This window comes from Streptomyces roseochromogenus subsp. oscitans DS 12.976 (assembly GCF_000497445.1).
GTDB lineage: Bacteria > Actinomycetota > Actinomycetes > Streptomycetales > Streptomycetaceae > Streptomyces > Streptomyces oscitans.
In genome coordinates this window covers 1774200-1831870 of sequence record NZ_CM002285.1, presented here as the reverse complement: position 1 = coordinate 1831870, position 57671 = coordinate 1774200, and the positions used below count along the sequence as shown (strand labels likewise).

The 57671-nt window shown below is 68.9% G+C and carries 46 protein-coding genes and 10 pseudogenes (1 of these 56 only partly in view); 34 read left to right on the top strand and 22 right to left on the bottom strand.

Annotated features, from left to right (window positions below; genetic code table 11):
- From M878_RS58000 to M878_RS57980, 5 genes are all read left to right on the top strand, one after another.
- A protein-coding gene (locus M878_RS58000; protein ID WP_158692664.1) for an AfsR/SARP family transcriptional regulator crosses the window boundary here: on the top strand, positions 1–2815 show its 3' portion. The gene continues 38 nt to the left of window position 1, outside the view; 2815 of the gene's 2853 nt are visible here — the last part of the coding sequence; the start codon falls outside the window, past its left edge; its stop codon occupies positions 2813–2815.
- Between the two features lie 334 nt (positions 2816–3149).
- Positions 3150–4136: an MsnO8 family LLM class oxidoreductase gene (locus M878_RS57995; RefSeq protein WP_037730491.1), complete on the top strand. Its 987-nt coding sequence runs from the start codon at positions 3150–3152 to the stop codon at positions 4134–4136.
- A gap of 355 nt (positions 4137–4491) precedes the next feature.
- Positions 4492–5403, top strand: coding sequence for a chitosanase (locus tag M878_RS92165; protein ID WP_158692663.1), 912 nt, complete (start codon positions 4492–4494; stop codon positions 5401–5403).
- Positions 5404–5622: 219 nt separating this feature from the next.
- Positions 5623–6189: a hypothetical protein gene (locus M878_RS57985; protein ID WP_023545686.1), complete on the top strand. Its 567-nt coding sequence runs from the start codon at positions 5623–5625 to the stop codon at positions 6187–6189.
- 156 nt (positions 6190–6345) lie between these two features.
- Positions 6346–8418, top strand: a complete 2073-nt coding sequence (locus M878_RS57980) for a bifunctional polysaccharide deacetylase/glycosyltransferase family 2 protein (protein ID WP_106962818.1) — start codon at positions 6346–6348, stop codon at positions 8416–8418.
- A gap of 287 nt (positions 8419–8705) precedes the next feature.
- On the opposite strand, the gene M878_RS57975 is transcribed toward M878_RS57980, so the two are convergent.
- Positions 8706–8933 carry a YciI family protein gene (locus tag M878_RS57975; RefSeq protein WP_023545684.1) on the bottom strand — a complete coding sequence of 76 codons (228 nt, stop codon included), beginning with the start codon at positions 8931–8933 and terminating at the stop codon, positions 8706–8708.
- A 22-nt stretch (positions 8934–8955) separates the two neighbouring features.
- Complete coding sequence (locus tag M878_RS57970) at positions 8956–9252, bottom strand: hypothetical protein (protein WP_245238064.1); 297 nt, start codon at positions 9250–9252, stop codon at positions 8956–8958.
- Between the two features lie 135 nt (positions 9253–9387).
- On the opposite strand from M878_RS57970, the pseudogene M878_RS99650 reads away from it, so the two are divergent.
- Positions 9388–9785, top strand: a pseudogene (locus tag M878_RS99650) (oxidoreductase).
- A gap of 421 nt (positions 9786–10206) precedes the next feature.
- Positions 10207–10575, top strand: a complete 369-nt coding sequence (locus M878_RS57960; RefSeq protein WP_023545681.1) for a hypothetical protein — start codon at positions 10207–10209, stop codon at positions 10573–10575.
- A 506-nt stretch (positions 10576–11081) separates the two neighbouring features.
- Here the strand turns inward: M878_RS57960 and M878_RS57955 are convergent.
- The gene (locus tag M878_RS57955) at positions 11082–11603 is read right to left on the bottom strand and encodes an RICIN domain-containing protein (protein ID WP_023545680.1); all 522 of its coding nucleotides are present in this window, start codon (positions 11601–11603) and stop codon (positions 11082–11084) included.
- A 413-nt stretch (positions 11604–12016) separates the two neighbouring features.
- On the opposite strand from M878_RS57955, the pseudogene M878_RS93875 reads away from it, so the two are divergent.
- The 3 genes and pseudogenes from M878_RS93875 to M878_RS99635 all read left to right on the top strand — a co-directional run.
- Positions 12017–12404 (top strand): annotated as a pseudogene (locus M878_RS93875) (short-chain fatty acyl-CoA regulator family protein); the annotation flags it as partial.
- Between the two features lie 36 nt (positions 12405–12440).
- Positions 12441–12815: an IS110 family transposase gene (locus M878_RS99640; RefSeq protein ID WP_245238377.1), complete on the top strand. Its 375-nt coding sequence runs from the start codon at positions 12441–12443 to the stop codon at positions 12813–12815.
- A gap of 203 nt (positions 12816–13018) precedes the next feature.
- Positions 13019–13237, top strand: coding sequence for a hypothetical protein (locus tag M878_RS99635; RefSeq protein WP_245238376.1), 219 nt, complete (start codon positions 13019–13021; stop codon positions 13235–13237).
- Here the strand turns inward: M878_RS99635 and M878_RS000000101020 are convergent.
- The 6 genes and pseudogenes from M878_RS000000101020 to M878_RS57935 form a co-directional block, all read right to left on the bottom strand.
- Complete coding sequence (locus M878_RS000000101020) at positions 13201–13329, bottom strand: hypothetical protein (RefSeq protein WP_023545678.1); 129 nt, start codon at positions 13327–13329, stop codon at positions 13201–13203. The two genes, M878_RS99635 and M878_RS000000101020, sit on opposite strands and share 37 nt — an antisense overlap.
- A gap of 133 nt (positions 13330–13462) precedes the next feature.
- Positions 13463–13741: pseudogene (locus M878_RS000000101015) on the bottom strand (transposase domain-containing protein); the annotation flags it as partial.
- Between the two features lie 1200 nt (positions 13742–14941).
- Complete coding sequence (locus M878_RS57945; protein WP_023545677.1) at positions 14942–16387, bottom strand: alpha/beta hydrolase; 1446 nt, start codon at positions 16385–16387, stop codon at positions 14942–14944.
- 275 nt (positions 16388–16662) lie between these two features.
- Positions 16663–16832, bottom strand: a pseudogene (locus M878_RS99625) (IS5/IS1182 family transposase); the annotation flags it as partial.
- Positions 16833–17677: 845 nt separating this feature from the next.
- Entirely contained in the window at positions 17678–19078 is a 1401-nt protein-coding gene (locus tag M878_RS57940; RefSeq protein ID WP_078630221.1) for an MFS transporter, read from the bottom strand.
- A 102-nt stretch (positions 19079–19180) separates the two neighbouring features.
- Positions 19181–20803 carry an MFS transporter gene (locus M878_RS57935; RefSeq protein ID WP_078630220.1) on the bottom strand — a complete coding sequence of 541 codons (1623 nt, stop codon included), beginning with the start codon at positions 20801–20803 and terminating at the stop codon, positions 19181–19183.
- 142 nt (positions 20804–20945) lie between these two features.
- Here M878_RS57935 and M878_RS57930 point away from each other — a divergent pair, with 142 nt between their 5' ends.
- From M878_RS57930 to M878_RS57920, 5 genes and pseudogenes are all read left to right on the top strand, one after another.
- Positions 20946–21107, top strand: a complete 162-nt coding sequence (locus M878_RS57930; RefSeq protein ID WP_158692661.1) for a hypothetical protein — start codon at positions 20946–20948, stop codon at positions 21105–21107.
- Between the two features lie 99 nt (positions 21108–21206).
- Positions 21207–21332: pseudogene (locus tag M878_RS000000101780) on the top strand (hypothetical protein); the annotation flags it as partial.
- Positions 21333–21383: 51 nt separating this feature from the next.
- Positions 21384–21625 (top strand): annotated as a pseudogene (locus M878_RS000000101355) (transposase); the annotation flags it as partial.
- A 215-nt stretch (positions 21626–21840) separates the two neighbouring features.
- Complete coding sequence (locus tag M878_RS47305) at positions 21841–23238, top strand: FAD-dependent oxidoreductase (protein ID WP_106962682.1); 1398 nt, start codon at positions 21841–21843, stop codon at positions 23236–23238.
- Positions 23239–23683: 445 nt separating this feature from the next.
- Complete coding sequence (locus M878_RS57920) at positions 23684–25561, top strand: CASTOR/POLLUX-related putative ion channel (RefSeq protein ID WP_023545670.1); 1878 nt, start codon at positions 23684–23686, stop codon at positions 25559–25561.
- Positions 25562–25754: 193 nt separating this feature from the next.
- Here the strand turns inward: M878_RS57920 and M878_RS57915 are convergent, their stop codons facing one another.
- On the bottom strand, positions 25755–27098 hold the full coding sequence (locus M878_RS57915) for an endonuclease domain-containing protein (RefSeq protein WP_031224507.1): 1344 nt from the start codon (positions 27096–27098) through the stop codon (positions 25755–25757).
- Positions 27099–27193: 95 nt separating this feature from the next.
- On the opposite strand from M878_RS57915, the pseudogene M878_RS99615 reads away from it, so the two are divergent.
- A pseudogene (locus M878_RS99615) lies at positions 27194–27672 on the top strand (short-chain fatty acyl-CoA regulator family protein); the annotation flags it as partial.
- 348 nt (positions 27673–28020) lie between these two features.
- Here M878_RS99615 and M878_RS57910 read toward each other — a convergent pair.
- On the bottom strand, positions 28021–29034 hold the full coding sequence (locus M878_RS57910; RefSeq protein WP_023545668.1) for an ArsR/SmtB family transcription factor: 1014 nt from the start codon (positions 29032–29034) through the stop codon (positions 28021–28023).
- A gap of 242 nt (positions 29035–29276) precedes the next feature.
- Between M878_RS57910 and M878_RS97390 the strand changes: the two genes are divergently transcribed.
- The 5 genes from M878_RS97390 to M878_RS57895 all read left to right on the top strand — a co-directional run bounded on the left by M878_RS97390 (position 29277) and on the right by M878_RS57895 (position 32816).
- Positions 29277–29741, top strand: coding sequence for a hypothetical protein (locus tag M878_RS97390; protein WP_023545667.1), 465 nt, complete (start codon positions 29277–29279; stop codon positions 29739–29741).
- Positions 29742–30254: 513 nt separating this feature from the next.
- Complete coding sequence (locus M878_RS99610; protein WP_023545666.1) at positions 30255–30401, top strand: hypothetical protein; 147 nt, start codon at positions 30255–30257, stop codon at positions 30399–30401.
- Between the two features lie 321 nt (positions 30402–30722).
- Entirely contained in the window at positions 30723–31130 is a 408-nt protein-coding gene (locus tag M878_RS99605; protein ID WP_023545665.1) for a hypothetical protein, read from the top strand.
- Positions 31131–31134: 4 nt separating this feature from the next.
- Complete coding sequence (locus M878_RS99600) at positions 31135–31782, top strand: hypothetical protein (RefSeq protein ID WP_245238061.1); 648 nt, start codon at positions 31135–31137, stop codon at positions 31780–31782.
- Positions 31783–32090: 308 nt separating this feature from the next.
- The gene (locus tag M878_RS57895; protein ID WP_031224505.1) at positions 32091–32816 is read left to right on the top strand and encodes a peptidylprolyl isomerase; all 726 of its coding nucleotides are present in this window, start codon (positions 32091–32093) and stop codon (positions 32814–32816) included.
- A 256-nt stretch (positions 32817–33072) separates the two neighbouring features.
- Here the strand turns inward: M878_RS57895 and M878_RS57890 are convergent, their stop codons facing one another.
- The 5 genes and pseudogenes from M878_RS57890 to M878_RS57870 form a co-directional block, all read right to left on the bottom strand.
- Positions 33073–33294 carry a TfoX/Sxy family protein gene (locus M878_RS57890; RefSeq protein ID WP_023545661.1) on the bottom strand — a complete coding sequence of 74 codons (222 nt, stop codon included), beginning with the start codon at positions 33292–33294 and terminating at the stop codon, positions 33073–33075.
- A 372-nt stretch (positions 33295–33666) separates the two neighbouring features.
- A complete protein-coding gene (locus M878_RS57885; protein WP_023545660.1) occupies positions 33667–34098 on the bottom strand; it encodes a hypothetical protein in 432 nt (143 codons plus the stop codon).
- Between the two features lie 404 nt (positions 34099–34502).
- The gene (locus M878_RS57880) at positions 34503–35645 is read right to left on the bottom strand and encodes an oxygenase MpaB family protein (protein WP_023545659.1); all 1143 of its coding nucleotides are present in this window, start codon (positions 35643–35645) and stop codon (positions 34503–34505) included.
- 91 nt (positions 35646–35736) lie between these two features.
- Positions 35737–36790 (bottom strand): annotated as a pseudogene (locus M878_RS57875) (polyprenyl synthetase family protein).
- Positions 36783–37067, bottom strand: a complete 285-nt coding sequence (locus M878_RS57870) for a hypothetical protein (protein WP_031224504.1) — start codon at positions 37065–37067, stop codon at positions 36783–36785. Before M878_RS57870 ends, M878_RS57875 begins: the two are co-directional and overlap by 8 nt.
- Before the next feature lie 290 nt (positions 37068–37357).
- Between M878_RS57870 and M878_RS57865 the strand changes: the two genes are divergently transcribed.
- Positions 37358–37945: a class I SAM-dependent methyltransferase gene (locus M878_RS57865; protein WP_078630218.1), complete on the top strand. Its 588-nt coding sequence runs from the start codon at positions 37358–37360 to the stop codon at positions 37943–37945.
- Positions 37946–37963: 18 nt separating this feature from the next.
- On the opposite strand, the gene M878_RS57860 is transcribed toward M878_RS57865, so the two are convergent.
- Both M878_RS57860 and M878_RS97385 read right to left on the bottom strand, forming a co-directional pair.
- Positions 37964–38869, bottom strand: coding sequence for a DUF6454 family protein (locus M878_RS57860; RefSeq protein WP_031224503.1), 906 nt, complete (start codon positions 38867–38869; stop codon positions 37964–37966).
- 675 nt (positions 38870–39544) lie between these two features.
- Positions 39545–39787, bottom strand: coding sequence for a hypothetical protein (locus M878_RS97385; RefSeq protein WP_158692660.1), 243 nt, complete (start codon positions 39785–39787; stop codon positions 39545–39547).
- A gap of 707 nt (positions 39788–40494) precedes the next feature.
- Between M878_RS97385 and M878_RS57850 the strand changes: the two genes are divergently transcribed.
- From M878_RS57850 to M878_RS57810, 9 genes are all read left to right on the top strand, one after another.
- Positions 40495–41592 carry an IS110 family RNA-guided transposase gene (locus tag M878_RS57850; RefSeq protein WP_023545653.1) on the top strand — a complete coding sequence of 366 codons (1098 nt, stop codon included), beginning with the start codon at positions 40495–40497 and terminating at the stop codon, positions 41590–41592.
- Positions 41593–41623: 31 nt separating this feature from the next.
- The gene (gene pcaDC / locus M878_RS57845) at positions 41624–42913 is read left to right on the top strand and encodes a bifunctional 3-oxoadipate enol-lactonase/4-carboxymuconolactone decarboxylase PcaDC (protein WP_031224502.1); all 1290 of its coding nucleotides are present in this window, start codon (positions 41624–41626) and stop codon (positions 42911–42913) included.
- 35 nt (positions 42914–42948) lie between these two features.
- Positions 42949–43584 (top strand): MBL fold metallo-hydrolase, encoded by a 636-nt coding sequence (locus M878_RS57840; protein ID WP_023545651.1) that lies wholly within the window; start codon positions 42949–42951, stop codon positions 43582–43584.
- Between the two features lie 110 nt (positions 43585–43694).
- A complete protein-coding gene (locus M878_RS57835) occupies positions 43695–44474 on the top strand; it encodes an exodeoxyribonuclease III (RefSeq protein WP_023545650.1) in 780 nt (259 codons plus the stop codon).
- Positions 44475–44489: 15 nt separating this feature from the next.
- Positions 44490–44981 (top strand): DUF6278 family protein, encoded by a 492-nt coding sequence (locus M878_RS57830; RefSeq protein WP_023545649.1) that lies wholly within the window; start codon positions 44490–44492, stop codon positions 44979–44981.
- A 147-nt stretch (positions 44982–45128) separates the two neighbouring features.
- Positions 45129–45872 carry an amino acid ABC transporter ATP-binding protein gene (locus tag M878_RS57825; RefSeq protein WP_023545648.1) on the top strand — a complete coding sequence of 248 codons (744 nt, stop codon included), beginning with the start codon at positions 45129–45131 and terminating at the stop codon, positions 45870–45872.
- Between the two features lie 17 nt (positions 45873–45889).
- Positions 45890–46801 (top strand): glutamate ABC transporter substrate-binding protein, encoded by a 912-nt coding sequence (locus M878_RS57820; protein WP_023545647.1) that lies wholly within the window; start codon positions 45890–45892, stop codon positions 46799–46801.
- A gap of 10 nt (positions 46802–46811) precedes the next feature.
- Entirely contained in the window at positions 46812–47456 is a 645-nt protein-coding gene (locus tag M878_RS57815) for an amino acid ABC transporter permease (protein ID WP_023545646.1), read from the top strand.
- Complete coding sequence (locus M878_RS57810; RefSeq protein ID WP_023545645.1) at positions 47453–48331, top strand: amino acid ABC transporter permease; 879 nt, start codon at positions 47453–47455, stop codon at positions 48329–48331. Before M878_RS57815 ends, M878_RS57810 begins: the two co-directional genes overlap by 4 nt.
- Positions 48332–48375: 44 nt before the next feature.
- Here the strand turns inward: M878_RS57810 and M878_RS57805 are convergent, their stop codons facing one another.
- Positions 48376–49944 (bottom strand): CocE/NonD family hydrolase, encoded by a 1569-nt coding sequence (locus M878_RS57805; protein WP_023545644.1) that lies wholly within the window; start codon positions 49942–49944, stop codon positions 48376–48378.
- Positions 49945–50053: 109 nt separating this feature from the next.
- Positions 50054–50803 (bottom strand): hypothetical protein, encoded by a 750-nt coding sequence (locus tag M878_RS57800; RefSeq protein ID WP_031224500.1) that lies wholly within the window; start codon positions 50801–50803, stop codon positions 50054–50056.
- A gap of 142 nt (positions 50804–50945) precedes the next feature.
- Between M878_RS57800 and ggt the strand changes: the two genes are divergently transcribed.
- Positions 50946–52748: a gamma-glutamyltransferase gene (ggt, locus tag M878_RS57795; RefSeq protein WP_031224498.1), complete on the top strand. Its 1803-nt coding sequence runs from the start codon at positions 50946–50948 to the stop codon at positions 52746–52748.
- 3 nt (positions 52749–52751) lie between these two features.
- Here ggt and M878_RS57790 read toward each other — a convergent pair whose 3' ends face one another.
- Both M878_RS57790 and M878_RS99595 read right to left on the bottom strand, forming a co-directional pair.
- Positions 52752–55361, bottom strand: coding sequence for an ATP-dependent Clp protease ATP-binding subunit (locus M878_RS57790; RefSeq protein WP_023545641.1), 2610 nt, complete (start codon positions 55359–55361; stop codon positions 52752–52754).
- Positions 55339–55897, bottom strand: a pseudogene (locus M878_RS99595) (M24 family metallopeptidase); the annotation flags it as partial. The pseudogene M878_RS99595 and the gene M878_RS57790, both read right to left, overlap by 23 nt.
- Positions 55898–55936: 39 nt before the next feature.
- On the opposite strand from M878_RS99595, the gene M878_RS57785 reads away from it, so the two are divergent.
- A complete protein-coding gene (locus tag M878_RS57785) occupies positions 55937–56188 on the top strand; it encodes a helix-turn-helix domain-containing protein (RefSeq protein WP_023545640.1) in 252 nt (83 codons plus the stop codon).
- Between the two features lie 139 nt (positions 56189–56327).
- Positions 56328–57671: pseudogene (locus M878_RS98850) on the top strand (hypothetical protein); the annotation flags it as partial.

Sequence of the window (57671 nt, the reverse complement as noted above, 5' to 3'; positions counted from 1 at the left end):
CGCCATGGAACGGCTCGTCGCCGTGATGTGGGACACGAACGCGCCCGCCACCGCGGTCCGCCAGGTCCAGGACGCTGTCTCCGGGCTGCGCCGTAACCTCGTCGCCCGCGGAGCACCCGGCACGCTGATCAGCACGCGGCGCGGCGGCTACGAGATCCACCTGGCTCAAGATCAGCTCGACCTGCTGGAGTTCGACCACCAGCGACACCTCGCCGAACAGCACACGACCCCGTTCGAGACGGCAGTCGCGCTGCGGCGGGCGCTCGCTTGCTGGCGCGGAAACGCCCTGGCCGACACCCCCAGCCAAGCCCTGGAGATCGATGCGGCACGGCTGAACGAGAAACGCGCGGCCACGCACAAACAGTGCCTGGCCATCGAACTCGACCTGGGGCGTCATCGAGAGGTCATCGATGAACTGACCGCTCTGCTCCGCGAGCACCCCTACGACGAGCAGGTCGCCGAACACCTGATGGTCGCCCTCTACCGGTGCCGAAGACAAGGCGAGGCGCTGCAGGTGTACGAGCGGCTGCGCCGGACACTGGCCGACGAACTCGGTGTCGACCCCACCCCGCCGCTGCAGGCGCTGCATCAGCGCATCCTGACCGCAGATCCCGCCCTGGCGGCTACGATCCCAGCAAATGGCCCCTCGGCCACGCCACCGGAGAGCCCCGCCCCGGCGGCCCCGGGGCCGGCAATGGCGATGCCGGTGCGCCAACTGCCGTTCGATGTCCCCGACTTCGTGGGCCGAGCCGACGCGCTGGCCGAGGTCGCCCGATTACTCGACGTGTCGGCGCCGAACCGGGCTCCGGTGGCCGTCATCGTGGGCGGTCCAGGTGTCGGCAAGTCCTGTCTGGTGACGCACGCCGCGCGGCTGGCGAGCGCACTCTTCCCCGACGGCCAGCTCTACCTCAACCTCGCCGGGACATCGGACGAGCCGCGGGACCCGGCTCTGATGCTGGCCGAAGCGCTGCGTGCACTGTCGATCGCCGGCAGCGCGATCCCGAACGGCCTGTCCGAACGGGCCGCGCTCTACCGTTCGTTGCTGGCGGACCGCCAGATGCTGGTGGTGCTGGACGATGCCGGTCACGCCGATCAAGTGCTGCCGTTGTTGCCCGGGGCCGACGGTTGTGCCGTGTTGATCACCAGCCGCACTCTGCTGACGCAACTTCCCGGCGCCCGGCACATCGACCTGGACGTGCTGAGCCCGGCAGAGGCACGGGAGTTGTTCACGGGCATCATCGGGCGACGGCGGGTCGAGCGGGAACCGGCGGAGGCCGACGCGATCCTCGACTGCTGCGGCAACCTGCCGCTGGCGATCCGGATCGCCAGCGCCAAGCTCACCGGCCGCCCGGCCTGGTCGCTGCGGGTGCTGCGGGAACGGATCGAGGACGAGTCCCGGCGGCTGGCCGAGCTGAGGATCGGGGATCTCAGCGTGCGCGCCAGCGTCGATCTGAGCCTGCGGCTGCTGCCGGCCGACGCGGTGCGCGCGCTGAGCCTGCTGGGTCTGCTCGGCGCCTACACCCTGCCCGGCTGGGTGGTCGGCCCGCTGCTGGACCGCTCGGACGGGGAAGAAGTGCTGGACACCCTCGTCGACGCCAGCCTGGTGCGGCTGACCGCCACCGACGCCATCGGCCAGCCGCGCTACCGGCTGCACGACCTGATCAGGACCTGTGCCATGGAGATCGCCGCCCCGCTGCCGACGGCGGACAAGCGGGACGCGATCGTCCGGGTGCTCTCCGTCTGGCTCGATCTGGTCAGGCGCGGCACCGACCGGCTGCCGGGCGGACTGCTGGCCGCTGCGCCCGGTTCGGCACCGCGCCGATCGCTGCCCGATGCGGTCGTGGACCGGCTCATGGCCGATCCGTTCGGCTGGTTCGACGCGGAACGCGACAACCTGCTCGGCGCCGTGAAACTGGCCGTGGACTGGGGCCTGGACGAGTTGGCCTGGGAGCTGGCGGCCGGCACGGCGACCTACTACGACCACCGGTGTCTGTATCAGGACTGGCAGCACGGGCACCGGCTCGCGTTGGGCGCGGCCGAGGCCGCCGGCAACGTGCGCGGGGCGTCGGTGCTGCTACGCGGACTTGGCCAGCTGCACATCTACCAAGACGAATTCGACCGAGCCACCCGCGCCCTGGAGTCCTCCATCGAGCTGTGCCGGGACGGTGGGGACAAGCTCGGCGAGGCGTTGTCGGTGGCGACGCTCAGTACGGTCAGCCGGGTGCAGGGCCGTGACGACGAAGCGCTCGAACGTGTGGAGCAAGCGCTGGCCATCGCGGTCGGCGAAGGCGACCGGCACATCGAAGCGCAGCTGTCCTGCTCCATGGCCGTGATGCGACTCATGCAAGGTCAACTCGAAGAGGCGGAGTCCTGGTTCACCGGAGCCCTGCGCCTGGCCAGAGAGCTTGACGACGAGCACCGCGTGGCCGTCGTGCTGAGGCGGTTCAGCCGGTTGCACGATCGGCGCGGTGATCCGGACGAGGCGCTGCGCTGCCTGGGGCAGGCGCTGGCCACCTTCGAGAAACTGGCCGACGAGCGGTGCGCCGCGTACACGCTGCTGGAAGTCGGCCGCGTGCACGCCGGTCAAGACGACCGGGACCAGGCGAGCCCGGCGTTGGAGCGCGCGGCGGGCCTGTTCCACCGGCACGGCGACCGCCAGGACGAGGCCACATGCTGGCAACTGATCGGCGACCTGGACGCCGCCGCCGGCCTCCACCACATGGCGCACCAACACCGAAGCCGGGCGCTGCGGCTGTGGCAGATGATCGGCGAAATGAACCAGACGAATACTCCAGCGCGACCATCGTCGCCGTGAAGCGCGTCCGCATCGAGCATGCGTACGCGCCCTGGCACCAGGCGCTCGACCACCTGAACGGCGTCCGCTCTGTCCGCACCCTCCAGGCCGTCAGCCGCATGAGGCGCAACCCCGCCCGATTTCAAGCACACGTGGTCCACGGACGGCTTCGGCGCCGTGCCTGTCGGGCAGTGGGACGAGGCGGACGTAGCGACTGACGCGGTCGACCGGTCTGGCGATCGCGGACCGGAGGCAACCGGAGGCGACTGGCGCACGGACCTCACCCACCGGCCCGAGCACCGTGGCGGTGGGGACCGCCGCACCTGAGGCGCACACCGATCCCTATGCTGACGGCATGATCGATGTGCCGATTTCAGCGCTGGAAGTCGCGGTGGTCGAATCAGGGACCCGTGGCGTGGAGACCCTGCGTGACACCGCCACCTTCGCTCGCAAGCTCGAACTACTGGGGTATCACCGGATCTGGTACGCCGAGCACCACCATTCGCCCGCGATCGGCGCGTTCCCACCCGTGGTGCTGATCGCTCATGCGGCGGCCTCGACCTCAGCCATCCGGCTCGGGTCGGGCGGAGTACTGGCGCCCAACCATGCGCCCATCATGCTGGCGGAGCAGTTCGGAACACTGGCCGCGTTGCACGCGGACCGCATCGACCTGGGTATCGGCCGCGGCCCCGGCACCTTCGACGAGGCCACCGCGCGGGAATTGCGCCGCGGAGCCGGACCGGCGACGGACGCGCAGTACCACGACGACGTCGCTGCGATCCTGACCTTTCTGGTCGACGAAGTGGCACTCGGCCCGCTGCCGGAGCCATGGCTGCTGTGCTCCAGTACCGCAGGTGCCGCCCTCGCCGCGCGACTCGGCCTGCCGATCGCCGTCGCACACCACATCCGGCCCGACAACACCTTCACAGTGCTGGAGCGCTACCGTGCGGAGTTCATCCCGTCCCGCTGGTGCGAGCAGCCCCGGGTTCTGGTGTGCGTGGAGGCGATATGCGCTGAGACGGAGCAGGAAGCGGCGTGGCGAGCCGGGCCCATGGACGTCGTCAAGGCCGGGCTGCTCAAAGGTCTGAGCGAGATTCCCTTCCCCACACCCGCGGACGCCGCCACCCATCCCTTCACGGCACAGGAGCGGCAGGCGCTTGCCGGTTTCCGTGCACAACAGGCGTGCGGGACGCCCGAGACCGTCGTACGCCGGCTCGCGCAGCTGGCCGCCGATACCGGAGCAGACGAACTCATGCTGACCACACCTGTCTACGACCTTGACGCCCGCGTGCGCTCCTACGACCTCATCAAGAAGCACTGCGAGGCCACGAAAGCACCGTGACAACCGCGCCGCGCCGCACCGAACCGTCCGTCCTGCCCGCCCCGTCGGGGCCACGTACCTCGTCCGCCAACTCAAGCCACCGTCACAACTGTCTGTCGTCGGCTTAGGCTCAAATGAGCCGCACGGAGAGTGCCCGCCGTCGAACCCCAGGGGCAGGGCCGGGCCGTCCCTGGTCCGTCCGAAGCCGCTCGACAGCAGCCGACGTCGACCTCTCCGGCGCACGCGCCCAACACCCTGACCAGTAAAACCCAGCACGCTAAGATCCAGGTCAAGACCCAGGGCGAGAAGTGAGCGGTAATTGATCAAGCCGCCTGCTCGCGGTTTCTCTGCGAGCAGGAGGCTCTTCAGTGAGACGGTGCAGTCAGCAAGGAGCAGGCCGGAGCGGTTCGTGGAGTTGACCGGGATACGTCGCACCCTGTTCGTCGTCCTCGGCGCCGTGCTCACCGTGGGTGGCTGCACGTCCGGTACGGCAGGTAAGGCTGACAGGGCCGGTCAGGCCGGCGGTACGGCCGGTGCTCCGGCGACGCCCGCGGCGGGGCCTGCGGCAATCCTGATGATGGATGACATCACCGCGGTGTTCGAAAACGGTGCCACCGTTCCGCGGTACGCCTACATCACCGATCTGCACGACGGCTGTGGCTACACGGCGGGGTGGATCGGGTTCTGCAGCCAGAGTGGCGACATGCTCGGGCTGGTCAAGAGGTACAACGCCATCGCACCACACAACGTGCTCGCGCAGTACACCGCCGTCCTTCAGCGACTGGCCGACTCGGGAAGTGACGACACCAGCGCGCTGGGCGAGGCGTTCGTGCGCGACTGGAAGAAGGCCGCCCTGGATCCGGCCTTCCGGAGGCTGCAGATCCAGGTGGGACACGACACGTACCTCGCCCCTGCCATGCAGCTGGGCGCGCGAGAGGGGGTGAAGAGCGAGCTGGGTCTGGAGAACCTCTACGACACCGCCCTGATGATGGGCCAGACTTCCGACGACTGCGACGGCATGCTGAAGATCGCCCACGAGACCGACAAGTTGCTCGGGGGCAACCCGGCCTCCGGTGTGAACGAGGCGACGTGGCTGGCCCGGTTCAACACCGTCCGCAGGCAGCACATGAAGCAACCCTGCACTGCCGGCCGCGAGAACGACTGGCCGCAGGCGGTCGACCGGTCGCAGGCTCTGCAGGAGCTCGCGGACCGCGGCGAGTGGGATCTGAAGGCTCCGCTGACCGTGGGAGCCGACTTCGAACTGACCATCAGCAGGCCGCAGGACTGACGTACTTCACGGTACCCGCCACACCGACCCGCTCATGTGCTTTGCGGACTTTTTCCGCGAGCTTCAACGTTTTCTATCCTGCAAGCAGTTTTGAGCCACTAGTGTCCGGATCTTGTGCAGACCATTCCGGAGGGCTCGGCGCCCGCCGGGGACAGCGTGACGTGTGACGCGTCACCGTCTCCCGATGTCCCCATTCAGGAGCCGACCCAGGGGCCTGCTGTGGCTGGTTCCCCGGCCGAGCCCACCGCCGGCACACCGGGCCTGAGTGGCCTGCCGGTACGACGCCCCACCCCCAAACCCATCTTCGTCGACATGTCAGGAGGCCGCCGCAGGCGGCTGCGCATCCTGGTGGCCGCGCTGGTGACTCCGGCAGCGGCCTACGTCGCCCTGCTCGTCAGCACCTTCCTGGGCGGCCCGACCCTGCCGGCGCTGCTGCCGCACCCCCTGCGGCCCAAGCCGGGCCCCGCCGCCGAGCACGCGCACGAGGCGCCCCGGGCCGGGACATCCCCGACGGCCGCGGCGGCCACCGCCCAGCGGCACCGGAGCTCGGGCCTGGCGACGCCCGTGACGCAGACCGCCGGCGGCGCGAGCGCCAAGGCGAAGTCGCCCTCGACGGTGAAATCGTCCCCGACGGCGAAACCGTCCCCGACGGTGAATCCGTCCCCGACCGCGACGCCGTCCCCGAGTCCGACGCGGCCCAAGGGGCACAAGCCGTTCCCGCACCCGAAGCGGACCCCGACCGCGGCGCCCTCCGCCTCGCCCACCCAGGGCACGCTCGGGCTCTAACGGTCTGTCAGGACTCCCGTCCCCTGGTCCACGCCCGCAGTTCCGTTCCAGAACTCTTCACCCATCCCAGAAATCATCGATGTGAGCTCTTCCCCACGGCGTGGCCGTAGCGCCCGCGAAACTCCAGTACGCACCCACTGGGTGCTGCTGGTGACCATGGTGTTGACCCTCACCCTCACGCTGCTCATCGAGGGTTACACGCAGCACATGTTCGGCTTCCAGGACGACGGCGGGAACCCTCCGCAGGGACCCGTCGACCAGGTGCCGCCTTCGATCGAGAACGGCGGCCCGGTGATCTCGTCCAGCGGATCCACACCGGTCTCACTCACCCCACCGGCGCGCACCGTGGTGCTCACCTTCGACGACGGCCCGGACCCGACCTGGACCCCCAAGGTCCTGGCGACGCTGGAACGGCACCACGTGCCCGCGACCTTCTTCCTCGTGGGCACCGGCGTGGCCACCCACCCCGAACTGGTCGCGCGGATGGCGGAGGATCACGACGAACTCGGCCTGCACAGCTTCACCCACCCCTATCTGCCCAGCCTGCCCGGCTGGCAGCGCACGCTGGAGATGCGGGAGGACCAGCTCGCGGTGGCCGGCGCCGCGGGTGTCACCAGCAGCCTCTTCCGCCCGCCGTACTCGTCCAGCGCCGACGCGGTGGGCAACGCCGACTGGGCCACGATGCGACAGCTCGGCAAGCAGGGCTACCTGACCGTGCTCGTCACCCAGGACAGCGAGGACTGGCAGAAGCCGGGCGTGCGGCGGATCATCCGCAACGCCACCCCTCCCGGGTCCGCCGGCCAGGTGATCCTCTTCCACGACGCCGGCGGCGACCGCGCACAGACCGTGGCCGCGCTGGACGCACTGATTCCGCGCCTGGAGGCGCGCGGCTACCGCTTCCAGACGGTCAGCCAGGCTTTCCACCTCACCGACGCCAACCGCCCGGCCTCCACCGGTCAGCACCTGCTCGGCGTAGGGCTGCTGTGGCTGCTCAAGGGGGCGGTCTGGGGCCTCGACGGACTCGACCTGCTGCTGCTCTTCGCCGGACTGCTGGGCATCCTGCGCGCCGTGATCTCCATGATCGCCGCTGCCAGGCACCGGCGGCATGCCAGGACGGCGTGGGGAGCGCCGGTCACCGAACCGGTGTCGGTGATCGTCCCGGCCTACAACGAGTCGGCCGGCATCGAGGCGACCGTCCGGTCCCTGGTCGCATCCGACCACCCCGTCGAGATCATCGTCGTGGACGACGGTTCCACCGACGGCACTGCCGACATCGTCGAGGCACTCGGTCTGCCGGGCGTACGGGTGATCCGCCAGCGGAACGCGGGCAAGCCCGCCGCCCTCAACACGGGGATCGCCGCCGCCTCGCACGAGATCGTGGTGATGATGGACGGCGACACGGTCTTCGAGCCGGATGCGGTGCGCCAGCTGGTCCAGCCGTTCTCCGACCCGGGGATCGGAGCGGTCTCCGGCAACGCCAAGGTCGTCAACCGGAGCGGTCTGCTGGGCCGTTGGCAGCACATCGAGTACGTCGTCGGCTTCAACCTGGACCGGCGGCTGTTCGACCTGGCCCGGTGCATGCCGACGGTGCCGGGTGCGATCGGTGCCTGGCGCCGGGCCGCGCTGGTACGCGTCGGCGGTGTCTCCGAGGCGACACTGGCCGAGGACACCGACCTCACCATGGCGTTCTGGCGTGACGGCTGGCGCGTGGTCTACGAGGAGAGGGCCATCGCCTGGACCGAGGCTCCCGCTTCCCTCGGCGCCCTGTGGCGGCAGCGTTACCGCTGGTGCTACGGGACTCTGCAGGCGATGTGGAAGCACCGCGGCGCCGTTCGCCAGAGCGGAGCGGCCGGCACCTTCGGCCGTCGCGGGCTGCTCTTCCTGTTGCTGTTCCAGGTGCTGCTGCCGCTGTTCGCACCCTTGGTCGATGTGCTGAGCGTGTACGGGCTGATCTTCCTCGACCCCGTCCACGTACTGCTGCTGTGGTGCTCGTTCCTGCTCATCCAGGTCGTCACCGGGGCCTATGCGTTCCGCCTCGACGGCGAACGGCTCGGACCGCTGTGGAGCCTGCCGTTGCAGCAGTTCGTCTACCGCCAGCTGATGTACCTCGTGGTGGTCCAGTCGGTCGCCACGGCCCTGTCCGGCAGCCGCCTGCGCTGGCAGCGCATGGAGCGCTACGGCTCCCACCAGGAACCCCCGCTGTCACCGGCAACGGGGGCGCGGGGCTGACGGCAAGGGCCCGGATCGGCGAATTCCCGGGGCCCCTGCCGTTGAGCGCGGTCAGCCGCACGCACCGAACAGCGGAAGGGGAGCCCGGAGTGCAGCTGCGGCAGGGTAGTCGGCCGGCATGCCGACGTCCGAGGCGGCGCGGATCTCCGGCTTGATCCCGACGGCCAGGGTGAGCGCCGTCGCTGCGGATGTCGAGGTTCATGACGTCGCTTTCGTAGCGGCCGGCCACCTCCCGTGCCCGCTGCTCGTCGTGGGCTTCGCGCCGTCGGGGCCGAGGAACGGCGCCGTCACAGGAGGAAGCTCAGCCGCTCGTCCGCCATCGCCGGCGCGATCCCGATGATCTCCGCCGTGACGACGTCCTGGGCGACGAACGGGTCGTCGACGCGCTTCTGCAGCACCTCGCGCGAGGTGTTGTGGGCGAGGACCGCGCCGCCGAGGCCCGGCTGGATGCTGCCGACCAGCAGGAAGACCCCGTCGTCCAGGCCGCGCTTGATCCACTCCTGGTGGCCGGCCATGTGCTGGCCGGCGGCGGCCTTGTTATCGGATAACGTGCATGGCCAGCTCGTCGGCCTGGTCGGCCTGGTCGGCCGGTCCGAGCGGCGCGAACTGCTCGCGGAGCCATGTGCGGAACGGGGCGAACAGGCGGCTGGCCCTGCCGAGCATGGCGTGCTCCAGCTTGGCCAGCTCCGTGGTCAAGGTGCCCACGGGGCAGCCGTAGTCCTGGATGTCGGCGCGGTTGGTCAGCACGATCTCGACTTGAAGTGGTGGTAGTAGCTGGTAGAAGAGCCGGTCGGCTGCCGCCACGATCTGTTCACGGGTCGCCACAGCAGTCATGGTGATCCCCTTCCGATGTCGTAGGACAGTCGGCCTAGAGCCACGACGCAGGTCGACTGTCCTAGATCGTCAAGCCGTTGACACCACCAACGCGGGCGACCTGGCGTGACGGCGCTCTAGGGCGGCTGTCCTACGATGCTCGCCGCAACGCTGGAGCTCCGTATGCGCCTCGACCTGTTCGCGCCGTTCGACCTGGGTGACCTCAAGCTCGCCAACCGGTTGGTGATGGCCCCGATGACCCGCAACCGCGCCGACACCGACGGGTGCGTTCCCCCGCTGGTGATCACCGACTATCGGCAGCGAGCCACCGCGGGCCTGATCATCGCGGGCTCCACCACCATCTCCCCCGAGGCGGCGGGCTACCCCTTCACCCCGGGCTGCACACCGACGCCCACGTGACCGGCTGGCGGGGCCTGACCGACGCGGTCCACGAGGAGGGCGGCCGCGTCTTCGTCCAGCTGAGAAGGCGGCCGCCGACGCGATCACGCCGAGGGAACCGTAGGCGGCGGCTGAGGACGAAGCCGATGCCGTAGCAGAGGTTGGCGCCCAGGCAGGCGAGCTGGGCCAGCAGGAAAGAGCTTTCCAGCAGACGTTCGGTCACGCGGCTGGGGGCGGTCGGCTCCAGGATGGACGGTTTGTTATTGCAGGGCTGTGACGGGACGGGGAGATTGTTGTCGAGAACGGCCGAAAGGATGGCATGCACGGGACACAGGCATGACCTGCCTGTCTCCACATCATCTGCTCTTTCTGGGGGGATCAGTTCTGATGCGTTCCACTATGCCTCGCGCGATGGCTTCGGCCGCTGTCACGTTCTCCGCCGTGTTTCTGCTCGGCGCGTGCAGTAGTACCGGTTCTGGCTCTGGTTCTGGTTCGGTTCATGCGGGCGGTTCGGCTGCAGCGGCTCCGGGCGGGGCTCAGCCGGCGGCCACCGCGGCTGCAGGCGATGGTCAGACAGTGACGGCTGCGTCTGAGAAGAGCACCGGCTGCCGGAACCTGGTCGCGACCGCGGCGGTCAAAACGGCGGTCACCCGCGCGTACACCAGCCACAACTCCCTTTTCCGCCACATCAAGCCGCGCCCGGGCCAGTTCCTGTACGGGCAGTGCGGGGACACGCGGTACGCCGCGACCGCCTTCGAACTCACCCCGGGCGCGACGCACCAGGAGCAGGTCGGCATCCAGGACGACGGCAGCGCGCGCAAGTACTTCATCCTCCGGAACGGGCAGCCCTGGGCTTACAGCCACAGCGCCGCCCCGTTCAGCGGCGGCTGCGTCGGAATCCCCAAAGAGCTTTCCCGGCTGTGGGACAACTGTCCCTCGGAATGACGACTGACCAGTGCCGCAGGGCCAGGATCCGATGGCTGGGTCGGCTGCAGGCAATCCCGCGTGCCGGGGCTGAGGGGCGAGGCGGAGCAGCGCACTTGGCGGGCCAGTCCGTGCAGCGGGAGTTCCGAGGGGGCTGCTGTCTGCCGTAGATCGCGTCCCGCTCGTGGTGGTCGGCGTGACGCCTGCTCTCACACCTCGCCTCCCCGGCCCTGAGCGTCACTGGATACGGCTCCCAGCCACCGCGGTGTCGGTCATTGCCCATCCCAGGCCAAGGCCGGCGCTGCTGGCGCTGCACGTCGGACAGCGATGCCCGCCGACTGCCCATGTCTTCTCTGCTGCGGACGGTCGCAGCAGAGAAGACGAGGCCCCACCGAAATCCGAACTCACAGTCTTTTACCGGAGGCCAGACACGGAAAGCTGTCCGAGTACCGGGCAGGGAACATGCCCGGTAACCACGAGCGCGAGACTGTCACCCGGAATAAAAACAGCAGGGACCGCAGTGACGTCTACGAAGCAAAGAGCCGCCAATTCTGGCTCACGCTTCCATTGCAGTCCCTGACCACGGCCTGGCTGTAGCTTCCCGCCATGTCCAGGCACTGCCCCTCGAACAAAGCGTTCTCGAAGATGATGCGGCCCCCGGGACGCCGTTCCTTGTACCAGCGCTGACCGAACTGCGCACTGCTGCACCCCTGCAGCGTGACAACCCCGTGCGAGCCGGAAGGAGCAACACACATTCCGCTCTGCGCACCCACGATGGCCACGGTCTCATCCGGTTGATCAAGCAAAGACCACCTCTGGTTGACTCCACCGTTGGCAGCCCAGGTGACCACCGGAGTCCCACTCGCCGTGCCGAAACCGTAGGCGTCGAGAACCTGCTGAGGACTTGAGTCGTTCGACAGGACACTGTACCCGCTATCCGCCCGCGCACCCGGGAGGATTTCTTGAGCATGTGCGGCAGGGGCACCGAGAGCCAAAAGGCCCAGAACACCGGCACCCGCGACCGCGAGCGGAACGTTCAGGAACTTCATGAAGCAACTCCTCGGAGGTTGAACCGAAAGGGGAATTGCCGAGCACCGAGATACTGTCCTCATCGGACCAGAATCGCAAGAGATGAACTGACACCTTCCAGCCAAAAAATTCACCAATGGGCCGGAAGTGCCCTCATGTGATAACAGCCTGAAAGGGAATCAACTATCCGGCGCGTGAATGGTTGACGGGAAGGTCATTCAAAAGTCAGCCATTCCCCTGGCATGACCGCAGTCGCGTACGTGAAGCGGCAGGCACAGTGGGCGACTGCGTGGGGCGGCTCCTTCAGGCCACCCCACGCGTGTCACTCGGTGAGCCCCAAGACCTTCTTTTAGTCAGCGATGGCGAGGACAGCCACAGACTGCTGCTAGGGCTCAGGCTCGTGCAGTTCAATGCGCACACGTCATCGTTGACAACCGGCTTCCACTTCTCCCACTCCGGCGGCACCTGCCCGCTGTGGAACGTTTATGAGGCGTTCGCTGCCCCAGGACGCATCCACGTGCAGCGCCGAAATGCCGGACGGACAGCTCTACTTGTGGACCGCCCGGGCCGCAATCTGGGGTGAGCCCGGCAAGACCTTCGCCATCGGTCTTGGCTGCGAGGTCCGCTACGCTCACCGGCTCTTCTACCCCGACGGCCTCGAACTCGGCCCACCGTGGTCGCCACCCTCATCGGGATGGGCTACCGGATCTGAGGACGCTTTTTGTCGGTGCCGGGCCGGCGGAGCGTGTCCCGATAGGGGCCTGCCGATTGTTGTTGTGCGTCCACACGATTCTGACCGCCTGCCGTGGCCCGGTGCCGGCAACGCGACGTGCCACCGGACCGGAAGGGGGATGGGCATGTCCAGAGTGATGGGGACGGTGCTTGCCACCGGCGAGTTCCCGGCCACCGCGGCGGGATACCGCGATCTGCTGAAGCCGGCCAGAAAGTGGGGAGCCGTGATGCGGGCCGGGGTGGAGGGGACTGGTTCCTACGGGGCGTCTCTGTCCCGCTATCTGCTGGCCCAGGGCTTAGAGGTGTTCGACGTGATTCGGATGGACCGGGCAGATCGTCGTCGGCGCGGTAAATCGGATCCGCTCGATGCCCAGAACGCGGCGCGAGCCGTGCTGAGCGGGCGGGCCCGCGCCCGGGCGAAAGCGGGCGACGGGCCAGTGCAGATCGGGGACTGGGCGATGCCGAACTCTTCCGCACCTGCGGGCGGTTCACCGACGTGAGCGGTCACGAGGAGGTCGGTGACGAGGCGGTGCTGCAGGCCACTCGGATCACGCTGGGTCTGCTGGCCCACCGGATCGGCCAGCTCTCCGAGCAGATCCGCCATGTGGGCGCTCGTCTGACCCGCCTCGTCAAGTGTCATGCCCCGCAGCTGCTGGACGTGGTGGGGATCGGTCCGGACACGGCCGTCGCCTTGCTGATCACGATGGGGGACAACCTGGAACGCCTGGACAGTGAGGCGTCCTTCGCTGCGCTGTGCGGGGTCGGTCCTGTCGAGCGCGCCGGATCAAGGAGGGCAAGACCTGGCGCGAAATCGTCCGATGCGTCAAACGCTACGCGGCCTGGGAAGTCTTCCACCTGGTCAGACAGCTACAGTCAGGACCCCGCTCATAGGGGCTGTGTCATGAGGCGGTCGGCGGGGTGACGGGCCGGGTCCGTGAGGCTGGTGACCAGCCGCCACTGCTCCCGGCGGACGGTCCCGTCGGCCAGGGTGACGGTGATCCACGCCTCGATCACGCGGAGGGTCAGTATTCCGTAGCCGCGCCTGGCCCGATAAGGGGGCGGACAAGCGGGTCAGATAGGAGCCGTCGGACAGCCGCCGCCAGATGGTGGGGCGGCGACGGGCGGAGGAACGTACCTCGAACAGGGCCCGCAGCGGCTTCAATCCCAGCCGGCGGCGGGCTCGTGAGAGCGAGGAGGACTGCGGGCGCACCGGGGCGAGCCCGGCCAGGCCCGCGGTGAGCTTGTCCCACACGGCCCGGTAGCCGCAATCCTCGAACAGCGCCAGCGCGAGGACGAAGTACACCACGACCCGCGCGGGCAGCAGCCGTATCCGGCGTTGCACCGCTTTGGTCTTGGCCAGCACCGCATCCACCAGCGCGAAGTCCACGACCTGGGGCAGCTCTCCCGGGTGCCCCGGCGTGAACACCCGCGCCGCTACCGCGACCACCCGTGTGATGACAGACTTCTCCTGCAACGGGACCCCTGTGCTTGTGATCGACTTTCTTCGCCGATCGTTGTGATCTACAGGCGTCCCATTGCCTCGTTCAACCCCCTTGACCTGCGCGCTTACGCCATAACGCAGCGGCGTTGATCACGCCATCAGGCCCTGAGCAGGCAGTCTGCGGAACAAGCCTTAGCGGACGAGTACTTGTTTGACGGAGCTCGATATCTGAGTCGGCGCACTGCGTCGAGGCGGCCCTAGCCCACATCCCCCTACCGCTGGCGCTACGCGGCAAACCACCTGATCGAGCGGCGAGACACCCTGCCGGGTCAACGCTCCTCGGCTCGCTGCTCGTTGCGATCGATCCTCTTCACTGCCTGCTACTCGACGAGACCGGCTAGAGCAACGCCAACTGGACGGCGCGGCGGCACTCACCACCGAGGTCGGCGCGTACGGGCCCGGTGACCGCGGCGAGTAAGGGCCTCGTCGACCGATCCGCGACGGTGGCACTGGAGCCGCGCCGGACCCGCCACTGCTACGACCCGTACGCCGGCGCTCGCGACGAGCTGTACCGCGCTGCCGCCAACCGTTCGGCTGCCGCGGTCATCAGGTCCGTTCCGTGCGGCACGGCGGCGACCGCGTCCGCGTCGAGAACGATGTACTCGGCCTGCGAGCCCGAACGCGTGCGACCACGGTGTACTGCGGCACACTGACGAGCCCGAAAGGCGCCGGAACAGCAGCTCGAACGGAGCCGCCCCCAGACGGCGACGCGGTTTGGTCAGTGCCGTCGTTGACGGAAGGCACCAGCCCGCGGCCCGAGCCCGCCCCTACACCCCGCGACCACTTTGGCGATCACGCTCCCGTAGCCTGCGGCGCTAAACGGGCATAACGCCAGAACGTAGTAGTTACCCAGCCGCGACGGCAGCGCCGGAAACGTCGCTGGCCAGTACGCCACCCCCGACGCCGTTCAACAACTGGCCCATGCTGGAAGACCAGCCCGGGCCCATGGCACCATGACCAGCCAACGATGCTCCTCGCCTACCTGGTTGACCTCGACAATCACCAGTCGTAGCCGAGGAGCTTCGCTGCTGTCGGCAGAGCACCGGACTGACAGTCGAACGGGGACCAACACGGACAGTGACCTGCCTAAGTTGCTGGCACCACTGTAGGTGCGATTGCGTTGCGCTACCTGGCGCCGTGGATGGCCTGGGGGTCTGTGACTGGCAGGGCGGGCTCGGCTTTCACGGTGGCGGGGGGCGGTGTCACATAGACCGGGGTGGGGTCGGGTTCGGGTGCGCACGTCTTGGCGATGACGCCTTTGCCTGCGGGGAGGCGGCCGTCTCGCAGGTAGTCGGTGAAGGTGTCGTCCAGGCAGGCGTTGCCGTGGAAGAGGATTTCGTGGAAGCTGCCGCCGTTCTGGACGACCAGCTTGGATCCGGGCAGTGCCTTGTGCATGGCGAGGGCACCCGAGTAAGGGGTGGCGGCGTCCTCTGTGGCCTGGAAGAGCAGGACCGGCGGCAGGCCCTTGTCGGTGATCTTCAGCCGGCCGGCCGGGTTGCCCTGGTAGGGCCAGAACATGCAGGAGGCGTTGTACCACATGTTGTTGTAGGTATAGAAGGGTGCGACGGCGTTGACCGTTGCCTGGTCCCTCTTCCAGAACTCCCAGTCGCGCGGCCAGTTGTTCTCGGTGCACTGGACCGCGTTGTACGCCGGGAAGGTGCCGTCGTCGGCACCCGGGGCGGCATAGCGATTATAGGCGCTCTGCAGCGGGCGGGTGTCGTTCTTGGTGAGGTAGGCCGACAGCACGGTGGCCATCTGCGGCCAGCGCAGGAAGTTGTAGCCGCCACCGTAGAAGGTGTCCTCGAACTCTGCGGGGCCGATCTTGCCGGGGGCCGGCGCGGCGGCTACCGGGCTGGTACGCAACGCGGCTTCGACCTGGTAGTACTTCTGCTCCACAGTGGAAGCGTCCGTGCCCAGGTGGTAGACCGAGTCGGCCTTGGCGGTCCACGCCGCGAAGGCGTCGAACCGGCGCTGGTGTTCCTTGTCCTGCAGGATGTTGTGGTCGTACCAGCTGATGGTGGGCCCGACGATGCTGTCGAGCACCATCCGGCGCACGTGCGAAGGGAAGAGCTGGCCGTACGTCGAGCCCAGCGAGGTGCCCCACGAGCCTCCGTAGAAGTTGATCTTCTGGACGCCGAGCGCCCGCCGGATGCTGTCCATGTCGCGCGCGTTGTCGACGGTGGTCATGTGCGGCAGGAACCAGCTCCAGTTCGCGGCGCAGTCGGCGGCGTACGCGGCCGACCTCTCCAGCCATGCCTGCGACGTGCCCTGGCTGACCTGGTAGTCCGGCCGCTCGGCGTCGAAGTAGTGTGCGTCGCAGGTGACGTGGGGTTCGCTGGCGTTGGTGCCGCGGGGGTCGAAGCCGATCCAGTCGTAGGTCGAGGCCACGGCCTGGGGAATCTTTCCGGAGACGTAAGCGGGCATCCACAGACCGGAGTCGCCGGGGCCGCCGGGATTCAGCAGGATGGGCCCCTGCCGTTTGCTCTCGGGCGCGGTGGCCGGGAGCCGGTTCACCTTGATCTTGATTTTGGCGCCGTTCGGCTGTGTGTAGTCCAGCGGCACTTCGAGCATGGCGCACTGCAGCGCAGGAGTGGTCGCATCGTTACAGGAACTCCAGATGAGTTTTCCCTGCCCCGTGCCCTCTGGCGCAGCCGAGGAAGCCGAAGCAGGGGTGATACCCGCGCAGACTCCGCCGATGACGGCGACGACCGATAACAGGGCTCTAGCTTTTGTCATGGAGGCATCATGTGGCATGTGCAATATCACATACCATCTTCGGGGTGGGCGTTACTCAACTGTGACTCGCTAGGCACGTACGACCGGCCGCGCAAACGGGCGACCGGTGATGGTCGGTGTCGTGGGCGTGCGTCGCAGCGGTGGATGGTCCAGGCTCGGTGGATCAGGCGCCGACGGTGATGATCGCGTCGGTGAGGTCGAAGGCGGCTTCGATGACGGTGACCCGCCGTTCGTAGCAGCACGCGATCCGGTGTGAAGCGTTCTGCCAGGCGTGGGTGCGCGGAAGGCGTTCTGCCAATCGGGGGTGCGCTCGATCGATCTCGTCACGACCGATCCGCGGGCATCGCTCGACGAGCAGTGGAGGCCGCCTCGCACGGCTCCTCGCCGACCGCGGCACGGCCGACGCCGCGATACGAGATCCGTGGAGTGAGGCGTGGCCCTGAACGCGCCGACGGCGGAGTCGAACCTGGCCGTGGTGAACGTCACGGGCGGCTGGAGGACTCCGTTCCTGCGGCCTCACCGAGATGTCCTGGTTCGACGCCCTCCTGCGCGTGCCCGACCGCAGTCGAGTCAGGTCTTGCCGTCGGAGGCGTTCCCCGTCCAGCCGGCTGCGCCCCACAGCTCAGTTGCAGGACGAGGTCAGGGGCAGGGTCGTGCCGACGGTGTCGGGACAGCCCATGCGGATCACGACCACATGCTTGGTACCGACCGGGTTCTGGAACCGAGGCGTTCGCCGTTCCGCGAGCCAGCGGCGATGCGTCGGCTCCGGCCCGTGTAGCTCTCGATGATCTCCTGTATGTCCGATGCGGGGGGTGTCCAGTTGGCAAAGCGCTGCCGTCGGTCGTAGTAGTCCGTGGGCGACTGCTGGGCAACGTGTTCGGCGAGGCGCTGGAACAAGCACGGGCAGATCTGCTCGACGCCCGTAGAGCCGTTCTTCCAGGGGGCGGAACCTGCCCCAGGCACTGATCCAGGACGGGGGCATGCCGAGGTATGTGCCTGCGTCCGTCAGCGACATGCTGTCCGAGCCAGCCCAGACATCGGACTCATTCGTCTAGGAGTTGCCTGAGCTTCGAGGTCGGCCATGGCGCGCCTCGGCGTAGGGGATCGCCGTCAGTGGTTGCCGGGTCACGGCGAGGGTGTGCGCGGCAGGGCCAGGGCGAGAAGGGCGAGGAGCGCTGAGAAGCCGGCGCAGGTGGTGAAGCCCGCCTGGAAGCCGGTGGTGGTGTAGTCGGCCGAGTCCGAGACGGGGGCAACGACCGCGCCGATGACTGCGACGCCGATGGTGGCGCCCGTCTGGGCGGCGCTGGTGATGATGCCGGAAGCTTGGCCGCGTTGTTCATCCGTTACTCGGTTTTGCGCGGCGGTGACGGCGCAGTTGTACACGGCGGGGACAGAGATCCCGTACAGCAGCAGTGCGGGGACGGTCCACGGGAGGGAGCGGGCAGGGGCGGCGATGGCGAGCCAGGAGAAGGCGGCGATCGCGGTGAGGCCGGTGATCAGGGCCGGGCGGCGGGGTCCGGCGCGGTCGACGACGCGACCGGTGAGCGGGGCGACGGCGATGATCGGGCCGAGTGCCACGGCGAGGGCCAGGCCGGCCATGAGCGGTCGTAGCCCGGCTTCGTGTTGCAGGAACAAGGGCGCGAAGACGATCAGGCCGAGGTAGACCACGTACACCAGGAAGACCATGGCGACCGCGCCGGCGAAGACGGTATCGCGCAGGATCGCCAGGTTGAACAGGGGCGCCGGGCGGCGAAGTTCGGTGAGGGTGAAGGCGGCGGACAGTACCACTGCGGCGACGTACAGCAGCACGGTCGGCAGCGACGACCAGCCCCAGGAGGGGCCCTGCATCAGGGCGATCACGAGCGCGGCGAGTCCCGCCGCGCTCGTGGCAAGACCGGGCAGGTCCAGGCGCTCGCGGCGCGGGGACCGAATGTCACGAGGGATGACGGCGGCGACGATGACGCCGACCGCGCAGGCGATCGGCACGTTGATCCAGAAGACGGCCCGCCAGCTGATCTGGTCGACCAGGGCTCCGGTGAGCACTGGGCCGATGACGTAGAAGACGCTGGCGGCGCCGATGTAGGCGCCGACGGCGCGGCCGCGTTCGGCGGGTGGGAAGGTCTGCGAGACGATCGCCAGTGCGGTGGGGATGAGCAGGGCCGCGCCGCACCCTTGCACGGCCCGCCAGGTGATCAGCCAGGTCAGCCCCGGGGCCGTGGCGCAGAGCAGTGAGCCGAGACCGAAGACGGTCAGGCCGGCGGCGAAGGTGCGGCGGCGGCCGTAGAGGTCGGAGAGGCGGCCGCCGGCGGCCACGAGGGCGGCGAGCGTGAGCATGTAGGCGTTCATCACCCAGTGCGTGCCCGCCCGGCTGGTGTGCAGTTCGCGGTGGATGACCGCCAGGGCCACGCCGACGCCGGTCTCGTCGATGAAGGTCATCGCCAGAGCGCCGCTCATCGCCGCCAGGACCCAGCGACGGTGTGCCCGCTCGGAGATTCCGGTCCGCGGTGCGGTGGGTTGGGCGGTCATGGAGGGGGCTGCGCCTCGTGGTCGGGGCGGCGGGTGGGGGGCAGATGTCAGTGTTCCCTTGCCGCTTGGCCGCCATGTGCGCCCGTTGGGGTGGCGGCCGCTTCAGCGTGTGGTGTCCGTGGCAGGCTGTGCGGGAGGAGGCAGGCGCCAGGCCAGCAGGCCGGTGGCCACCGCCAGCGCCAGAAAGGCCCACGCGCATCCCAGCAGGGCGTCGGTGAAGTCGTGGGCCGTGAGGCGGGCGGATGTCTGCTGGGGATCGGCGCCGAGGAGCGCGACGAAGAGCGCACCGAATGCGGCCACGCCGAGGGAGCTGGCGAGCTGATTGATCGTCAGGACGACTCCGGAGGCCGATCCCGCCTCGTCGGGTGGCACCGTGGCGAGGATGACCCCGATCAGCGGGGCCGCGACCAGCCCCTGACCCACTCCCTCGATCAGCAACGCCGGTGCCATGGCCAGGGCCTGCATGCCGGCGGAAGCGGCCGGACCCCGGGCCAGGGTGGCCGCCAGGACCAGATAACCGAGGACCATCGTGCCCGCGCCCGACGTGAGGAGACGGTTTCCGTGCCGGACAGCCGGCCGTCGTCCGGCGAGCGAGGCCGCTGCGAAGCCCAGCCCCAGCGGCAGAAAGCCCACCCCCGACGCGAGCGGCGACAGGTGCAGTCCCTCCTGGAAGACGTAGGCCAGCAGCAGGAACAGCCCGTAGTTGCCGCAGGAGAAAACCAACGCCGCTCCCAGCCCGGTCGTGAATCCCCTGCCGTGGAAGAGCGACGGAGCGATCAGCGGTGCGCGGCCCGCGCTTTCCCGGCGCCGCTCGACGGACCACAACGCCGCCAGGGCCAGGGCCGCTCCGGCGAACGCCGGCCACACCCACCACGTCCATCCGCCAGCGCCGCCCCGGATCAGCGGGTAGATGAACAGGGGCATCGCCACGGCGGTGAGGAGCAGGCCGGGGGCGTCCGCCGGTCGTCGCACCGGCCGGCTGCGCGGGAGCACGAAGGGGACGCAGGCGGCCGCGGCGAGGCCGATCGGCACGTTCACCCAGAACACCGAGCGCCAGCCCAGCCCAAGTACGTCGGCGCGGATGAGCGCGCCACCGACGATCTGTCCGACCACCGCCCCCATCCCCATCGTCGCGCCGTACAGGGCCAGAGCCCGCGGCCGCTCCTGACGAGGGAATACATCCTGGATGACGGAGAGCACTTGCGGCAGCATCAGCGCCGCCGCCAGCCCCTGCGCGACTCGCAGTCCGATCAGCACCCCGACCGACGGCGCCAGCGCGCATCCCGCGCTGCACACCACGAACGCCAGCAACCCGGTGAGGAAAACCCGTCGTCTGCCCAGCGAATCACCCAGCCGACCTCCCGACGTCAGGGCGACGGCATACGCCAGCACATAGCCGCTGACGACGAGCTGGATGTCACTGAAGCCTGCCCGAAGGTCACGCTGGATGGACGGAGCCGCGACGTTCACGATCAGCACATCAAGGATCCCCATGAAAGCGGCAGTCAGCAGGACCGCCAGCGCCCCACGTCGACGACGCCCGACCCGCACGGCACTCACCGCTCGCCCGCCGGCCTCGACCGCAAGCCGTCCCGACGGGACGTCCACCTCGCCTCGAACCGGCCCGCACCGCGGCCTGACTCCCGCCACCGCGAACCGCCCCGAAACCTCCTCCGCGCCGCCTGCCTCCAGCCCATCGCTCGCTCCCTGTCCGACGAGCACCATCCCGGGAAGTCCTACTACCCCGCCCTTCCGTTTGAGCAGGCTGCCAAAATCCCTCGTAGCCCACCTGCAATGCGAAGGAAGAGCGAATGGAGCAAGATGAAATTACCCGGCACCCACCAAATTGCAGGAGGCCGTGGTCCTGGTGTCCGAGAAAGAAGCACCGTTCAGCAGCAAGAGGCGAGTCGTCCAGGCAGTAGTCACGGCCGCGCTGACCTCAAGCGCGCTGGTGTCGGCTGCCGATTCCGCGCCGGCCGCGGCGCAGGCCCCCGGCACCGCGCAGGTCACGGGCCTCAGCCGCGGCTAGAGCCAGGCCGAGACTCAGAGCGACCGGTTCGCCCTGGAGACTCTCGACGACATCGTGCATGGCAGCTTCGCCGCGGCCACAGCCCACTTCGACGCGACGATGCGCAAACAGCTGCCACCAGACGCACTCGCGAAGGTGTGGACGGCCTATCAGCATCAGTTCGGACGCTACCAGTCGCACGGGAATCCCAAAGACAACGCGTTCGGCAAATTCACCGTGGTCAGTGTGCCGCTTCGCATGGAACACCAGGCCGGTGAGTTCCGGGTGAGCTTCACGATCGACGCCCAGGCCGCGAAGACCTGCGCCAGTGTCCCGGCCACCGGGCCGGGCACGGACGCGGCGGGGAGTTCGTGGGCCGCAAGCGAAGCATTGTCACCGATACCCTCGGACTGCTGCTCGCAGTGCTGGTCACGGTCGCGAGCGTGCGAAACTCCGTCGTCGGCACCCACTTGGTCGACCAGGCGGCTGCGGCCCACCCCACCATCCGCACGGCCTGGGTGGACGGCAGCTGCCGGCAGCTCCGGGACGGATCGACGTGGGCCCTGCTGCACCGCGCACTTGGGGAAGGCACCGTGGCCCGTGAGTCACACCTTGATGTGGTGCAAGCGCTGGTTGCCAGCTGGCCTGTGCTGTAACGCGCTACCCGAGTGCTTCCCGAGCCCGGTGCCGGGCGCTTCAGCGGTGTCGTTGACTTGGCGTGGACGCGCTGGCCCGGTCACGTGTGGGAGATGGCATGGGAGCAGATCATCCTTGGGGCAGGGCTGTTGTCATCGGCGGCAGCTACGCGGGGCTGGTGACCGCGCGGGTGCTGGCGGGCTTCTTCGATGAGGTCGTCCTTGTGGAGCGGGATGCCGTGGACGTGGACACCGGCGTGCATCCGGGCGTCCCGCAGGGCCACCACGCGCATGCCCTGCTGGCGCGTGGCGGGGAGATCCTGGAGCGGCTGTTTCCGGGGATACGCGAGGAGTTGAGACAGGCGGGGGCGCCGGTTTTCGACTACGGGGAGGGCGTCGACTTCCTGCTGCCCGTCGGGCTCGCACCCCGCAACCGTACGGGTGTGCGGATCCAGAGCTTCACTCGTCACGAGCTGGAGCGCCGGCTGCGCCGTAAGGTGCTCGCGCTGCCCGGCGTCGCACTCATGGCGTCCACCCAGTGCACGGGCCTGACCAGGAATCCGTCGGGCCGGGTGGGCGGGGTGACGTGCCGGCCGCAGGGCGCGGAATCCATCGGGATCACCGCCGATCTCGTCGTCGACGCCTCCGGGTGGTCCAGCTCCCTGGCCCACTGGCTGGGCTTGATGGGCGTCACCGTGCCGCCGACGCGCACGGTGAAGGCGAAAGTCACGTTCACGTCGATGATCTTCGGCCAGCTGGAGAAGAGCGACCCCGGCCATCCGGACTTCCACATCGCCTACCAGATGTTGTTCGCTCCCGGCGTGCCCCGGGCCGGGGTCCTGCTCGCCGTGGAGCGCAACCGGTGGACCTGCTCGCTGTTCGCCTTCCAGGATCAGCCGCCGACCGACGACGCGGGTTACCTGGCGTTCGCCGAGAGCCTGGACAATCCGCGCCTGGCCCAGCAGCTCGGCCGGCGCACCGTGCAGGAGCACACCCGTTGCTGCACCAACGTCGACAACCAGTGGCGGCTCTACCACGCGGTCAAGAACTGGCCGGACCGGCTTGTCGCCGTCGGCGACGCCGTCTGCGTGTTCAACCCCGTCTACGGCCAGGGTCTGACGATGGCCGCGGTGGAGGCGGAAGTGCTCCAGGGCATGCTGGCCCGGCGCGGCGCGTCCGGGCAGCTGGACGGTCTCGCTGCCGGTTTCCAGAAGAAGGTGGGCCGCCTGGTGCTTGGCCCCTGGACACTTTCCACCAACTGCGACCTGATGTGGAACCCGGAGGGGCAGCCGCTCGCGGCGCGTTTCGCGCACTGGTACAACGCGCGTCTGCTTCACGTGGCGGTGAGGGACACCGGCGTGTGGGCGAGATTCGTGCGGGTGGTGAACATGGTGGCCTCGCCGGCCGTACTGTTCCACCCAGTAGTGGCGCTGAAGGTCCTGACCGCGCAGCCGGCCAAGGGCCGGACGCGGAACGCTGCGCCCGCCCCGGCGCGGGCGCGGTCGCGCGGCACCTAGTGCCCCGACAGGCAACGTTCGCCCCGTCGCGACGCCCGGCACTCCCCCAGAGGGGGCACCCCCACTCGCCGCACCGGCCGAAAGCCCACGTACGCCCAGCCCATCGAGTACGGCTTCCGGCCGGCACTCCTCCAGCCTTCTGCCGGGGACCCCAGAGCACGCACCGGACGCCGCTCCTTGACCGGCAAACGTTGTCTGCCAGGGCACTGGCTGAGCGCGGTCCCACCGCTCGTCGTGACGCACTGAACCGGCCGTGCACTTCGAGGAAGAGGGGCCGACTACGGCGCCGGCACAGCGGCGGCGGGCGTACGAGCGATCTTCTCCGCGGCCTGCTCGGGGCGGGCGAGCGCGGTTGAGCACCTGCGACTGTGCTGCTCACGGGTGTGCCAGGAAGTGTGCGGGCTCCGGGCAACGGGCTCGGCAAGAGGAATGTGAGGGAGCTGGGGTGGGGCGCGGCAGACTGCGGGAGCGGTTTCGGTACTGGTTCGACGGCACGATGGACCGGGGAACACCGGCGCTGATCAGTTGGCTCGCGCTTGCCTCGGTTGTGCTCATCGTGCTGGTCACGACCCTGGTGGTGACGCTCACCAGAACCGAATCCGAACGCAACGGCGGCTGGCGGGGCGTGGCGTGGATGAGTCTGCTGCGCGCCCTGGACCCGGGCACCATGGGGGCGGACACCGGCGGGCCGGTGTTCCTGGCCCTGATGCTGACGGTGACCGTCGGCGGGATCTTCATCGTCAGTGCGCTCATCGGTGTCCTGACCACGGGCCTGGATCACCGGATCCAGGAGCTGCGCAAGGGCCGGTCACGGCTGATCGAGCGTGGGCACACGATCGTGCTGGGCTGGTCGGACCAGGTCTTCACGGTGATCGCGGAGCTGGTCGAGGCGAACCAGAGTGAGCGCCGCTCGTGCGTGGTCGTCCTCGCCGACCAGGACAAGGTCGACATGGACGACGCGATCCGCTCCCGGATCCCCGACACCGGCCACACCCGCGTCATCTGCCGCTCGGGCAGCCCTCTCGTGCGGTCGGACCTGGAACTGGTCAGCCCGGACACCGCCAAGTCGATCATGGTGCTGCCCCCGGTCGGCGACGACAACGACATCAATGTCATCAAGATCCTGCTGCTGCTGAACAGCCGGACCTGGAGCGGCACGCGCCCCACCGTCGTGGCTGCGGTGCAGGATTCGGAGAACGTCGCCGCCGCTCGGCTGGCGGCAGGTGAAAACGCCCTGGTCATCGACGCCGACGACATCACTGTCCGCCTCGTCGCGCAGGCCCACCGGCAGACGGGCCTGTCCACCGTCTTCAACGAATTGCTGAGTTTCATCCGTAACGAGTTCTACATGCGACAGGAGGCCGCTCTGGTCGGGTTGGCCTTCGGCGAGGCCCTTCATGCCTATGACCTCGGAGTCCCTGTCGGTCTGCGCCGAAGCAACGGAAAGGTATTGATCAACCCCGCGATGGACACCGTCATCGGCTCCGGCGACCAGATGATCCTGCTTGCGGAGGACGACCTGGTGATCCGGCTGGCCCAGACCCCGCCGGCCATCGTCGAATCAGCGATCACTTCGGCCCTCGGCCCGCCGCCGGAACCCGACCGCACTCTCCTGATCGGCACCAACTCCCGTGCGCCGAAGCTCGTCAAACTCCTGGACGGCTTTGTGGAGCCGGGCTCGGTTCTGGACATCGCCTCGCCACGGCCACCGGCGCAGGGCGTGCGGGAGGGCCTTGAGAACCTCACGGTGGGTCACAAGCGCTGCGAGCCGACTCGCCGATCATCGCTGAAGGCCCTGGACCTGGGCGGCTACCGGCACGTCGTCGTCCTCGCGGACGACAGCATCAGCCCAGGCCCGGCGGACGACCGGACACTGGTGACGCTGCTCCACCTCCGCGACATCCAAGACCGCCTCGGGTACCCGTACTCGATCGTCACCGAGATGAATGACGACGCGAACCGAGAGGTCGCCCAGGTCACCAGGGCAGACGACTTCATCGTCAGCACCAAGGTGATCAGCCTCGTACTGACCCAACTGACGGAGAACCGGCATCTGTACGCCGTTTTCACCGACCTTTTGGATCCCGAGGGCTCGGAGATCTACCTCAAGCCGGCGGCCGACTACCTCGTTCCGGAAGCTGAGGCCAACTTCGCCACAGTGATCGAGGCGGCACGTCGTCGAGGAGAGACAGCCATCGGCTACCGTCTGGCACGCCGCGGCGACGAGCCGCCCGAGTACGGGATCTTCCTCAACCCGTCCAGGACACAGCCGCTGGTGCTGACCGAGAAGGACGCGGTCGTCGTACTCGCCGAGCGATCATGAGAGCAGGCGAGCAGCGGCGAAGGAGCACGATCGCACGGCTCCTGTCCCCACTCGCTTCTCATCTGGGAAATCAGTGCGGAGCGGGGTCCGAGGTATCTCTGCTGCGCATTTCGCTGGGATGTGCGGGGTGACCGTGTCGGGGGGGCCAGGAACTGCGAGGTGGTGTTGGGGTGTCAGGTCTCCCGGTGCCCGCTCAGAACAGTTCCAGGCCCTCGCCGCTGGTGTCCGCGATGACTGGCCGGAACTGGGCAGGGAGGCCGTCCAAGCGGTCAGGACCGGCCGCGGCGGCCACGGCAGGGGCTGTCTCGGCCAACCAGACGCGAAACCGCTCGGCGGCTTCGCGGTAGGGGACTTGTGCCAGGACGCGGTGCTCGCCGGAGGGGCAGAAGTCGACGGTGACCGTGAGCAGGCAGGAACGGGGCGCGTTCTGACTGCCTGTCCAGGACACGCGCAGGACACCGCAGGGCTTGCGCCCGCGGGAGGCGCGGTGGGTCGGGCGCAGTGACCGGCAGGCTATGTGGGCGGTCCACGCGGCGAGGTGCGGCAACGGGAGGGTGGTGCGGGCGCGGCAGCCGGGGCAGCGGTGCCAGTGGCGCAGCCAGTCGTCGGTGTCGGTGTCGAAGAGGCGTGTGTAGTGGTTTGCCACGCGGATGTCGTTGCTGTACAGGTGGTCGGGGCGTTCCTGTGTGTTGCAGGACTGGCAGACGGGGGCGCGGACGTAGCCGTGTTCGTGGCAATGGTCGAGCACGGTGGCGGGCGCAGTGCCGCAGACGGCGCACACCCAACCAGCCACCCTGCGGGAGGTACCGGGCTTCCTGCTGAGCACCGAGTACAGCCGGCCCTCCAACTCCCCGTTGTATGGGCGCAGCGAGACGGTGGGGACCTCGGGGCTCGTCGTCTGCCGGCCGTCGGCGGCTCGGGCCTGCCGGGGGAGGGAGGGCGGCTCGGCGTCGGCAGCGCTTGCCCGGCGGGTCCGCGCGGCGTGCACCCACTGCGTTTCGGCGTGCTCGGCCGCATCCAGCAGCCTGACCACAGCGCGCGGCAGCCACCACATCGGCTGCGTCCCGTCGCGGGTCTGCTCAACGAGCATCTGCCGCCAGTCAATCCCCGCCAGATGGTACGGCCGGCCGACTTCACGTCGTGCTGCCCGCTCGGGGCCGCCCAGCTCCTGCAGTTCCCCCGCGATGCGCCGGCGCCAACGCAGCGGCGTTTCCTCGGTGCACTCCTGCCGCGACACCCCACGAAACGGACCGATGCGGACCAGGTCCTGCCGATCCATCCCCACCGCGTTCAGTTCCGCGGTCGCCCGGCGCACTGCAACCTCGCGAACACTCCACTGACCGCCGCTCGCCCTCACCGTCGCCACCACCTGGCCGCCGAGCAGGACGTACCCCACCTGGGCATGGGCAGGAGAGCAGGTGAATGCCCCAGAAGCCGTCGGCACAGCACTGCCGGCCGTCAGATCGACCCACAGAGCGTCCGCGGCACCCAGGGTGATCAGGCCGTCCGTGCGACCGGGCATGACACGCTCTGACATACCGACAGGCTAACGGCCTGCAACACGGCAACGGGTCTCCAAGCGCCTTGGTCAGCCGGGCCGCCGACGCCACATCCGCCGCCCGCAACTCCTCTTCACGATCCGGGGATGTCGGCACCTGCCCGCTGCGGAACGTCTATGAGGCGTTCGCCGCCCCTGGACGCATCCACGTGCAGATCGCCGAAATGCCGGTTGGACAGCTCTACTTGTGGACGGCCCGGGCCGCCACCTGCCACCGCGCCGACTGGGGCGAGGCGAGCCCGGCAGGACCTTCGCCATCGGCTTTTGCTCGCTGCGAGGTCTGCACGCCCACCGGCTCTTCTACTCCGACGGCCTCGACCTCGGCCGCACCGCGGTCGCCACCCCCATCGGGACGGGCTACCGGGTCTGCGGACGCTTCGAGAGGTCTGAGCGAGATTCCCTTCCCCACGCCCGCGGATGCCGCCACCCATCCCTTCACGGCGGAGGAACGGCAGGCGCTTGCCGGATTCCGGTTCGCTGTTCCGGACTGCGAGGCGCGCGTGGCTGTAGCGAGGCCGTGCGAAGCGGGGCACAGGGCGACGCTCAGCGGTGACGCAGGAGCCTCATAGGCATGGCGCGGACCGTGAGCGCCCGCCGTCGAAGTTGAGCGGCATGAGGGTTGGCGCCCTCGCATAACAAGGTGGAGCAGTGTCACCACGGCAACACCAACGACGAGGGCGGTGCCGAACGGCGGGTGCTCGAAGGCGACGTACACGATGCCGCAACCAACGAGCACGAGCAGTGCGGTCCGTTGATCTATCGGCCCGTTCATCCGCGAGGCCCTCCCTGCATCTACGCCGTCACGGTTGTCACAGGGAAACAACCAGGGTTTCGGCGTAGTCGTGTGTCGCCCGGTTCGTGACGATCTGTCTGCTCGGCAAGCTCGGAGATGGGGCGCAGGTCAAACAGTCCCGTCTCCTTGTGGGGGGATTGCGTGGTGTTCCGCCGGGTTGCTGCGCAGCAGGTCGTGGCCTAGTTGGGTGAGAGCGTGGCGTACTTGCCGCCCTTCACGCTCCGTTGTGATCGCGCCGGCTGTGCGTAGGGCGGTGGCATGTGCGGAGGCGGAGGGGGCGGTGATGCGGAGGCGTTTGGCCAATTGGGCGGTTGTGCAGGAGCCCTGGCCGATCGCGCGCAGGGCTCGGGCCCGAGCGGAGCCGATGAGGTAGGCCAACCCGTCCGTTCGTGGGGTTGACGGGTGTTCGGGTCTCCGCGGGCCGATCGGGTAATTCAGCGTGGTCGGGCCATGTTCGGTGGGGACGGCTGCGATGCCGTCCTGGAGGAAGAAGTTGGGGCGCAGTTCGAGCCCCCGTCCGCCGAGACTTAAGCTGGCGTCCCATTCAGGTGTTATGTACTGGAGGGCGCCTTCTTCACGCCAGGCAAGCTTCTGGTGTACCTGATTCAGCATGGCGCCGGCCCCGGCTTCGGCCGCGGTCCGCGCGCGGTGCGCGATGTCGGCCTGCAGGAGGCGCTGGATGTCGGGCCAGTGCGGAGCGATGCAGGCCTGGAACAGTAACCAGACGCTGTTGGTGAATCGCGGCAGCTGTCGCGTGCCTCCGTCGCGCAGCTCGGCGACGATGCGTGGTAGTTCCGGTTCCTCGTCGTAGAAGGCGAGGTCTTCGTAGAAATCGGTTTCGGAAACGGCGAGGATGGCGTCGAGTTCGTCGGTGAGCCGCTGGCTGTCGGTCTCCTGGATGAACGTGGGGACGCCTTTGAAGCTGGCGTTGACGAGCTCGAACACCGGGGCGGCTTGGGACGGCACATGCCGCTTCACTTGGCGCCACCAGCGATCATGGTTGACCGAGGCGCCGACGCAGGGGTGCTCCGCTCCCGCGACGCCGCAGATCACATGGGCCATGGGCGAGACGCCGAATCGGATATTCGCCATGTCGGCTACGCCGAAGCCGAGTTCGAGCACAGTTACCCCCAGTCGTTCTGATGAACCCCGAGCCCGCGATGATGCCATGGACGCGACAGACCTTTGGGTGGTTTCGCAACTATTAGGTCCAGCGCCGAACAGCTGGACCATCGAACGCCTGTTTCGCAACCATTGGTGCAGCCCGACAGCTGATCCACACGGGACTCCTAGGGGCCGGTGCAGCGCCCATCGGGATCAGTTCGCCTTCTCAAGTGAGCATGACGCACAGACAGGGAGACTGAATGAAGACCATCGGCGGTAGACTCGCAAAGTTCTTGACGGTATTAGCCCTGCTCATCGGCGGAGTCGTGGCCACGGCTTCCGCAGCGCAGGCCGCGCCCGCGACCGTGCACCCCGCGAGCGTCACCACCATCTGCTCCACCTCACCTGTTCCGTCGGGATGGGTCATCACAGCCATCAACACCAACGCCTGGCAGTGCGGCGGCTCCAGCTACACCATCCAGACGCCGGTCAGTCCCATGGGTGTCTGTGACAACTCGCCGATCCCGTCGGGGTGGGTCATTACAGCGATCCATACCAACGTGTGGCAGTGTGCCGGCGGAAACAGCTACACCATCCAGACGCCGGTCAGTCCCATGGGTGTCTGTGACAACTCGCCGATCCCGTCGGGGTGGGTCATTACAGCGATCCATACCAACGTGTGGCAGTGTGCCGGCGGAAACAGCTACACCATCGCAGCCGTGTAGCAGACTCCAGCAGGACTTACGGGCAGCAATGGCCCGCTCTCGCAGAGAATTGCTCGCAGGCTGTCTCTTGCACCGAAGGGTTCGACAAGGCCGACTACCGTGAGCGCCACGCCGTGGAGTGCGGCACCAACCTCCTCAAGCGTCACCGCGCGGTAGCCACGAGACACGACTGTGAACTCGCGGTCCACTACGAAGCAACAGTGCTGGTCGCAGCCATCAATGAGTGGCTGTGACCAGCGCCTCGAAGTGGAGTTGTGCACAGGCTTCGGCGTGGTCGCAGAGCATCCCGCCCGTGATGATCTGTCGGCTCGGCGGGTTCCGGGAACGTGACAGGCGCGGGCTTCCAAGGTCGAGGAGTTCTCGACACTCTGTGATCCGGGTGGAAGACCGTGCCTGTCGACGCATCATCGTCGATCCTGCCTGCCTACACCCTCACACGGCTAGGGCAGCCGTCGCCGCGGGACCTCCTCAACCTCGATCTCGACCAGCTCAGGCGATGACTTGATGATCCGAATGGCAGGAACGCTGGAGCAGAACTTCAAGAGCGTCCTGCGCCGTAACAAGGTCGGCGGGGTGGGCCGGATCGCCCGTACGGCCGACTTCACCACCAAGATCCGCCAAGCCGTCGTGTCCCAGAGCCGCTATCACATCGAGGGCTGAGCGCTCCGGCGATCCCCCCCGGCCGGCCGGTCTTGATCTGAGCCTCGTGCATCTCGCACCTGTGCCCCCGGTGGAGGCCAAACCGGCCTGTGGGCACTTCCTCGGGTCGGCCACTTCAACAGGGGCCCGGAAGGTGTGAGAACGGCTGGCTCGGTTGAGCCCTGCGGTCGTCGGGACGCAGTGGAAATGGAATGAGAATGGCCCGCGGAGCGACCTACGATCGTCTGTCATGGGTGTATACGCGAGCCGGAATCGGACGGATGCGGCGCCGAAGCGGGCGGCCGAGCCACAGGCCGAGTTCTTCGGGACCAGGTTCGGGACGTGATCAACGAATGGTGGTCGCGCTTCCCTGACCAGGCTCAACCCGCCCTTCTCAGCCGACTGCGGGATCGAAACTCCGCCACGAACGTCTACTCCGCGCTGTGGGAGTTGTACCTGCACCAGATGTTGCTCGGTTCAGGTTGCAGCGTGGAGGTTGAGCGGCAGACGGGAACGGGTGGCTATAAGCCCGACTTCTTGGTTACGCGCGGCAACGAGCAGTTCGTCGTCGAGGCGATCTGGAAGGCTCAGAAGCGTGACGCTGGGTCTTACTCGCTCCCACCGCAGTTGAGCGATGCCATCGATCGCTTGGCCGAGTCCGAATTTCTTCGTATCGTGCGAACTCCACAGCGCCGGTACGGCAACGCCGCCACAGAGACGGCTGAAGTCCGGGCTGACGCGATGGCTTGAAAGCTTGGACCCCGACCAGGTCATCGCCGACCATGAGCGCAAGGTGCCGCTTCCCAGTCACACTTGGCAAGAGGCTGGCTGGTGCCTCAGGTTTCAAGTGATCCCCCGCAGCCCAGGCAAACGTGGCAATCCATCCAGCAGGACAATCGGCGTCTACCTCTCGGCATGGTCGGTCGAGGACGGATCGGAGCGAGTGCTCGACGCCGTCACACACAAGGGTGGGAAGTATGGTGACCTGGAGCTGCCGTTCATCGTGGCGGTAGGCCATGCAGCCGACTTCCCCGAAGATGAGGACATCGAGAGAGCGCTGTACGGGAGTACGGTCGAGTACGCCTACGACAGCGGATCGACCTTCAGCCGAAAGCCCGATGGCTACTGGACTGCCACCTACGACCATGCCCACAGCCGTGTCAGCGGCGTGCTCGTCGTGAACAACCCAGCACCCTGGACCTGGACGAAAAACACTCCCGTTCTCTGGCAAAGCCCGGATCCCGCCTCGCTGCCTGCCCCTATCTTCCCTACCTGGGCAACCGCGCAACTGGCTGGGATCCAGGTCGAGCGCCAGCCCGCGATTCGCTCCGTCCACACCGCTCTCGGTCTGCCGGAACGCTGGCCGACCGGCGACGCCTTCCACCAGAGTGACCCGAGATGACGGCAGCGGCACCGTCAGTCTCAACAGCGGCACCCCGGTGAGATCACCGCACGCGCACGCAGCGTTCGGTGAGGGCCACTGCGTGGACTGGGGAGGCCGCTCGACCGGGTTCGGGGAGCATCCGTCGTGCACCGGGTGGACGCCCTGATCGGCCAGCCGACGCTGTGCCGCATCCGAAGGAAGTGGCCTGCTGCCGCGGGGCGAAGGCTGGGACGCGGATGTGGCTTGCGGGCGGGTTCTCGCCCGCCGGGCCGCGCTCTAGACTGCGACCGCTCCGAAGTCTGGCGATCTTTTGGAGGGTGTGCAGGATGAACCGGGCTCTCATGACCGCATTGGCGGCCACAGAGTTGGTCGTGTCCGGGGGCAGCACCGCCGCCTCCGCTTCCGATGCCCCGCCGCGAACCACGCACGGTCCTTGCCAGTACACCCAGACCCCGGACGAGCCGGCGGCGCGGCCGGTTCCCCTCCCGCCCGATCCGCGGCACACCCCCAGCCACGGCACGGTCGATATGGCTGTCCCGACCAGCCAGGGCCCGCTCCCGCTGCGTCTGGACCGGGCGAAGGCGCCGTGCACGGTCCAGAGCTTCGTGCACCTGGCGCGGCACCGGTTCTACGACCGTACGGTGTGCCATCGGCTGACGGCGTATCCGACGCTGAAGGTCCTGCAGTGTGGCGATCCGACCGGCACCGGTGAGGGTGGGCCGGGGTACGAGTACAAGGACGAGCTGCCGGTGGACCTGCCGCCGGCACCGAGCGATCCGACCGGCGTCCGTCGCCTTTACGGGCGCGGTGTGCTGGCGATGGCCAACGCCGGGCCGAACACGAACGGTTCGCAGTTCTTCGTCGTCTACGAAGACTCCGCGCTGCGACCGAACTACACGGTGTTCGGCACGGTCGGTACCGCCGGCCTGAAGACGCTCGACAAGATCGCTGCTGGCGGCATCGAGCCAACTACGCAGGACCCGGCGCCTGTCGACGGCACGCCCGTGCTGCGGACCGAGCTGCTCAGCGTCCGGCCGTCCTGCCGGCCCTGATGAACTGTGGTGCGATCACCGTGGGTCCAGCTACATGCCTGGTCTCACGGTGATGTGAAAGTAGCCGTCGCCGACGTCCGCCCAGGTGACGTCGCCGATGCTGTCGTAGAAGGTGACGAGGTCAGCTGGGACGCAGGTGGACTGGCGGGTCGGATCACTTGGGCGGGAGTTCCGCTGTGACGTCCACGGCCCACTTCAGCCAGTCGTCCAGCACGTCGTCGTCGAGGGTCTCCTCCGCCAGGACCACCCAGCCCTTCTACTCCTTGCCGCGGAACACCAGCTGCTTGGTGCCGGGACGGGACAGCGCCTCGTCCATCCCGTCAGGCCCGACCCGCACCATCAGACCCTCGTCGTACAGATTGGCCAGCGCATTGCCCTGAAGAAGGAAGGTGATCCCGCCGAACATCTTCTTCGCGGTCACCCCCGAGGGCTCAAGCCGTTCCTTGATCCGCTCCGCCAGCACTTCGTCGTATGCCATGCCGCCACGCTAACCGCGCACCCCGGCACCCGCTCTTGAAGCGGAGCCGGAGCCCGATGACGCCGAGAAGCCCGGTCCGGAGTCCGTACCGGATGATGCTGATCCGTCGGACGATGGCAGGGAGACAACTCCCCGTCCATTCACGCACCGCTCACGCAAACGGCCCCGGACGAGACGTCCGACCGACTAGGACCCCGCACTGGGCGATAAATCCCAGGCCAGAGCAGTAATTCGTTGGGTCCCCACACCCCAGGAGGGACGCCCGAGGCACACCTGTCAGGGGAAGGGCTGCAACAACCAGCGCCGTCGGCACCTCCATGCGGAAGGCCCCCGCCGGAAGGTGCTCCAGCGGGGGCTTCGTACGGCCGGAGATCAGACGCCGGGGTCGACGATGACCTTCTTGCCGTACCCCCACGTGTGCAGGATTCCTCCGGCGGCGCCGACGATCAGATCGACCTTGTCCCCGCTGGGCCGGTCACCGGTGATGTCGATGGTCGCGGGGATCTTGTCGCCGTTACAGGCGAAGGTCTCGTAGTGCCATCCGCCGCTGTTCGCGCCGTAGCCCAGTGTGACTTCGGGGGGAACAATACTGCTCGGGCAGGTGGCGTAGAGCGTACCTTGGATCCGGTACTTGCCGGCGCCGTCGGAGCTGACGGTACCGAGGAACTGCACGGCGTAATTGCCGGATTCGTAATACGGCTTCGCCCGGACGGTGTCGGCCTGCGCGGGCGAGGCTACGAGCGGCACGGCCAGGACAGCGACAGCTGCAGCGACCAGGCCAGCGATACGGGGTTTACGGCGCACTCAGCGCTCCTTCGGGGCAGCGGTTATGAAGTGGTGCGATGACCGGTGATCACCGTAGCCGCCGCGCAACTGACAGGACGGCGAAGCGCATCATTTGGCGGGAAATACCTGTAATGGTGCTACTTCCTATTCATGCGATAATTCCTGACAGAAGATCGTCCGCGTGCCCGCGCCGCCTCCGAGAACACGGCCCCCCAAAGCGGAGCCCGAGACCAACTGAGCACCTCTTTGGGGTTGAGACCTATGCGAAAGCCGCTTAGGGGTGACTGGCCCGGGAAACCACCTCCGTAGTTCTCACATGTTCACGAGGTTCCCGGCCTCATGTGTGCTGGCTGCGTTCTGGCCGGGGCGCCTCTCCGGTGCGGGGTCGGCTGGTCGTGTGCTTGCCTTCTGCAGCGGCGCCGTCAGCATGCGACGGTGGGTGCGGGAGGAGTCCAGCGGTGGGTGCGGGGCACGGTGCCGCTGACACCGAAGTCCTTCTTCAACTGTTCGGGGATGGCGTAGTGCATGACGCGGCCGCGGGTGAGGGAGGACAGCTCGAAGACGGTGGTGAGGTGGCCGAGGCGGTCCAGGGCCCAGGCGCCCAGCGGTGAGCTGTCCTCGATGGTCTCCAGTACGCCGAGCAGGCTGGGCACGATCTTGACCACGGTGTCCCAGGCGGTGCGGGGGACTTGGAGCCAGTCGGCGCAGGTGTCGCCGACGAGATAGCGGAGGAGGGCGGAGACGATGGGGTCGAAGAAGGTGCCGGGGACGACCTCCTCGTAGAGGTCGATCAGCTGTCGGGTCAGATGGGCGCCCTCTTCCGAAGGGCCCATGTGGCGGATCATGTACAGGTCGAGGAACTGCCGGGCCTCTTCCAGGGTTTTGGGTACGGCGTCCTGGTCGACCCCGAGGATGGCGCCGACCACGCGCCATGCGTAGAAGTACGCTTCGGCGCCTTCGGTGGACATGTGGATTCCGAGCCGGTGCAGGCTGTCCAGGACGAGGAGGGAGAACAACATCTGCCCGCCGATCATGTCCTCCTGGCAGATCGGCGTCCCCATGGCCTCGGTGTCCCAGCGGTTCTCGCGCTTGAGGTGGTGGCGGATGGAGGCGTGCAGGAGGCGGACCTTCTGCGCGGCGGGGATGAAGCGGCTGCCTGCTTCAAAGGCGTCGGGCTGCATCAGGTAGACGGTGAACTGGCCGGTCTCTGCCATCCGTTTGGACGGGTAGTTCAGCCCGTGCGTGGCGGACAGCAGCTTCGCGACGTGCGGCACGACGTAGCAGGCGGGCATGGAGGCGAAGGACAGAGCGGTGGAGATGTGCACGTTGTTGTCGATGAAGAACAGCCGGGCCTTCTCCATCTCGCCCCAGTCCACCCAGGACGGGGGCACGCTGGTGGTCCGGAGGTACTCGCGGGCGACCTCGGGCAGTCCGTCGGGCAGGGGTGAGCCGGCGGTGGAGACGTAGCGCATCAGGGTGTTGAACTTGCCGACCTCCCCCCGCTCGAACAGTGTGGCCACGACGGCGTCGGCGAGTTCGTCGCCCGACTGGCGCAGGGCGTTCATCGAGGCTTCGGTGTAGGTCGTGTCAGCAGTCCTTCTCGACAGGCTGCACGGTGGCGTGCGGTGGTGTGCGGTGGCCGTTTCGCGGAGCGGGTCAGTTGCGGCGGTCGGTGGCGGAGTGGGCGAGGGCGGTCAGGGCCCGCCGCGCTTGCTGAGACGTGTCGAGCCCGCCCAGGTGACCGACGGCTTCCTGCACCCGGGAGGCGATCATGTTTTCCACTTGTTCCGGGGCCTTGAGCGTGACCATCAGCTCGCGTACGTCCCGAAGGTGCTTCTCGTTGAGGTCACGGCGTCCCAGCACGCCGGCAAGCTGCTCACGCTGTGCGGGAAGGGCGGCCTGCCAGGTCTTGGCCAGCAGGGCGGTGGGTCGGCGGCCGCGGATGTCGTCCAGGCCGGCCTTGCCCGTGCGCTCCGGTTCGCCGAACAGGCCCAGCAGGTCGTCGCGCAGCTGGAATGCCTCCCCCAGCGGAAGCCCGTACGCGGACAAGGTGGCCCGCAGTTGCGGGGAGGCGCCCGCGAGCAGGGCACCGATGAGCAGGGGCTGCTCGACGGTGTACTTGGCCGTCTTGTATCGCACGACTTTCATCGACACGTCCGGGTCCGGGTGGGCGCCCGTGGTCAGGATCTCCAGGCATTCGCCCGCGATCAGTTCCCGCGCGAGTTCCGCCCACATCGGCCGGGCCCTGGCCAGGTAGGCGGCGGGCAGGCCGCTGGTGGCGAACAGCTGCCCGGCCAGCGCCATCAGGTGGTCCCCGACCAGCATGGCCAGCGACCGGGCGGCGGCGCGTGCCTGCGGACGCCCGGCGAGGGGGGGCCTGCAGGGCGATGTGAACGGTGGGTAGGTGATGACGCAGTGGGCTGCCGTCGATGATGTCGTCGTGGACGATCGCCGCGGCATGGACGAGCTCCATGGAGGCAGCCGCACGCATCAGGGCATCGTTGTCCGGCTGGCCGGCCGCACGCCACCCCCAGTAGCAGAAAGCCGCCCTCAGCCGCTTGCCGTGCCGCGCGGCCGCCTGCAACTGATCGGCGACCGGCTCCAGAGCGTCGTCGATCGCGAGAAGCTGTTCGGCTTCGCCTGCCAGGAAGTCGGCCAGAAGGGCGTCGATACGGTCTTTGAATCCGGCCGGATCCCAGCGGTCAGACATCGCTGCCGGACGCCGACTGCCGGGCTACGGCGTTCTGGGCCAGCACCTCCAGGTGGGCCGGGGGAGCAGATGCGGCGCGATCCAGGGCGATACGGCCGCGGGCCATCAGGTCCTGCTGCGCATCCCGTGCGAGTTCGGGCCCGTCAGACCGGCGCAGCAGTTGCTGCACGGTTCCGGCGGCCGAGCCTACGGCGCTCACCGCCAAGTCCGCCAGACCCGCGACGAGTAGCACCGCCTGCTCTTCCAGACCCCGGCCGCTATGCGGAGCAGATGTCATACCGATTCCCCCTGTGTTGTCGGTCGGATGCGGCACACGCCGGCTCGCGGCGCTGCTGATCACAGGATGACTGCGCGATCACTCCGCTTTGCCCGCATTACCGCATCGAGTGATCACATGAACGGGTTTGCGATCTGAGCCCGGCCGCAGGTCAGACAGCTCCAGCGGTCGGCGGGCCTTCCCCGGTGCCACAGGTTGCCCGCGCACGGACCAGCGGAGTCGGCTGATTCCAATCCTGGGGTAACGGCTCGCGGTTTGCGCTGTGTTCACTCGGGGGTAGCTCTCGCGCCATGCGTGACTTAGTGCGGGAGCAGTACTACCGGCATCGCGCCCCGGTCTACGACGAGACCAGCTATCGCGGGGACGAGGTGGTGAACGCCGGGCTGGACCGGGAGACGGCGGAGATCGGGAAGCTGCTCAATACCCTGCCGGAGGGGAGGGCGGCGGATGTCGCCTGCGGAACGGGCGTGTGGACCCAGTTCCTGCGCGGCGACATCGTCGCCCTGGACCAGAGCGCGGAGATGCTGGAGTTGACGCGCGCCCGGGTGCCGCGGGCCCGGCTGGTGCGGGCACTGTTTCCGCCGCTGCCCTTTGCCACAGGCGGCCTGGACCGCATCGTCACGGGCAACTTCTACGGGCTGCTCAGACCGCCTGAGCGGGCCGTCTTCCTCGCCGAAGCGCGGCGTACGGCCCGCGAGCTGATCGTGATCGACCTGCGCAGTGACGGCGACCTGCACGAGGAGCAGACGGAGCTGCGGACCGTCGACGGGACCACCTACCCGATCTTCCGGCGCCGCTTCACCCCCGAAAGCCTGAGCATGGAACTGGACGGTGAACTGATGTACCGCGGGCGCTACTTCCTGGCGGTACGCGCCTGACCAGCGAGGCCCGACGGGTCAGGCAAGTGGTGTCTCAAGCGTGAGCAGATGGGAGCCACCCGCCGCTTCGCCGTCGTCCGGTGCGGCGAACATCCGCAGGGTGCTCCCGTCGATCTCCAGATGGACCGCGTTGTAAGTGACGACGCGGCCGGCAGGAGACAGGGTGGTCACCGGAGCCTCGTGCTCGATCCGGCCCGACTCGGTGTCGACGACAGCGATACCGCCGAGACTGAAGACGCCGGTACCCGCCAGCGGGTACTCGGCGATGCCGGTGCACACCATGTGGCCGCCGCCGGCCGTGACGCAGGTCTGGTAGTCGACGAAGTGGCTCTTGTTGTCGACCCGGTGGACGAGCCGCCCTTCGGTGGTGAAGGTGAGCAGCCGCCGGGATCCCCACGTCACGGCATGCAGCAGGCCGGTCTCGCGGTCGCGGACGATGCCCCCGATGTGGTCGTCGAAGCGGAACGCCTCGGTAACGGCCAGAGTGTCGGGGTCCACGCGGTAGACGATGGAACGGGAGTCGGGCCGGTACTCCGCGGTCGGGACCCAGAGGGATTCACCGTCGAAGTCGATGCCGCCGGGGTGGTAGACCGTGTCCTCGCCCACCGTGACGTGCCCCAGCGCCGCGCCCTCGCTGTCCGTGACGAACACATGCCCGACGCCACGACCAGGCGTGCGGTCGTAGCCGTCCACGGGCCTGTCGTACGGCCTTGTTGCTTCGACGATCTCCGCAGTCGACACGTAGAGTCGATGGTCGTGACCGCGGGTGATGCCCTGGGGGTGGTGGGCGGCGAAGTCGAACGGCACCTTGCCCTGCAGCGTCCACACCGTGCTGCGGGAGAGCTGTCGTACGGCTGTCACAACGGCCTCGTTCGAGTCGTCGCGCCCAGTGATGGCAATACGAGAGTCGTATGGATCGCTCATGACTCCTCAACGACCCCTTCCCAGGCGTGTAACGGGGCCGCGATCACATTCGGCCGCGTTTACCGCGCCCGCGCCGCCTCCGAGAACGCACCTGAAGTGAAGCCTGAGCCCGGCGGTACGGAGAAGCCCCGCCCGGAGTCCATGCCGGACGATGCTGATCCGTCGGGCGATGTCCGGGAGATCAACTGTCCGTCCGCTCACGCAAACCGCCCCGGATGAGATGTCCGAGGCCGATTAGACCCCTCCCTGGGGGAGAAGCCCCAGGTCAGAGCAGTAATGTATTGTGCCCCCGGCAGGATTCGAACCTGCGACACCCGCTTTCGGAGGGGATCCCTTGTTACGGCATAGGGATTCCCCGCGAACTTCCCTGTGGCGACGACCGACAGGTGGCTCGGCGCCGACGCGATGGTCCTCGGTGAAGGTGTTCGAGGGCTCGGTGTCTGGCTTGACGGGCGAGGTCCAGCCGCTCGATCAGGTGAGGAGCTCGAACCAGGATGCGGTCACCGTGCTTGACGACCGCACCGCACCCGACGGCACCCGGTCCGCCGCCGCACGCGCCGGCTCCCCGGGCACCGCCATACTCAGCTCGGCCGACACCTACACCCCCGACCCACACGGTCCACCCTCCAGGGCCTGGCAACTGACGCTCACTGTGGTCCCGTTACGGCTGTACGCCTACGACGGCTCGACGCGGACCAGCAGCCGCCACAGCCGCGTCTGCGGCCCGAACCGATCACCGCGGAAAAACGACGTCGACCGCAGCTCCGCCTCGCCCGCACCGACCGCCCTGACCGTGACCCTTACGGTTCCGTCTGTCGCTTCCGCCGCGACCAGCGTCAAGGGCCCTGTGACCACCTCGACCGGCGTCCACCCGTAGGCAGCTGATCCGTACAGGGTGATGGCGACCTCGTCGTCCACTCGTACATGCAGCGGCGGCGCCGGCGGATCCCCGGGACGATGCCACGTCCATCTGCCTTGCCTCGTCATGTGCCACGCCCGAAAGCTAGCGCGAAACCCCATTACTCGAAGGCAAGAGCCCGGAAGGCGTTCGGGCCCTCATTCGCCGAAGGTTCGGAGGTCCGTGGCGTTTGGCCCGGCGCTGTAGCGGCTCGCGGTGCGGCTCCAGTCGAGGTTGCCGCGGATCCAGTGGGTGATGCCGGTGAAGTAGGCGTCCTTCGCAGCGCTGGGTCAGCCCTGTCGAGCGTTCCTCGGGCCGTTCGTGCCATGGCCGACGAAGGACGGCCGGTACGGCGGGCCACACGGCTGTCCTTCGATGCGGGTCACGAGTGGACTAATTTCGACTCGTTGTCAGTCCGTCCAGGCCATGTTGAGCGACGGTTCGGACGAAGCTATCCGGCTGCGGTCGTGTCAGGCCGTTGTGCCGGGACCAGTGGGACTGTTGCGGAGTGCCGTCCCGGACTGGGGTCTGACTCATGAGATCTATGACCGAAGTGTCCAGTCACTGGCTTGTCGACTGTCGTTGCGGGAGGGCGCCTGCTGGTACCGAGCCACAGGGCGTGTCTCAATAGGGGCCTTGCCGAGTTTCAGGCGCCATCACGGTTCAGACCGCCCGAGCGGGCCGGTGCCGTCCACTCAGCATGTCACCTCGTGGGAGGCGGACCATCATGACGACCCGACAGCGCAGCACCTCCTCGAGCACGGATCCGCCCGTTCGGCGCGAGGTCGTCCTGGGCGTGGACACGCACGGCGAGGTGCATGTCGCCGCCGTGATCTCCCCGCTCGGCAAGGTCCTGGGAACCGAGTCCTTTCCGGCGACGGCGACCGGTTATCGGCAGCTTCTTGTCTGGGCCCGCAAGCGGGGGACGGTGCGCCGGGCCGGCGTGGAGGGCACCGGCACCTTCGGCGCGGGCCTGTCCCGCTACCTGTTGGCCCAGCAAATTCAGGTCTTCGAAGTGAACCGGCCCGACCGGACGGCTCGCCGGCTGCTCGGGAAGTCGGACCCGCTCGACGCTCAGGCCGCCGCGCGAGCCGTGCCCAGCGGACGCACCCGGGCTCAGGCCAAGTCCGGCGACGGCCCCGTGCACAGCGCCCGGATCTACAAACTCGCCAAGGACTCCGCGGTCAAGGCCCGTACCCAGGCGATCAACCAGCTCAAAGCCGTCCTGGTCATCGCCGACCCCGCCCTGCGGGAACGACTGTCCAGCCTCGGCAACGCCGAGCTGTTCCGCACCTGCGCGCGCCTCAGCCCACTCGACAGCGAGGGAGACGAGAACGCGGTGGCCCAGGCCACCCACCTGACGCTACGCATGCTCGCCGAGCGCATCGAACAGCTCACCGCGCAGATCAATGAGCTGAACCAACGCCTGACCCGGCTCGTCGAACACCACGCCCCGCAGCTGCTCGTACCGGTGGGCATCGGCCCGGACAGCGCTGTCACTCTCCTGATCACCACGGGAGACAACCCCGAGCGACTGAACACCGAGGCGTCCTTTGCAGCCCTTTGCGGAGTCAGTCCAATCGAGTACTCCTCTGGGCGGCGAATCACGCGACGGCTCAACCACGGCGGCGACCGGCAGGCGAACGCCGCCCTACACCGCATCGTGTTCACTCGGCTGCGCCATGACCCGCGCACCCGGGCGTACTACGAGCGCCGCACCCAGGATGGCAAGACCCGACGCGAGATCATCCGATGCCTCAAGCGATATGCCGCCCGAGAGGTCTTCAACCTGGTCAGGACGGTATCCAGCGTCCCCCTGTTATAGGGGCATCGTGAGACGTGAGAGGGTCTGGGGCGTGAGTGAGACACCACCGAACACCCTGCAATACCGCTTTGACGGGCCAGAAGACGCTCCGGTCCTGATCTTGGGTCCCTCACTGGGTACCACATGGCACATGTGGGACCGCCAGGTCCCGGAGCTGACCAAGCACTGGCGGGTCTTCCGGTTCGACCTGCCCGGCCACGGCGGCGCCCCCGCCCACCCGGCCGGTTCCGTCGCCGAACTGACCACCCGGCTGCTGGCCACACTGGACTCGCTGGGCGTGCAGCGGTTTGGCTACGCGGGCTGCGCGCTGGGCGGTGCGATCGGCATCGAGCTGGCCCTGCGCCACCCCGAGCGGCTCGCCTCGCTGGCGCTGGTCGCCACCTCGCCCCGGTTCGGGACCGCCGACGAGTTCCGGCAGCGCGGGGTCATCGTCCGCACCAACGGCCTCGACCCGATCGCCCGGACCGCGCCGGACCGCTGGTTCACCGGGGGGTTCGCCGCGGCCCAGCCGGCGATCACCGAGTGGGCGGTGCAGATGGTCCGCACCACCGACCCCGGCTGCTACATCGCCGCCTGTGAGGCGCTCGCCGCATTCGACGTACGGCCCGAGCTGGGCCGGGTCGGCGCGCCGACGCTCGTGCTCGTCGGCTCCGACGACCAGGTCACCGGGCCCGCCGAGGCCCGCACCCTGGTCGCGGGCATACCGGACGCGCGGCTCGCGGTCGTCCCCGGCGCCTCCCACCTGGTCCCGGTCGAGCAGCCGGCGGCCGTCACCGACCTGCTGGTGCACCACTTCTCCACCGCCTGGCAGCAGCCCTACGACACCGGTCAGACGGTCCTGCCGACGGCGTCGGCCCCGCCGGTCCCCGCGGTGGCGCCGCCGCCCGTGCCTCGCGCCGAGATAGCCCCGGTCGCCGTACCCGCGCAGCCGGCCGTGCGGCCCGACCGGTACGAGAGCGGGCTCAAGATCCGCCGGGAGGTGCTGGGCGACGCGTACGTGGACGGGGAGCTGGCGCAGTCCGACGGATTCTCCGGGGACTTCCAGGAGCTCGTCACCCGCTACGCCTGGGGCGAGATATGGGACCGGCCGGGCCTGGACCGCCGTACCCGCAGCTGCATCACGCTGACCGCGCTGGTCGCGGGCGGCCATCTGGAGGAGCTGGCCCTGCATACCCGGGCCGCCCTGCGCAACGGGCTCACCCCGGACGAGATCAAGGAAGTGCTGCTGCAGGCGGCCGTGTACTGCGGGGTGCCGGCCGCACGCAGCGCGTTCCGGGTGGCCCGGCAGGTCATCCGGGAGGAGACCACCCCCTCCGAGTGAGCGGCGCGCCGCCGCGCGCGGCAGGATGGTGTGACATGAAGCTCACGAAGAAGTCCCACGCCTGCGTCCGCCTGGAGAAGAACGGGCAGACCCTCGTCATCGACCCCGGAGGGTTCAGCGAGGAGGACGCCGCGCTCGGCGCGGACGCCATCCTGATCACGCACGAGCACCCGGACCACTTCGACGAGTTCCGGCTCCGGGCCGCCATGGAGAACAACCCGGTGGCCCGGATCTGGACGCTGAGGTCCGTCGCCGACCGGATCACGGCGGCCTTCCCGGGCCGGGTGCACACCGTCGGCCACGGCGACACCTTCACCGCGGCCGGCTTCGACGTGCAGGTCCACGGCGAGCTGCACGCGGTGATCCACCCGGACATCCCGCGTATCACCAACGTCGGCTATCTGATCGACGGCGGCCGGGTCTTCCACCCCGGCGACGCCCTCACCGTCCCCGACCAGCCGGTGGAGACGCTGATGCTCCCGGTGATGGCCCCGTGGAACAAGATCTCCGAGGTCATCGACTACGTCCGGGAGGTGAAGCCGCAGCGCGCCTACGACGTCCACGACGCCCTGCTCACCGACCTCGCCCGCCCGATCTACGACCGCCAGATCGGCGCCCTCGGCGGCACGGACCACCAGCGGCTGACCCCGGGAGCCTCCACCGAGGTGTGAGCCCGCAAGGTGTGAGCCCGGAACCGGTCGCCGAACTCCCGGGCCGGGACACCGGTCCCCGTACTCCGGGCCGGGACCGGTTGTCACACCCTCCGGGTAGGTTGTGAGGCATGCGCATCGCTACCTGGAACGTGAACTCGATCACCGCCCGCCTTCCGAGACTGCTGGCCTGGCTGGAGAGCAGCGGCACCGATGTGCTCTGCCTGCAGGAGGCCAAGGTCGCTGAGGACCAGTTCCCGTCCGACCAGCTGCGCGAGCTGGGATATGAGTCGGCGGTCCACGCGACCGGCCGGTGGAACGGCGTGGCGGTGCTCTCCCGGGTCGGCATCGAGGACGTCGTCAAGGGCCTGCCCGGCGACCCCGGTTTCGACGGCGTGACCGAGCCGCGCGCCCTCTCGGCGACCTGCGGCCCGGTCCGCGTCTGGTCGGTGTACGTGCCGAACGGCCGCGAGGTGGAGCACCCGCACTACGCGTACAAGCTCCAGTGGTTCGAGGCCCTGAAGGCGGCCGTCGCCGGTGACGCCTCCGGCAGCCGCCCGTTCGCCGTGATGGGCGACTACAACGTGGCGCCGACGGACGACGACGTCTATGACATGGCCGCCTTCGAGGGCTCCACCCATGTCACCCCCGCCGAGCGCGCCGCCCTGGCCTCTCTTCGCGAGGCGGGCCTGGACGACGTGGTGCCCCGCCCCCTGAAGTACGACCATCCGTTCACCTACTGGGACTACCGCCAGCTGTGCTTCCCGAAGAACCGCGGCATGCGCATCGACCTGGTGTACGGCAACGAACCGTTCGCGAAGGCCGTCAAGGACGCCTACGTCGACCGCGAGGAGCGCAAGGGCAAGGGTGCCTCCGATCACGCTCCGGTGGTGGTCGACCTCGACGTCTGATGCCACGCTGGGTCCATGAACCTTCCGTTCCTGGGCCACCGGCACAAGAAGAACGGCGACGACGGGGGCGCCCCCGAGGCGGGGGCCCCTCCCGCTCGGGGGAAGCCGAGAGCCGGGGAGCAGGCGAGCGCGGGGGAGCTCCCCTCCGACCCCGAGGGCGTCGCCGCGCTGCTCTCCGAGTGTGAACTGCTCCGTTCGCAGGCGGCTCAGGAGGGTGTCCGCCTCGACGACACCCCGGCCTCCCTGGAGGCCCTGGACCAGCTGGTCCCGCGCTGGCGCGACGACGCCGAGACCCTGCCCTGGCTGGGAAACGACGCGGGGCTGTACCTGGGCACGGTCGTGGTGCGCACGGTGCCCGGCGCCGCCTGGCTGATCCGCCCCGACGGCGAGCCTGTCGTACGACTGGCCTCCGGCCGTGAGATGGAGGTCGCGGGAGCCGGGCGGGACTGGGCCGCCAGCGGTGTCCCCGAGCTGTCCCAGCTGTACGCGGAGATCGCCGAGAACTGAGCAGCCCCCCTGCCCTGACTCCTTGCCCAGCCCCCCGTGGGCGTAAATACGGCTTATGCCCGAAAAGTGCGTGTCGTCCCTCAACTCCGCAACCGTCTGGATAGTTTGCGGCAACCACGACACAGCTGAGAGTGAGTGGGGCTGCGTATGGCCGTCGATCCGTTGATCGAGCTGCAGGGCGTCAACAAGTACTACGGAGAGCTGCACGTCCTCAGGGACATCGACCTCACCGTCGGCAAGGCAGAGGTGGTCGTGGTCGTCGGCCCGTCGGGGTCAGGCAAGTCCACCCTGTGCAGGACGATCAACCGGCTGGAGACCATCCAGTCCGGCACCATCACGCTCGACGGGCAGCCGCTGCCCGAGGAGGGAAGGGCCCTCGCCCGGCTGCGCGCCGAGGTCGGCATGGTCTTCCAGTCCTTCAACCTCTTCGCCCACAAGACGGTCCTGCAGAACGTCTCCCTCGCCCAGGTCAAGGTACGAAGACGCGGGAAGGACGAGGCCGACCGCCGGTCCCGGGAACTCCTCGAACGGGTCGGCCTCCTCACGCACGCCGGAAAGTACCCCGCCCAGCTGTCCGGCGGCCAGCAGCAGAGAGTGGCCATCGCCCGCGCCCTCGCCATGGAACCCAAGGCGATGCTCTTCGACGAACCCACCTCCGCCCTCGACCCGGAGATGATCAACGAGGTGCTGGAGGTCATGCGGCAGCTCGCCCGCGACGGCATGACCATGGTCGTCGTCACCCACGAGATGGGCTTCGCCCGCGCCTCCGCCAACCGGGTCGTCTTCATGGCCGACGGCCGGATCGTCGAGGACCGCGCCCCGGAGGAGTTCTTCGCTCACCCGCGCAGCGAGCGCGCCAAGGACTTCCTCTCCAAGATCCTCAAGCACTGAGCGGGGGAGTGCGACCCATGTTCCGTACCACCCGTGTGCCCCTCGCCCTCTGCTCCCTCCTCGCGCTGCTCGCCGGCGCCTGCGGCAAGGAGGGCAGCCCGCCGGGCAAGGGCCCGGCGGCCGACAAGCTCCCGCACTACCAGGTGGCCCAGGGCTACCGCCTGCCCGCGTCCGACACCTGGCAGCGGGCGAAGCGGCGCGGCTACTTCGTCGTCGGCGCCAAGGAGGACCAGCCCTACCTCGGCGAGAAGGACCCGGCGACCGGCACTTACTCCGGCTTCGACATCGAGATCGCCAAGATGATGTCCGCCTCCCTCGGCTTCCCGCCGCGGACGCTCCGCTTCCGCACCATCGCCTCCGCCAACCGCGAGACCGCCCTGCAGAACGGCCAGATCGACTACTACGTCGGCACCTACACCATCAACGCCAACCGCAAGAAGCTCGTCGGCTTCGCCGGCCCCTACTACCTGGCCGGCCAGTCCCTGCTGGTCCGCAAGGACGAGAACGACATCCACGGCCCCCGGGACCTCGACGGTAAACGCGTCTGCTCGGCGGCCGGTTCGACGCCGTACCAGCGCATCACGGCCGACTACCCGAAGGCGATCCCGGTCGCCTACGACACCTACTCCGTCTGCGTCGACAACCTCCTCACCTACCAGGTCGACGCAGTCACCACCGACGACGCCATCCTCATCGGTTATGCGGCCAAGGCCCCCGGCGAACTCAAGGTCGTCGGCAGACCCTTCTCCAAGGAGCCGTACGGCATCGGCGTCCCGCACGCCGACAGCGCCCTGCGGTTCGCCCTCGACGACGCCCTGGAGGCCCGGGAGAAGAACGGCGACTGGAAGACGGCGTACGAGGCCACGCTCGGCCTGTCCGGCGTGCCCGCCCCGAACCCGCCCGCGATCGACCGCTATCCGGCGAGCTGACGAGGACGGCATGAACGTACTGACAGACAACTTCACCGCCTACCGGGAAGGTTTCCTCGGCACGGTCGAACTGACCGTCTACTCCTCCCTGTTGGCCCTCGTCCTGGGCTTCGTGACGGCGTCCTTCCGGGTCGCGCCCATCGGCTCGCTGCGCGTCTTCGGCACGGTGTGGGTCACCGTGCTGCGCAACACCCCGCTCACCCTGCTCTTCTTCGCGGTGCTGCTCGGACTGCCGAGGTTCGGACTCGTGCTGCCCTTCAAGGTGTTCGCGGTCCTCGCCCTGGGCTGCTACACCTCGGCGTTCATCTGCGAGGCGCTGCGCTCCGGCATCAACACCGTGCCCAAGGGGCAGGGCGAGGCGGCCCGCAGCCTCGGCATGACCTTCGGCCAGACGCTGAGCCTGGTCGTCCTGCCGCAGGCCTTCCGCTCGGTGATCCCGCCGATCGGCTCCACCCTCATCGCGCTCGCCAAGAACTCCGCCATCGCGGGCGCGTTCAGCGTCACCGAACTGCTCGGCACCTACAAGACCCTCAACGAACTCGGCTACAACATCGTCTGGACCTTCGTCTGGATCGCCCTCGGCTACCTGGTCATCACGCTCGCCATCAGCGCGCTGTTCCATGTGCTGGAGCGCACCTCGGGAATCGCCCGATGACCGACACCACCGCCCTCTACGACGTTCCCGGACCCCGCACCCGGCAGCGGCACCGCCGCTACGGCGTCCTCGCAGTCGCCGTCCTCCTCGGCCTGATCGCCTGGGTGCTGTATCTCCTCTTCGACACCGAGCAGTTCACTTACACCAAGTGGATGCCGTTCGAGTACAAGGGCATCCAGGAACTGCTGCTGCGCGGCCTCGGCAACACGCTCAAGGCCTTCGGTATCGCCGCCGTGCTCTCCCTGGCCCTGGGCGGAGTGCTGGCCGTCGGCCGGCTGTCGGACCACCGGACCGTGCGCTGGCCGGCCACGCTCGTCGTGGAGTTCTTCCGTGCCATGCCCGTGCTGGTGATGATCTTCTTCATCTTCGTGGCGCTGAAGGTCCAGCCACTGCCCGCGCTGGTCGCCGGACTCACCCTCTACAACGGCTCGGTGCTCGCCGAGGTCTTCCGCTCCGGGGTGAACGCCGTCGAACGCGGCCAGCGCGAGGCCGCGTTCGCGCTCGGTATGCGCAAGACGCAGGTCATGGCGCACGTCCTCGTCCCACAGGCGGTACGCGCCATGCTGCCCGCCATCATCAGCCAGTTGGTGGTCGCCCTGAAGGACACCTCCCTCGGCTACCTCATCACCTACGAGGAGTTCCTCCATGCCGGGAAGCTCATCGCCTCCAACCTCGACTACGATTTGCCGTTCATCCCTGTGGTGATGGTGATCTCGCCGATCTACATCGGGATGTGCATGCTGCTCTCGTGGTTCGCCGGCTGGGTGTCCCGCCGTGAGCAGCGCAGCCCCAAGACCGAGGCCGTGACAGTCGCCACGGCCGGGCCTGGGGCACTGCTGCCGGGTGGAGAGCCGCCCATGGCCCCGAAACCCTAGGGGCGGCAGTTTTCGGGCCAGGCTCGTCCGGCGGCAGCCGGAGATCACTGCTCGCGCACGGGGACGGACACGTACGACGGGTCGTCCGAGGGCGAGGAGAAGGTCAGCTGCGCGCCGGACGGGTTGTGCTCGATGTACAGCGGGTCGACCGTGTCGACCACGACGGCGAGGCGGTGCCCGGCGGGAACGTCGTAGGCCGTGGAGAACAGGTCCAGGTCGACGTCGAACGGCTCGCCGGGCGTCCGCCCGTGCCAGGTGTACGGGGCGTGGGTGACCAGCTTGCCGAGGCCGAGAGGCCCGACGTCGTAGAGATAGGCGACGAGGGTGCCGCTCTCGGCGGTCGGGGTGAGGGTGGTGTGCAGGGTGGCCGTGCCGCGCACCTGCTGGGCGGTGTCGTACCGCTCCGACTGCCATACGGCCGCCCAGCGGCGCGGCAGCAGCGGGATGGAGGCCATGGGCGGCAGCTGGGCGATCTGGTCGAGGATGCTGGACAGGAAGACGATCCCGCCGTCCGCGCCGGAGTCGACGCCTGCGTGGATGGTGGTGGAGTCGGCGAGCGCGATCTTCCGGCGCGCGGCGCCGACCGACTTCCAGTCCGGGTAGCCCTCGTATCCCCCCGCGCTACGGGACTCCAGCTGGACCGGCTGCTCGCGGTCGATGCCGTTGCCGGCGCCCCTCAGATAGTGGTCGAACCAGCGCTCGGTGTCCGTCCAGACGTCGTTGGGCAGCCCGAACAGGCCGGTCAGCTCGGCGGTGGCGTGGTCTCCGGGGCGCAGCTCCAGGCGCTTGGGCACCTTGAGCTTCTGGTAGAAGTCGGCGTACTGGTTCGCCGGGAAGATGGTGTCGCCCCAGGCGTTGGCGAGCATGACGGCCGCGCCGTTCTTGTTCAACTGGTCGACATAGGTCGCGGCGGAACGTTTCCGCCCCCAGTCGATCATCTCCTGTTCCTTGGACAGGTTCGACGAGTACAGGTTGTCGAAGATCTCCCGCAGTTCGGGGCTCTCCCGGCCGGTGAGGGTGGCCGCGCCGTCCAGCACGCCGAGCGCCTGGACGTGCTGGGTGCGGCCCGAGTAGATCGAGGCGACCAGGTCCGCCCAGCCGCTGAGCGCCGCCACGGCCTTGATCCGCTTGTCGTGCGCGGCGGCGAGCAGACTGATCCCGGCGCCGTACGACACCCCCGCCATGCCGACGTGCGCCGGATCGGCCGGAGTGTGCGCGAGGGCCCAGTCGATGACCTTGGAGGCGTCCGCTATGTCCGGCGGACCGGCCACTTCTATCTGGCCGCCGGACTGCCAGAAACCGCGCACGTTGTAGGTGAGCACCACATAGCCGTCGTCGGCGAGCTTCTGCGCCTGCGCCAGATACTCCACCTGGGGAAGGGACCAGCTCGTGGGCAGCACGATGAGCGGGTAGTGGTGCGAGCCGTCCGCGCCGGCGGGTGTGACGACGTTCGCCTTCAGTACGGTGCCGCCGTCGCCGGTGATGTCGACGAAACGGACGGACGGGACGGCGGCCTGGGCGGCGGGCGCCAGACCGACGACGGTACCGGCGATCAGCGCCGCCGAGACGGCTCCGGCGGCTGCGGTGCGCAGAGGGGCGCGACCATGTCCCATGGGTCACTCCTTCACTCGTCAACAGTGCAAAGTGACCCGACGGTAACCGTGGCCCCTTACCGCAAGTAACCCGTGGGTAAGTTACGTACCGGTAAAGATTGTTGAACCGCTAAGCGGCCGTGTCGGCGGAGGCCGTCTCCGGAAGCGGCGCCCGCGCCGCCCGTGTCACGTCCGCCACCAGCTCGACCACATCCGGGCCGTACGCCTGCGAGTTGACCACCTTCAGCAGCAGGACGAAGGAACCGGTGCCGTACTTGCGGTGCAGCCGTTCGTGGTGGCGGGCGAGATAGCGGGTCGCGGCCTGGTTGTCGACGGCCCGCTGACCGCAGAAGAGGAACACCGGGCGGGAGTCCTCCTGTTCGTCGGCGGTGAGCCGGGCGAGCAGGACGTATTCGCTCCGGCCGCGTTCCATGCGGTAGTGCTCCCCGCCGATCCGGAACGTGCCCCGCTCCGCCACCGGTTCGGTGTCCGTGTTGACCCACACGCCCGGCAGCATTGAGGAGAGGTGGGCCGCCGTCCGGCGGTTCGAGTAGGGCCCGCCGACGCAGAACTCCGTCCGCTCGCCGAAGCCCTGCTGGGTCGCGTCGTGCGCCACGACCTGGGCGCGCGCGTGGCAGTCCTTGATCAGGGCGGAGAGTTCCAGCAGGGCGAACACGTCGTAGCGCTTCACCGACAGCTCCGGGCCGCCTGCCGCGCGGTTGACCACGAGCATCGACTCGGAGTGGTCCGGCAGTCCGAAGAACGCCTGCTTGCGCCGCAGCTTGCGGCGCCACAGATACGTACGGGCGAGCCAGCCGAGCGAGGCCGAGATTCCCGTCGCCACCAGGCCCAGGACGATGTTGCGCACGTCGTCGTTCATGGCCGCGCATGCTAGCGGGCCCGGACGACGGCTACGTACCGGTGTTCGACGTGTGACGTTCGTGTGGCGGGACACCGAGGCGTACTGTCGGTATGACGATGCTCTGGTTACGCTGCGCGGACTGTCCCGACGGGAGGTTCGGATGGATCGTCCTGGCATGCGGAAACTGGCCGTTCTGGCGGTCTCGGCCGCCATGGTGTCGGTGGGGGCGGCGGCGCCACCCGCCGCTACAACGAGCGAGAAGGTCACCAAGGTTCCCGTGGCGGTGGGCTACGGCGGCGCGGTCGCCAGCGTCGACGCCGACGCCTCCGCCGCCGGCATCGAGGTCCTCCGGCACGGCGGCAACGCGGTCGACGCGGCCGTCGCCACCGCCGCCGCGCTCGGCGTCACCGAGCCCTACTCCTCCGGCATCGGCGGAGGCGGCTACTTCGTCTACTACGACGCCAAGTCCCGCACGGTGCACACCATCGACGGCCGTGAGACGGCGCCGCTCAGCGCCGACTCCGACCTGTTCGTGGAGAACGGCAAGCCGCTCGCCTTCGCCGACGCCGTCAGCAGCGGCCTGAGCGTGGGCACCCCGGGTACGCCCGCCACCTGGCAGACCGCGCTGGACGCATGGGGCAGCGAACGGCTCGGCACGGTCCTCAAGCCCGCCGAGCGGATCGCCCGCGACGGCTTCACCGTGGACGACACCTTCCGCTCGCAGACCGCGTCCAACGAAACCCGGTTCCGCTACTTCCCGGACACCGCGAAGCTGTTCCTGCCGAACGGGCAGCTGCCCGTCGTGGGCTCCACCTTCAAGAACCCCGAACTGGCCCGCACCTATGAGGAGTTGGCCCGAGAGGGCACCGATGCCGTCTACCGCGGGGACATCGGCGACGCCATCGTCAAGACCGTCGAACACCCGCCCGTGGACCCCGCGTCCGGCTGGAGAGCCCGCCCCGGCAAGCTGGCCGAGAAAGACCTCGCCGTCTACCGGGCCAAGTTCCAGGCGCCCACCAGGACGTCGTACCGGGGCCTGAACGTGTACTCCATCGCCCCCTCCTCCTCCGGCGGCACCACGGTCGGGGAGGCGCTCAACATCCTGGAGAAGACCGACCTTTCGAAGGCGAGCGAGGTCCAGTATCTGCACCATTTCATCGAGGCCAGCCGGATCGCCTTTGCCGACCGAGGGCGCTGGGTCGGCGACCCCGCCTTCGAGGACGTACCGACCAGGCAGCTGCTGTCGCAGCGGTACGCCGACTCGCGCGCCTGCCTGATCAAGGACGACGCGGTCCTCACCAGCCCGCTCGCCCCTGGCGACCCGCGCCACCCGGCAGCCTGCGGCAAGGGCGGTACGACGGCCCCGACCACGTACGAGGGCGACAACACCACGCATCTGACCGTGGCCGACAAGTGGGGCAACGTCGTCTCCTACACGCTCACCATCGAGCAGACCGGCGGCAGCGCCATCACCGTGCCCGGCCGGGGCTTCCTGCTCAACAACGAGCTGACCGACTTCTCCTTCACCCCGGCCAACCCGGCCGTGCACGACCCGAACCTGCCCGGCCCGGGCAAGCGGCCCCGCTCCTCGATCTCCCCGACGATCGTGCTGGACCGGCACAACCGGCCGGTCGTGGCGCTCGGTTCGCCCGGCGGGGCCACGATCATCACCACCGTGCTGCAGACCCTCACCGAGTTCCTGGACCGGCATCTGCCGCTGGTCGACGCCATCGCCGCGCCGCGCGCGAGCCAGCGCAACGCGGCCAAGACCGAACTCGAACCCGCCCTCTACAACAGCGACCTGAGGAAACAGCTGGAGGCCATCGGGCACTCCTTCTCGCTCAACCCCGAGATCGGCGCGGCGACCGGCGTGCAACGGCTGCCGGGCGGGAAGTGGCTGGCAGCCGCAGAGAAGGTACGGCGCGGGGGCGGCTCGGCGATGGTGGTGGACCCGGAGCCGTAACCTTCACTGTTCGGGCGCGGGCGGCTGGGACTCCTGCGCGCGGGCGTCCTGTGCCGGGGCCTCCTGTGCACGGGCGCCCTGCGCCGGGGCGTCCGTGTGGAAGTCCAGCCGTCCGTCCCGGACGTCCACCGTCACCCGGCCGCCCTCGGAGATCGATCCGTTCAGCAGGCGCCTCGACAGCTGGTTGTCGACCTCCCGCTGAATGGTGCGGCGCAGCGGCCGGGCGCCGTACTCCGGCTGATAGCCGCGCTCGGCCAGCCAGTCGACGGCCGCGTCCGTGAACTCCACCGAGACGCCCTGCCCGTCCAGCAGCCGCCGGGTGCCCTCCAGCAACAGGCCGGTGATCTGCCGCAGTTGCTCGCTCGTCAGCTGCCGGAAGGCCACGATCTCATCGATGCGGTTGAGGAACTCCGGCCGGAAGTGCTCGCGCAGCGGCCGGAGGATCCGCTCGCGCCGCGCCTCCTCGTCCGCCTCCGCGCCACCCGGCCCGAACCCGATCCCGGCACCGCGCCGGGTGATCGCCTCCGAGCCGAGGTTGCTGGTCATCACGATGACCGTGTTGGTGAAGTCCACCGTCCGGCCCTGGGAGTCGGTCAGCCGGCCGTCGTCCAGGACCTGCAGCAGGATGTTGAAGACGTCCGGGTGCGCCTTCTCCACCTCGTCGAGCAGGAGCAGCGAGTACGGGTGCCGGCGCACCACCTCGGTGAGCTGGCCCGCCTCCTCGTGGCCGACGTATCCGGGCGGGGCGCCGACCAGCCGGGAGACGGTGTGCCGCTCCTGGTACTCGCTCATGTCGAGACGGACCATGCGGTCCTCGCTGCCGAACAGCGCCTCGGCGAGCGCCCGGGCCAGTTCGGTCTTGCCGACGCCGGTCGGGCCGAGGAAGAGGAAGCTGCCGATCGGCCGGTTCGGGCTCGCGAGCCCCGCGCGGGAGCGCAGTACGGCTTCGGAGACCACGGCGACGGCCTCCTGCTGGCCGACCACCCGCTGGTGCAGATGGTGCTCCAGATCGAGCAGCCGTTCCTTCTCCTCCTGGGTGAGCCGGCTGACCGGGATGCCGGTCTGCCGGGACACCACCTCGGCGATGGCCTCCCCGGTCACCTCCAGGTCCAGCCCCTCGTCGGCCTTCTCGTCGCCGCTCGCCTCGGCGATCCGCTGCTTCAGCTCGCCGATCCGGTCGCGCAGCTCCTTGGCCTTGTCGTAGTCCTCGGCCGCGACCGCCTGGTCCTTGTCCCGGACCAGTTGCTCGGTCTCACGCTCCATCGCGCGTACGTCCGTGCCCTTGGTCCGCGCGCCGAGCCGTACCCGGGCGCCCGCCTGGTCGATCAGGTCGATGGCCTTGTCCGGCAGCCGCCGGTCGGTGAGATACCGGTCGGACAGCTCCACGGCCGCGACGAGCGCCTCGTCGGTGTAGCGGACCTGGTGGTGGGCCTCGTAGCGGTCGCGCAGCCCGCGCAGGATCTCGACGGTGTCCTCGGTCGTCGGCTCGGGCACCAGGATCGGCTGGAACCGGCGGGCCAGCGCCGCGTCCTTCTCGATCCGGCGGAACTCCTCCAGCGTGGTCGCGCCCACGATGTGCAGCTCGCCCCTGGCGAGGGCGGGCTTGAGGATGTTGCCGGCGTCCATCGCGCCGCCCTCGCCGCCGGAACCCGCGCCCACGACGGTGTGCAGCTCGTCGATGAACACGATCAGCTTGTCCGAGTGGGCGCGGATCTCCTCCACGATGTTGTTCAGGCGCTCCTCGAAGTCGCCCCGGTAGCGGGTGCCGGCGACGACACCGGTCAGGTCCAGGGCGACGACCCGGCGGCCCGCCAGGACGTCCGGGACCTCTCCGTCCGCGATGCGCTGGGCGAGGCCCTCGACGATGGCCGTCTTGCCGACGCCCGCGTCGCCGATGAGAACGGGATTGTTCTTCCCGCGCCGGGACAGGACTTCGATGGTCTGCTCGATCTCGCTGTCCCGGCCGATGACCGGGTCGATCCGGTCCTGCCGGGCCAGGTCGGTCAGATCGCGGCCGTACTTGTCCAGTGTGGGTGTGCCGGTGGCGCGCTGCCGCTCCACCACGCGGACCGGGACCGGTGTGCCCTCCGGGGTCTCGGACGGCAGGGCGCCGGCCGGGAAACGGGCCGCGTGCAAGATGTGCCCGGCCGCCGAGTCCGGGTTGGCGGCCAGCGCGCTCAGCACGTGTTCCGGGCCGATGTACCCGGCGCCGCTCGCCCGCGCCAGGTCGTGCGCGTCCAGCAGGGCGCGCTTGACGGCGGGCGTCAGCGACAGCGAGGTGGGCGGCGGCGCCTCGCCTGGCGGGTGCTGGACCGGGCCGGCGCGGCCGTCGATCTCCGTCGCGAGCGAGTCCGGATCCGCGCCGGCCCGGCTCAGCAGGCTCCGGGTGGGCTCGGCCGCCACGGCAGCGCGCAGCAGATGCTGGGTGTCCAGGTCCCGGCTGCCGTGCTCGGCGGCGTACTGGGCGGCCCCTCTGACCAGCTCCCGGGCCGGCTGGCTGAGCAGGCGGCCGATGTCGATATGGCGAGGGGCTCCGCCCGTGGCTCCGCCGGTTCCGCCGAAAAAGCGCCCCAGGAATTCACCGAAGGGGTCAGGAGGGTAGCCGTTGGTCATGGCGAGATTCCTTCGCTGACGACTGGCTCCGCCGGGTAACCGGGTGGGGGCTGTTCATGCCCACGATGACACGATCCGGTGGGGTGGGCATGTTCGCCCCATGGGGCTGGCCGGTCTGTCGCCGCTCGGTAGGAACCCTTGGACCAGTCTCCGTGATCGACATGGGCTCGATGGCTAGGACCATGCCGGGACGGAGCGGAAGTCCTCGGCCGGGGCGGCCCTCGTTCGGGACCTCGGGGTCCTCTGCATGTGGCGGCACACGCCGTGGCCGCCGAAGCCGTGCGGGATGCCGCGGCAGGCCGTACGGCAGACCGGCCGACGGCGTGGGCGATGTCGCCGATACGGTTGCCGGCGACGGCCGCGATGCCGGCCGCCGGCGCCCGCTCGGCCGTCTCGATCAGGCGCGGGTCCGCCGGGCGGGCTCGGCCCACCGTGAGCCGGTACCCGGAGGGGGTGCCGTGCACGATGGCGTCGTTCACGGAGGCGCAGGTGACTGCGGGGCTACGGCCGCGACAATAACTATACCGGTATTTTAATGGGCAGTGTGAGTGAGGGGTGGTATTAAAATGACTGGCATGGTGCGCACCCCTCTCACCCCCGAAGAACGCGAACGCGGCCAGCGGCTCGGGCAGTTGCTGCGCAAGGCGCGCGGTGGCCGGAGCATGGTCGAGGTCGCCGCGCAGGCGGGCATCTCCGCCGAGACGCTGCGTAAGATCGAGACCGGCCGGGCGCCGACACCCGCGTTCTTCACCGTGGCCGCGCTGGCCGGGGCCCTCGGGCTGTCGATGGACGAGCTGGTCACGCGGTGTTCGCTCGTGGCCGTATGAGGCGCCGGGTCCGCGCAGCGGCCGGGGTCCCGCGCTGAGCTGTCCGCGCACTGCCGGAAAACTCTCTGTAGCAGAGCCGTAACACGGCTGGTGTTGCCTGGGCGGGCGAGAGTGCCGGCGGCCGGGTGGGAGCTGAGCGATGGCCTTGGATCAACTCCCCGGTGGGGTACGGGAGTTCGCGAGCTATCTGGACGGTCTGCTGGCACGCCTGGACCAGGGCGGAGGCTGGAGCGGGGTCTTCTGGCAGCGCGACCCCGACGGCATGCGGGCCTGCCTGGACGGGCGCGAGGTGCCGCCGTGGGACGTGGTGGAGGCGCTGCTGGAGGATCTCGCGGGTGTGTACGGCCCCGCGGCCGCCACGGCCGAGCGGGAACGCGCCCGCGCGCTGCACCGGGCCGCGCTCATCGCGTACGACGCCCGGCCCGGCGCGCGGGACGTCCTGGTCGACCGCCTCGACGCGATGCTCCGCGAACAGCGCTACGCGGTGGAGCGCCAGGCCGAACTGATCCGCCTGCTCTCCGCTCCCGCCTCCCCTGAAGGCGCCGATTCCCTCCGCCTCGACCTCGCCTGGGCCCAGGACGACCACACACGCGCCACCGCACGCTGCGCGGAACTCCGTGGCCGCTTGGCGGAACTGGAGCGCCGGGAGGAACCCTGGCCTACCGCCCCCGCCCCCGATACCGCTCGCCAGGCCGCCGAGCCCTTCCGCACGCCCGCCCCCACCACAAGCCGCCCCACCCCGGGCCGCCCCTCCCTGCCCGACGCCATCGCCGCCCCCGCCGAGAACCCACACGCGGTGACGCCCTCCCCGGCCCCCTATGCCGACTCTGCTCGGGCCCCGCGTGCCGCCGTGTCTGGTCGCGCCCCGCATGGTGTCGGTCCCGCTGGGGGCTCGCGTGTGGGCGCGTCTGCCCGGTCCCGGGATGCCGACAGCCCCACTGGGGTCCCGTATGGCGATGGCTCGGCTCGGGCCCCGCGTGCCGCCGTGTCTGGTCGCGCTCCGGATCTCGATGGGCCCGCTGGCGCTCGGCGATCCGGCTCGTCCGCTCCGGTCCCGCAGGGCGTGACATCCGTCGGGCGGCCGTATGTTGATGGCTCCGCTGCGGCCCCGCATGGTGTCGGTCCCGCTGGGGGCCCGCGTGCGGGCGCGTCTGCCCGGTCGCGGGATGCCGACAGCCCCACTGAGGTCCCGTATGCCGCCACGCCCCCTCCAGTCCCGTATCCCCTAACCCCCGCTCCCGAAGCCGCCCCCTCCACACCCCGTACCCCCCGAGCGGCCGCACCCCCCGCGGCAGCCCCAGCCCCCGAGTCGCCTCCGCCCGCCGACCCCGTCAAGCCCCGCAAGCGTCGGCGTGGGAGTGCGCGGTTCGCCGGGATGGCGGAGGGCGGTGCCGAGGCTGTCGTCGTGCCGCAGGCCGCCCTGCCGGACACCCCGGACATGCCCGGGCGCCGTACCCCGCGTGGGGCCCGGTTCGCCGGGGCC

What these genes read in the sequence shown, in the direction of transcription:
- M878_RS57995 (WP_037730491.1), top strand. Translation starts at nt 3,150, where the DNA reads ATGATCGATGTGCCGATTTCAGCGCTGGAAGTCGCGGTGGTCGAATCA.
- M878_RS57980 (WP_106962818.1), top strand. Translation starts at nt 6,346, where the DNA reads ATGGTGTTGACCCTCACCCTCACGCTGCTCATCGAGGGTTACACGCAG.
- M878_RS57975 (WP_023545684.1), bottom strand. Translation starts at nt 8,933, where the DNA reads ATGGCCGGCCACCAGGAGTGGATCAAGCGCGGCCTGGACGACGGGGTC.
- M878_RS57970 (WP_245238064.1), bottom strand. Translation starts at nt 9,252, where the DNA reads ATGACTGCTGTGGCGACCCGTGAACAGATCGTGGCGGCAGCCGACCGG.
- M878_RS57955 (WP_023545680.1), bottom strand. Translation starts at nt 11,603, where the DNA reads ATGAAGTTCCTGAACGTTCCGCTCGCGGTCGCGGGTGCCGGTGTTCTG.
- M878_RS99640 (WP_245238377.1), top strand. Translation starts at nt 12,441, where the DNA reads ATGTCCAGAGTGATGGGGACGGTGCTTGCCACCGGCGAGTTCCCGGCC.
- M878_RS99635 (WP_245238376.1), top strand. Translation starts at nt 13,019, where the DNA reads ATGGGGGACAACCTGGAACGCCTGGACAGTGAGGCGTCCTTCGCTGCG.
- M878_RS57945 (WP_023545677.1), bottom strand. Translation starts at nt 16,387, where the DNA reads ATGCTCGAAGTGCCGCTGGACTACACACAGCCGAACGGCGCCAAAATC.
- M878_RS57940 (WP_078630221.1), bottom strand. Translation starts at nt 19,078, where the DNA reads ATGACCGCCCAACCCACCGCACCGCGGACCGGAATCTCCGAGCGGGCA.
- M878_RS57935 (WP_078630220.1), bottom strand. Translation starts at nt 20,803, where the DNA reads ATGGTGCTCGTCGGACAGGGAGCGAGCGATGGGCTGGAGGCAGGCGGC.
- M878_RS47305 (WP_106962682.1), top strand. Translation starts at nt 21,841, where the DNA reads ATGGGAGCAGATCATCCTTGGGGCAGGGCTGTTGTCATCGGCGGCAGC.
- M878_RS57915 (WP_031224507.1), bottom strand. Translation starts at nt 27,098, where the DNA reads ATGTCAGAGCGTGTCATGCCCGGTCGCACGGACGGCCTGATCACCCTG.
- M878_RS97390 (WP_023545667.1), top strand. Translation starts at nt 29,277, where the DNA reads ATGAAGACCATCGGCGGTAGACTCGCAAAGTTCTTGACGGTATTAGCC.
- M878_RS99610 (WP_023545666.1), top strand. Translation starts at nt 30,255, where the DNA reads ATGGCAGGAACGCTGGAGCAGAACTTCAAGAGCGTCCTGCGCCGTAAC.
- M878_RS57895 (WP_031224505.1), top strand. Translation starts at nt 32,091, where the DNA reads ATGAACCGGGCTCTCATGACCGCATTGGCGGCCACAGAGTTGGTCGTG.
- M878_RS57890 (WP_023545661.1), bottom strand. Translation starts at nt 33,294, where the DNA reads ATGGCATACGACGAAGTGCTGGCGGAGCGGATCAAGGAACGGCTTGAG.
- M878_RS57880 (WP_023545659.1), bottom strand. Translation starts at nt 35,645, where the DNA reads ATGAACGCCCTGCGCCAGTCGGGCGACGAACTCGCCGACGCCGTCGTG.
- M878_RS57870 (WP_031224504.1), bottom strand. Translation starts at nt 37,067, where the DNA reads ATGACATCTGCTCCGCATAGCGGCCGGGGTCTGGAAGAGCAGGCGGTG.
- M878_RS57865 (WP_078630218.1), top strand. Translation starts at nt 37,358, where the DNA reads ATGCGTGACTTAGTGCGGGAGCAGTACTACCGGCATCGCGCCCCGGTC.
- M878_RS57860 (WP_031224503.1), bottom strand. Translation starts at nt 38,869, where the DNA reads ATGAGCGATCCATACGACTCTCGTATTGCCATCACTGGGCGCGACGAC.
- M878_RS57850 (WP_023545653.1), top strand. Translation starts at nt 40,495, where the DNA reads ATGACGACCCGACAGCGCAGCACCTCCTCGAGCACGGATCCGCCCGTT.
- M878_RS57840 (WP_023545651.1), top strand. Translation starts at nt 42,949, where the DNA reads ATGAAGCTCACGAAGAAGTCCCACGCCTGCGTCCGCCTGGAGAAGAAC.
- M878_RS57835 (WP_023545650.1), top strand. Translation starts at nt 43,695, where the DNA reads ATGCGCATCGCTACCTGGAACGTGAACTCGATCACCGCCCGCCTTCCG.
- M878_RS57830 (WP_023545649.1), top strand. Translation starts at nt 44,490, where the DNA reads ATGAACCTTCCGTTCCTGGGCCACCGGCACAAGAAGAACGGCGACGAC.
- M878_RS57825 (WP_023545648.1), top strand. Translation starts at nt 45,129, where the DNA reads ATGGCCGTCGATCCGTTGATCGAGCTGCAGGGCGTCAACAAGTACTAC.
- M878_RS57820 (WP_023545647.1), top strand. Translation starts at nt 45,890, where the DNA reads ATGTTCCGTACCACCCGTGTGCCCCTCGCCCTCTGCTCCCTCCTCGCG.
- M878_RS57815 (WP_023545646.1), top strand. Translation starts at nt 46,812, where the DNA reads ATGAACGTACTGACAGACAACTTCACCGCCTACCGGGAAGGTTTCCTC.
- M878_RS57810 (WP_023545645.1), top strand. Translation starts at nt 47,453, where the DNA reads ATGACCGACACCACCGCCCTCTACGACGTTCCCGGACCCCGCACCCGG.
- M878_RS57805 (WP_023545644.1), bottom strand. Translation starts at nt 49,944, where the DNA reads ATGGGACATGGTCGCGCCCCTCTGCGCACCGCAGCCGCCGGAGCCGTC.
- M878_RS57800 (WP_031224500.1), bottom strand. Translation starts at nt 50,803, where the DNA reads ATGAACGACGACGTGCGCAACATCGTCCTGGGCCTGGTGGCGACGGGA.
- ggt (WP_031224498.1), top strand. Translation starts at nt 50,946, where the DNA reads ATGGATCGTCCTGGCATGCGGAAACTGGCCGTTCTGGCGGTCTCGGCC.
- M878_RS57790 (WP_023545641.1), bottom strand. Translation starts at nt 55,361, where the DNA reads ATGACCAACGGCTACCCTCCTGACCCCTTCGGTGAATTCCTGGGGCGC.
- M878_RS57785 (WP_023545640.1), top strand. Translation starts at nt 55,937, where the DNA reads ATGGTGCGCACCCCTCTCACCCCCGAAGAACGCGAACGCGGCCAGCGG.